The sequence below is a fragment of the Acinetobacter sp. ANC 3832 genome (genome assembly GCF_002135415.1).
In the GTDB taxonomy this organism is placed as follows: Bacteria; Pseudomonadota; Gammaproteobacteria; order Pseudomonadales; family Moraxellaceae; genus Acinetobacter.
Genome location: NZ_NEGJ01000015.1, coordinates 1 through 57,671 on the forward strand (window position 1 = coordinate 1; position 57,671 = coordinate 57,671).

56 protein-coding genes and 4 tRNA genes (1 of these 60 running past the window's edge) are annotated in these 57,671 nt (G+C 38.0%); 29 read left to right on the top strand and 31 right to left on the bottom strand.

The features are described from left to right. The first annotated feature begins 339 nt into the window (after positions 1-339). Genes B9T35_RS15685 through B9T35_RS15695 form a run of 3 tightly spaced genes read left to right on the top strand, consistent with a single transcriptional unit; the run spans position 340 to position 2,566 of the window. Positions 340-843 (top strand): YfiR family protein, encoded by a 504-nt coding sequence (locus B9T35_RS15685; protein ID WP_086192039.1) that lies wholly within the window; start codon positions 340-342, stop codon positions 841-843. 5 nt (positions 844-848) lie between these two features. Beyond that, positions 849-2,066: a sensor domain-containing diguanylate cyclase gene (locus tag B9T35_RS15690; RefSeq protein WP_086192103.1), complete on the top strand. Its 1,218-nt coding sequence runs from the start codon at positions 849-851 to the stop codon at positions 2,064-2,066. Positions 2,067-2,086: 20 nt separating this feature from the next. Then, positions 2,087-2,566, top strand: a complete 480-nt coding sequence (locus B9T35_RS15695) for an OmpA family protein (RefSeq protein ID WP_086192104.1) — start codon at positions 2,087-2,089, stop codon at positions 2,564-2,566. Between the two features lie 168 nt (positions 2,567-2,734). On the opposite strand, the gene B9T35_RS15700 is transcribed toward B9T35_RS15695, so the two are convergent. The 8 genes from B9T35_RS15700 to secA all read right to left on the bottom strand — a co-directional run bounded on the left by B9T35_RS15700 (position 2,735) and on the right by secA (position 9,108). Next, positions 2,735-2,811 (bottom strand) — tRNA-Pro (locus B9T35_RS15700). A 3-nt stretch (positions 2,812-2,814) separates the two neighbouring features. Beyond that, positions 2,815-2,890: transfer RNA gene (locus B9T35_RS15705), tRNA-His, on the bottom strand. 40 nt (positions 2,891-2,930) lie between these two features. After that, a tRNA-Arg gene (locus B9T35_RS15710) sits at positions 2,931-3,007 on the bottom strand. Between the two features lie 48 nt (positions 3,008-3,055). After that, a tRNA-Pro gene (locus B9T35_RS15715) sits at positions 3,056-3,132 on the bottom strand. Between the two features lie 152 nt (positions 3,133-3,284). Continuing rightward, positions 3,285-4,352, bottom strand: coding sequence for a quinolinate synthase NadA (nadA, locus tag B9T35_RS15720; RefSeq protein ID WP_086192040.1), 1,068 nt, complete (start codon positions 4,350-4,352; stop codon positions 3,285-3,287). Between the two features lie 127 nt (positions 4,353-4,479). Beyond that, on the bottom strand, positions 4,480-5,700 hold the full coding sequence (gene argJ, locus B9T35_RS15725; protein ID WP_086192041.1) for a bifunctional glutamate N-acetyltransferase/amino-acid acetyltransferase ArgJ: 1,221 nt from the start codon (positions 5,698-5,700) through the stop codon (positions 4,480-4,482). A gap of 166 nt (positions 5,701-5,866) precedes the next feature. Next, on the bottom strand, positions 5,867-6,226 hold the full coding sequence (locus B9T35_RS15730; RefSeq protein ID WP_086192042.1) for a hypothetical protein: 360 nt from the start codon (positions 6,224-6,226) through the stop codon (positions 5,867-5,869). A gap of 161 nt (positions 6,227-6,387) precedes the next feature. Further along, positions 6,388-9,108 carry a preprotein translocase subunit SecA gene (gene secA / locus B9T35_RS15735; protein ID WP_086192043.1) on the bottom strand — a complete coding sequence of 907 codons (2,721 nt, stop codon included), beginning with the start codon at positions 9,106-9,108 and terminating at the stop codon, positions 6,388-6,390. A gap of 337 nt (positions 9,109-9,445) precedes the next feature. Between secA and B9T35_RS15740 the strand changes: the two genes are divergently transcribed. The 3 genes from B9T35_RS15740 (at position 9,446) to B9T35_RS15750 (ending at position 11,724) form a co-directional block, all read left to right on the top strand. Beyond that, on the top strand, positions 9,446-10,087 hold the full coding sequence (locus B9T35_RS15740) for a peroxiredoxin (protein WP_086192044.1): 642 nt from the start codon (positions 9,446-9,448) through the stop codon (positions 10,085-10,087). A 193-nt stretch (positions 10,088-10,280) separates the two neighbouring features. Further along, positions 10,281-11,090: an MBL fold metallo-hydrolase gene (locus B9T35_RS15745; RefSeq protein WP_086192045.1), complete on the top strand. Its 810-nt coding sequence runs from the start codon at positions 10,281-10,283 to the stop codon at positions 11,088-11,090. 1 nt (position 11,091) lies between these two features. After that, positions 11,092-11,724, top strand: a complete 633-nt coding sequence (locus tag B9T35_RS15750; protein WP_086192046.1) for a dual specificity protein phosphatase family protein — start codon at positions 11,092-11,094, stop codon at positions 11,722-11,724. A 25-nt stretch (positions 11,725-11,749) separates the two neighbouring features. Here the strand turns inward: B9T35_RS15750 and B9T35_RS15755 are convergent, their stop codons facing one another. From B9T35_RS15755 to trpA, 4 genes are read right to left on the bottom strand one after another with little or no spacing between them, the layout of a single operon-like run. Next, a complete protein-coding gene (locus tag B9T35_RS15755; protein WP_086192047.1) occupies positions 11,750-12,784 on the bottom strand; it encodes an SPOR domain-containing protein in 1,035 nt (344 codons plus the stop codon). After that, positions 12,775-14,061, bottom strand: coding sequence for a bifunctional tetrahydrofolate synthase/dihydrofolate synthase (gene folC / locus B9T35_RS15760; protein ID WP_086192048.1), 1,287 nt, complete (start codon positions 14,059-14,061; stop codon positions 12,775-12,777). The genes B9T35_RS15755 and folC overlap by 10 nt, the downstream gene beginning before the upstream one ends. Continuing rightward, positions 14,058-14,954, bottom strand: coding sequence for an acetyl-CoA carboxylase, carboxyltransferase subunit beta (gene accD, locus B9T35_RS15765; RefSeq protein WP_086192049.1), 897 nt, complete (start codon positions 14,952-14,954; stop codon positions 14,058-14,060). Before accD ends, folC begins: the two co-directional genes overlap by 4 nt. Next, positions 14,951-15,754 (bottom strand): tryptophan synthase subunit alpha, encoded by an 804-nt coding sequence (gene trpA, locus B9T35_RS15770; protein ID WP_086192050.1) that lies wholly within the window; start codon positions 15,752-15,754, stop codon positions 14,951-14,953. Before trpA ends, accD begins: the two co-directional genes overlap by 4 nt. Before the next feature lie 432 nt (positions 15,755-16,186). On the opposite strand from trpA, the gene B9T35_RS15775 reads away from it, so the two are divergent. Beyond that, positions 16,187-17,521 carry a Na+/H+ antiporter NhaC family protein gene (locus B9T35_RS15775; RefSeq protein WP_086192051.1) on the top strand — a complete coding sequence of 445 codons (1,335 nt, stop codon included), beginning with the start codon at positions 16,187-16,189 and terminating at the stop codon, positions 17,519-17,521. A 156-nt stretch (positions 17,522-17,677) separates the two neighbouring features. Here the strand turns inward: B9T35_RS15775 and B9T35_RS15780 are convergent, their stop codons facing one another. Next, positions 17,678-18,706 carry an AraC family transcriptional regulator gene (locus B9T35_RS15780; protein WP_086192052.1) on the bottom strand — a complete coding sequence of 343 codons (1,029 nt, stop codon included), beginning with the start codon at positions 18,704-18,706 and terminating at the stop codon, positions 17,678-17,680. A gap of 146 nt (positions 18,707-18,852) precedes the next feature. On the opposite strand from B9T35_RS15780, the gene B9T35_RS15785 reads away from it, so the two are divergent. After that, on the top strand, positions 18,853-19,728 hold the full coding sequence (locus B9T35_RS15785) for a metal-dependent hydrolase (protein ID WP_086192053.1): 876 nt from the start codon (positions 18,853-18,855) through the stop codon (positions 19,726-19,728). 50 nt (positions 19,729-19,778) lie between these two features. Continuing rightward, positions 19,779-20,654, top strand: coding sequence for a metal-dependent hydrolase (locus B9T35_RS15790; RefSeq protein WP_213033373.1), 876 nt, complete (start codon positions 19,779-19,781; stop codon positions 20,652-20,654). Between the two features lie 137 nt (positions 20,655-20,791). Here the strand turns inward: B9T35_RS15790 and B9T35_RS15795 are convergent, their stop codons facing one another. The 4 genes from B9T35_RS15795 to B9T35_RS15810 all read right to left on the bottom strand — a co-directional run bounded on the left by B9T35_RS15795 (position 20,792) and on the right by B9T35_RS15810 (position 27,163). Continuing rightward, complete coding sequence (locus B9T35_RS15795) at positions 20,792-21,787, bottom strand: DUF2804 domain-containing protein (protein WP_086192055.1); 996 nt, start codon at positions 21,785-21,787, stop codon at positions 20,792-20,794. A gap of 218 nt (positions 21,788-22,005) precedes the next feature. After that, positions 22,006-24,402 carry a glucose/quinate/shikimate family membrane-bound PQQ-dependent dehydrogenase gene (locus B9T35_RS15800; protein ID WP_086192056.1) on the bottom strand — a complete coding sequence of 799 codons (2,397 nt, stop codon included), beginning with the start codon at positions 24,400-24,402 and terminating at the stop codon, positions 22,006-22,008. Positions 24,403-24,660: 258 nt separating this feature from the next. Further along, positions 24,661-25,857: a carbohydrate porin gene (locus B9T35_RS15805; RefSeq protein ID WP_228147168.1), complete on the bottom strand. Its 1,197-nt coding sequence runs from the start codon at positions 25,855-25,857 to the stop codon at positions 24,661-24,663. 187 nt (positions 25,858-26,044) lie between these two features. Beyond that, entirely contained in the window at positions 26,045-27,163 is a 1,119-nt protein-coding gene (locus B9T35_RS15810; protein WP_086192058.1) for a CaiB/BaiF CoA transferase family protein, read from the bottom strand. A gap of 211 nt (positions 27,164-27,374) precedes the next feature. Here B9T35_RS15810 and B9T35_RS15815 point away from each other — a divergent pair, with 211 nt between their 5' ends. The 5 genes from B9T35_RS15815 to B9T35_RS15835 all read left to right on the top strand — a co-directional run bounded on the left by B9T35_RS15815 (position 27,375) and on the right by B9T35_RS15835 (position 33,459). After that, positions 27,375-28,385, top strand: coding sequence for an AraC family transcriptional regulator (locus B9T35_RS15815; RefSeq protein ID WP_086192059.1), 1,011 nt, complete (start codon positions 27,375-27,377; stop codon positions 28,383-28,385). A 206-nt stretch (positions 28,386-28,591) separates the two neighbouring features. Next, positions 28,592-29,797 carry an acetyl-CoA C-acetyltransferase gene (locus B9T35_RS15820; RefSeq protein WP_086192060.1) on the top strand — a complete coding sequence of 402 codons (1,206 nt, stop codon included), beginning with the start codon at positions 28,592-28,594 and terminating at the stop codon, positions 29,795-29,797. 11 nt (positions 29,798-29,808) lie between these two features. Beyond that, positions 29,809-31,941, top strand: coding sequence for a 3-hydroxyacyl-CoA dehydrogenase NAD-binding domain-containing protein (locus tag B9T35_RS15825; protein ID WP_086192061.1), 2,133 nt, complete (start codon positions 29,809-29,811; stop codon positions 31,939-31,941). 352 nt (positions 31,942-32,293) lie between these two features. Continuing rightward, complete coding sequence (locus B9T35_RS15830) at positions 32,294-32,572, top strand: hypothetical protein (RefSeq protein WP_086192062.1); 279 nt, start codon at positions 32,294-32,296, stop codon at positions 32,570-32,572. Positions 32,573-32,589: 17 nt separating this feature from the next. Continuing rightward, a complete protein-coding gene (locus tag B9T35_RS15835) occupies positions 32,590-33,459 on the top strand; it encodes a patatin-like phospholipase family protein (RefSeq protein WP_086192063.1) in 870 nt (289 codons plus the stop codon). Positions 33,460-33,492: 33 nt separating this feature from the next. Here B9T35_RS15835 and B9T35_RS15840 read toward each other — a convergent pair whose 3' ends face one another. The 5 genes from B9T35_RS15840 to B9T35_RS15860 all read right to left on the bottom strand — a co-directional run bounded on the left by B9T35_RS15840 (position 33,493) and on the right by B9T35_RS15860 (position 36,942). Continuing rightward, entirely contained in the window at positions 33,493-34,167 is a 675-nt protein-coding gene (locus tag B9T35_RS15840) for an HAD family hydrolase (protein WP_086192064.1), read from the bottom strand. Positions 34,168-34,249: 82 nt separating this feature from the next. Further along, a complete protein-coding gene (locus B9T35_RS15845) occupies positions 34,250-34,621 on the bottom strand; it encodes a hypothetical protein (protein WP_086192065.1) in 372 nt (123 codons plus the stop codon). Continuing rightward, positions 34,621-35,271 carry a hypothetical protein gene (locus B9T35_RS15850; RefSeq protein ID WP_228147169.1) on the bottom strand — a complete coding sequence of 217 codons (651 nt, stop codon included), beginning with the start codon at positions 35,269-35,271 and terminating at the stop codon, positions 34,621-34,623. The genes B9T35_RS15845 and B9T35_RS15850 overlap by 1 nt, the downstream gene beginning before the upstream one ends. A 186-nt stretch (positions 35,272-35,457) precedes the next feature. Continuing rightward, entirely contained in the window at positions 35,458-36,372 is a 915-nt protein-coding gene (locus B9T35_RS15855; RefSeq protein WP_086192066.1) for a pyridoxal-phosphate dependent enzyme, read from the bottom strand. 147 nt (positions 36,373-36,519) lie between these two features. Continuing rightward, positions 36,520-36,942 carry a GNAT family N-acetyltransferase gene (locus B9T35_RS15860; protein ID WP_086192067.1) on the bottom strand — a complete coding sequence of 141 codons (423 nt, stop codon included), beginning with the start codon at positions 36,940-36,942 and terminating at the stop codon, positions 36,520-36,522. 298 nt (positions 36,943-37,240) lie between these two features. On the opposite strand from B9T35_RS15860, the gene B9T35_RS15865 reads away from it, so the two are divergent. After that, positions 37,241-37,918, top strand: a complete 678-nt coding sequence (locus B9T35_RS15865) for a hypothetical protein (protein ID WP_086192068.1) — start codon at positions 37,241-37,243, stop codon at positions 37,916-37,918. An 85-nt stretch (positions 37,919-38,003) separates the two neighbouring features. On the opposite strand, the gene B9T35_RS15870 is transcribed toward B9T35_RS15865, so the two are convergent. Then, complete coding sequence (locus B9T35_RS15870; RefSeq protein ID WP_086192069.1) at positions 38,004-39,224, bottom strand: class I SAM-dependent methyltransferase; 1,221 nt, start codon at positions 39,222-39,224, stop codon at positions 38,004-38,006. A gap of 102 nt (positions 39,225-39,326) precedes the next feature. On the opposite strand from B9T35_RS15870, the gene trhA reads away from it, so the two are divergent. Together trhA and B9T35_RS15880 are read left to right on the top strand one after the other, a co-directional pair. Then, complete coding sequence (trhA, locus tag B9T35_RS15875; protein WP_139842047.1) at positions 39,327-39,968, top strand: PAQR family membrane homeostasis protein TrhA; 642 nt, start codon at positions 39,327-39,329, stop codon at positions 39,966-39,968. 138 nt (positions 39,969-40,106) lie between these two features. Next, positions 40,107-41,417, top strand: a complete 1,311-nt coding sequence (locus B9T35_RS15880; RefSeq protein ID WP_086192071.1) for an MFS transporter — start codon at positions 40,107-40,109, stop codon at positions 41,415-41,417. A 177-nt stretch (positions 41,418-41,594) separates the two neighbouring features. Here the strand turns inward: B9T35_RS15880 and B9T35_RS15885 are convergent, their stop codons facing one another. Beyond that, complete coding sequence (locus B9T35_RS15885) at positions 41,595-42,608, bottom strand: metallophosphoesterase (RefSeq protein ID WP_086192072.1); 1,014 nt, start codon at positions 42,606-42,608, stop codon at positions 41,595-41,597. 153 nt (positions 42,609-42,761) lie between these two features. On the opposite strand from B9T35_RS15885, the gene B9T35_RS15890 reads away from it, so the two are divergent. Continuing rightward, entirely contained in the window at positions 42,762-44,333 is a 1,572-nt protein-coding gene (locus tag B9T35_RS15890; RefSeq protein ID WP_416202456.1) for a phospholipase D family protein, read from the top strand. A 107-nt stretch (positions 44,334-44,440) separates the two neighbouring features. On the opposite strand, the gene B9T35_RS15895 is transcribed toward B9T35_RS15890, so the two are convergent. Further along, a complete protein-coding gene (locus B9T35_RS15895) occupies positions 44,441-45,262 on the bottom strand; it encodes a lysophospholipid acyltransferase family protein (RefSeq protein WP_086192074.1) in 822 nt (273 codons plus the stop codon). 471 nt (positions 45,263-45,733) lie between these two features. Here B9T35_RS15895 and hflX point away from each other — a divergent pair, with 471 nt between their 5' ends. The 6 genes from hflX to B9T35_RS15925 all read left to right on the top strand — a co-directional run bounded on the left by hflX (position 45,734) and on the right by B9T35_RS15925 (position 49,989). Next, positions 45,734-47,074: a ribosome rescue GTPase HflX gene (gene hflX, locus B9T35_RS15900; RefSeq protein ID WP_086192075.1), complete on the top strand. Its 1,341-nt coding sequence runs from the start codon at positions 45,734-45,736 to the stop codon at positions 47,072-47,074. A 41-nt stretch (positions 47,075-47,115) separates the two neighbouring features. Further along, complete coding sequence (locus B9T35_RS15905; protein WP_086192076.1) at positions 47,116-47,487, top strand: hypothetical protein; 372 nt, start codon at positions 47,116-47,118, stop codon at positions 47,485-47,487. Between the two features lie 9 nt (positions 47,488-47,496). Beyond that, positions 47,497-48,165, top strand: a complete 669-nt coding sequence (locus B9T35_RS15910; protein ID WP_086192077.1) for an LrgB family protein — start codon at positions 47,497-47,499, stop codon at positions 48,163-48,165. 93 nt (positions 48,166-48,258) lie between these two features. Then, the gene (locus B9T35_RS15915; protein WP_086192078.1) at positions 48,259-48,702 is read left to right on the top strand and encodes a DUF2147 domain-containing protein; all 444 of its coding nucleotides are present in this window, start codon (positions 48,259-48,261) and stop codon (positions 48,700-48,702) included. A gap of 223 nt (positions 48,703-48,925) precedes the next feature. Continuing rightward, positions 48,926-49,375 carry a DUF2147 domain-containing protein gene (locus tag B9T35_RS15920; RefSeq protein ID WP_086192079.1) on the top strand — a complete coding sequence of 150 codons (450 nt, stop codon included), beginning with the start codon at positions 48,926-48,928 and terminating at the stop codon, positions 49,373-49,375. 164 nt (positions 49,376-49,539) lie between these two features. Next, on the top strand, positions 49,540-49,989 hold the full coding sequence (locus tag B9T35_RS15925; RefSeq protein WP_086192080.1) for a DUF2147 domain-containing protein: 450 nt from the start codon (positions 49,540-49,542) through the stop codon (positions 49,987-49,989). A gap of 99 nt (positions 49,990-50,088) precedes the next feature. Here B9T35_RS15925 and B9T35_RS15930 read toward each other — a convergent pair whose 3' ends face one another. The 5 genes from B9T35_RS15930 to B9T35_RS15950 form a co-directional block, all read right to left on the bottom strand. Continuing rightward, positions 50,089-50,940, bottom strand: coding sequence for a hypothetical protein (locus B9T35_RS15930; protein WP_086192081.1), 852 nt, complete (start codon positions 50,938-50,940; stop codon positions 50,089-50,091). Positions 50,941-51,199: 259 nt separating this feature from the next. Next, on the bottom strand, positions 51,200-52,060 hold the full coding sequence (locus B9T35_RS15935) for a symmetrical bis(5'-nucleosyl)-tetraphosphatase (protein WP_086192082.1): 861 nt from the start codon (positions 52,058-52,060) through the stop codon (positions 51,200-51,202). Further along, entirely contained in the window at positions 52,061-52,873 is an 813-nt protein-coding gene (gene rsmA, locus B9T35_RS15940) for a 16S rRNA (adenine(1518)-N(6)/adenine(1519)-N(6))-dimethyltransferase RsmA (RefSeq protein WP_086192083.1), read from the bottom strand. It abuts the gene before it with no gap. Between the two features lie 48 nt (positions 52,874-52,921). After that, positions 52,922-53,890: a 4-hydroxythreonine-4-phosphate dehydrogenase PdxA gene (gene pdxA / locus B9T35_RS15945; protein WP_086192084.1), complete on the bottom strand. Its 969-nt coding sequence runs from the start codon at positions 53,888-53,890 to the stop codon at positions 52,922-52,924. A 54-nt stretch (positions 53,891-53,944) separates the two neighbouring features. Next, positions 53,945-54,388 carry a hypothetical protein gene (locus tag B9T35_RS15950; protein ID WP_086192085.1) on the bottom strand — a complete coding sequence of 148 codons (444 nt, stop codon included), beginning with the start codon at positions 54,386-54,388 and terminating at the stop codon, positions 53,945-53,947. A 157-nt stretch (positions 54,389-54,545) separates the two neighbouring features. Between B9T35_RS15950 and rplM the strand changes: the two genes are divergently transcribed. Further along, positions 54,546-54,974 carry a 50S ribosomal protein L13 gene (rplM, locus tag B9T35_RS15955; RefSeq protein WP_086192086.1) on the top strand — a complete coding sequence of 143 codons (429 nt, stop codon included), beginning with the start codon at positions 54,546-54,548 and terminating at the stop codon, positions 54,972-54,974. Positions 54,975-54,986: 12 nt separating this feature from the next. Next, positions 54,987-55,373, top strand: a complete 387-nt coding sequence (rpsI, locus tag B9T35_RS15960) for a 30S ribosomal protein S9 (protein ID WP_086192087.1) — start codon at positions 54,987-54,989, stop codon at positions 55,371-55,373. 116 nt (positions 55,374-55,489) lie between these two features. On the opposite strand, the gene B9T35_RS15965 is transcribed toward rpsI, so the two are convergent. Then, positions 55,490-55,936: a hypothetical protein gene (locus tag B9T35_RS15965; RefSeq protein WP_416202455.1), complete on the bottom strand. Its 447-nt coding sequence runs from the start codon at positions 55,934-55,936 to the stop codon at positions 55,490-55,492. 148 nt (positions 55,937-56,084) lie between these two features. On the opposite strand from B9T35_RS15965, the gene B9T35_RS15970 reads away from it, so the two are divergent. The 3 genes in view from B9T35_RS15970 to B9T35_RS15980 are tightly spaced (at most 28 nt apart) and all read left to right on the top strand, a layout consistent with a single transcriptional unit that may run on beyond the window. Continuing rightward, on the top strand, positions 56,085-56,735 hold the full coding sequence (locus B9T35_RS15970) for a glutathione S-transferase N-terminal domain-containing protein (RefSeq protein WP_086192088.1): 651 nt from the start codon (positions 56,085-56,087) through the stop codon (positions 56,733-56,735). Positions 56,736-56,763: 28 nt separating this feature from the next. Continuing rightward, entirely contained in the window at positions 56,764-57,198 is a 435-nt protein-coding gene (locus B9T35_RS15975; protein ID WP_086192089.1) for a ClpXP protease specificity-enhancing factor, read from the top strand. Positions 57,199-57,213: 15 nt separating this feature from the next. Then, positions 57,214-57,671, top strand: the 5' portion of a protein-coding gene (locus B9T35_RS15980) for a hypothetical protein (protein ID WP_086192090.1). 202 nt of this gene lie beyond the right edge of the window; 458 of the gene's 660 nt are visible here — the first part of the coding sequence; it begins with the start codon at positions 57,214-57,216; the stop codon falls past the right edge of the window.

Sequence of the window (57,671 nt, forward strand, 5' to 3'; positions counted from 1 at the left end):
CGATGAATAGTCAACAGGTTTTGTTATTTAATTCTCTCAACAAATCATTCCTTAACCAATCTTTAAAATTCCAATTCGAAATCTTAACATCTCAATCAAGCTACTGATTTATCAGAAGTTTTATTTAACATCACCGCCGATGGATGTGCATTCTACAGCATTCCTAATCCTACACAACCCCTTTTCTTAATTAATTTTAATTATTTGAATCGAGTGTGTGTTTTTTGTGCTTTTTATGTGAAAAATATTCAAATTAATTCATTTTTTGAGCTATTTATATTGTTTCTTTTTAATTAGAATGGTTTTTCAAATAATCTTTTATAAATCATTATTATTGAAATGGCATATTTAATTAAAAAAAGGCTTTTTTGTCTAGGGATCTTACTTTGTATAAGTAACTTCTCTTTAGCCACGTCATCTCATAATATTTATGCCACCACACTTTCTATTTTAAGTTATGCAAAATGGAATACCGCAACACCCTCTTTATGTGTTGTAGATAGCAGTAATTCGAGTGTTCAATTTGCTTCTCTGATTAAACAGAGCAATTATTCTTTTCAAGTCGACTCTATCAGCCAAGATGATTTAAAACGTAAACGTTGTGATGCCGTTTTCTTTTCAACAACTACACCTTCTATTGAACAGCAACTATTGAATTCATCTTTAAATAAAACCATCTTGTCATTTAGCACCAATAATCCTGAGTGTGAAATTGGCAGTACTTTTTGCTTACACTCATCAAAAAGTGGAAATACCCTATTTAAAGTGAATTTAGATAGTCTTGCGCGCAGTAAAGTTCATGTCGACCCTCGCGTCTTACTTTTAGCAAGAAATTCGGAGTAATGACAATGATCAATAAATTATATAAATCAGCGTCTCTCCAATCCCTTTTCCGTAAATCACAGTTTACGATTTTCGCAATTACGTTCTTAATCTGTACTTTTACATTTGCATCTATTTCAGTTTTTACAATTGAATCGTATGCAAAGCAAAACCTATTACTCATAAGCCGAACCGTTGCTGAGCGAATTCAACCCGCACTGGTCTTTAATGATCAAACTTCACTTTCACAAATTGTGAATGAATATACTCATCAGCACTCTATACGCTTAATTGAAGTTTATGACACCCAGGGAAACAAACTCACGCAAAGCACCAAAAGTATTGAACAATATTCTTTACTTCAAAATTTGTTCGATCATATCTTTCTAAAAGATGCAATTAAGCTCTCTGTACAACATCACGGTAAGGCCGTTGGTACAGTCGTTTTATATGGTAGCTCCAATGAGATTTTAATTTTTATTATTAAAATTTTTGTCGGATTAGCATTTGGTATGTTGTTCATGATCTTTGCACTGTGGTGGTCGGTTAATTCAACCTATCGACATATCATGCAATCCATTTCACCGATTGTACAAATTGCCCAACTAGTCAGTAACCAAAAAGCATATAACTTACGCTTCCCTCAAAATGATATTAAAGAATTTCATCATTTAAACTCTGTTTTTAATCAATTATTAGAAGAAATTCAATCATGGCACACAGATTTACAAAATGAGAACCATCAACTTTCTTATCAAGTACAACATGACCACTTAACCCAACTACCTAATCGCAGTTATTTTTACCAAGTCTTATGCCACTTATTTGAGGATTCTAAACAACGCCATCAGTCTGCTTTATTATTTATTGATAATAATAATTTTAAAGCCATCAATGATCAATATGGGCATTTAGTTGGAGATGAGGTTTTAAAGGAGATGGCACTGCGCTTACAAAACAATATTCGTCAAGGTGATTTTGTTGCACGTTTAGGTGGTGATGAATTTGCGATTATTTTACGCAATGTGCAAAAAGTAGAACATTTAATTTCGATTGCCGAAAATTTAATTAAATGTTGCGAACAACCACTCATTTATAAAGATCAATCAATTCAATTTAGCTTCAGCCTAGGAATTGCTTTATCGAAACAAGCAACCGACCCTGAAGATTTTATTTCGCAAGCAGATCAAGCGATGTATAAAGCAAAATCATTACAACATCACTGGTTTATCTATCACTCTTAATTACATAAGGTCTAAATATGCTGTTCCGTCAATCAATAAGACTCTCTCTTCTTGCCATCCTCAGCATCGCATTGTCAGGTTGTTTAAGTTTTGGTTCTTTAAGCCATAAACAAGTACGAGTACTGAAAAAAGAAGGTTTCGTACTTACAGATGAAGGCTGGAGTTTAGGTTTGCCAGAAAGATTATTATTTGATTCGAATGAAGCCAATATTAAACCTGCTCACATAACAGAGCTGACGCGCCTTGCAAATCAACTGAATAAATACAATTTAAATAAAGTGAAAATTGTTGGGCATACAGACAATACAGGGAGTCCTGAATATAATTTAAAACTCTCTGAACAGCGTGCTCAAAGTGTTGCCTATATTTTTCTAAGCAATGGGTTTACCACGAAGAATGTATTAACTCTGGGTAAAGGTTCAACTCAACCCATTGAAGCGAATGATACAGAAGAACATCGTGCTGCAAACAGACGAGTAGCCGTTATTATTAATCCTTAATTTTAGATTTTTAGTAGATAAAACTTAAAGCCTCTCCATGGGGCTTTTTTATTATGATGATAATCCTAAAACATAATTCGATCAGGGATTTTATTTTAAATAAGGCAATCTCAAATTTCAGGCATAAAAAAACCGCTCATAAGCGGATTATTTACTTCAAACTTTAAATGGTCGGAGCAGTAGGATTCGAACCTACGACCCCCTGGTCCCAAACCAGGTGCGCTACCAAGCTGCGCCATGCTCCGAATTGGGGTGAATGAAGGGGCTCGAACCCTCGACAACCGGAATCACAATCCGGGGCTCTACCAACTGAGCTACATCCACCGTCATAAAGTTTAGTTCTTAAATATCAAGCGATCATAAATGGTGCGCCTGACAGGATTCGAACCTGTGACCATCCGCTTAGAAGGCGGATGCTCTATCCTACTGAGCTACAGGCGCATAACTAATGATAACTAAATATCATAAGATACTTCTGCCTTGAAGAATTGGTCGGAGCAGTAGGATTCGAACCTACGACCCCCTGGTCCCAAACCAGGTGCGCTACCAAGCTGCGCCATGCTCCGATTCATCTTAGCTTTCGTATCACACATGTCGTGCGGTACGGTGTGCATTCTAGGCGTGACGCCCGAAGACGTCAACACCTATCTTGAAAAAAAATTAAAAAAATACGCCAAATGTATATTTATCAATCATTTCAGACATTTTTTATACAATTTTAACGTTTTAAACTCGCACTGAAGTTTAACATTCGACCTAAAGGTAGTTTTGCACGTTCTGCAAGCGCAGGATCAACGAATATTTCTTGATCACCTTTTTGCAAAACCTCTAAAATCCCGTCTAATTCATTCATTGCCATCCAAGGACAGTGCGCACATGAGCGACATGTCGCCCCTTCTCCTGCCGTTGGTGCTTCAATTAATTTCTTATGAGGTACAGCTTGTTGCATTTTATAGAAAATGCCGCGGTCTGTTGCCACAATCAATGTATCTTGAGGCAATGTCTGTGCAGCTTTAATTAGTTGCGAGGTACTTCCAACTGCATCAGCAACATCTATCACGGCTTCAGGTGACTCAGGATGGACCAATACCGCTGCATTTGGATACAGAGCTTTCATATTGGTAATACCACGGGCACGGAATTCTTCATGCACGATGCACGCACCATCCCATAACAACATATCAGCACCAGTTTTCTTTTGAATATAGCGACCTAAATGCTGATCAGGTGCCCAAATAATTTTTTCACCCAAACTATCTAAATGCTCAACAATTTCAACTGCACAGCTTGAAGTTACCACCCAATCTGCACGCGCTTTCACTGCTGCTGAGGTATTTGCATAAACCACAACGGTATGATCAGGATGTGCATCACAGAATGCTGTAAACTCATCTACTGGACATCCTAAATCAAGTGAGCAAGTCGCCTCTAAAGTCGGCATGAGCACCTTTTTTTCAGGTGATAAAATTTTGGAGGTTTCACCCATAAACTTCACGCCTGCAACCACCAAAGTCGTTGCAGCATGATCTCGCCCAAAACGTGCCATTTCTAAAGAGTCAGAAACACAACCACCCGTTGCTTCTGCAAGCTCTTGTACATCAGGATCACAATAATAATGTGCAACCAGCACAGCATTACGTTTTTCTAGTTCAGCTTTAATTTGAGCAAATTTCTGTTTTTTGGCTTCAGGACTTAAGCTTTTGTCCTTTGGCTCTCCTAAACGATCTAAATGTGCTGTGACAATCGATTTTGCTTCATTCGCAATTAAATTGGTCGCATCATTCATAAAAGTCTTCTCTATCCTTATCGCTAGCTATTGAGCTGGCTTTTGTACTTTGCAAATGCAATGCGCATTCACCTCTAAAGTTTCTATGATAAAAAAGCCTCTCAACGGAGGCTTTTTAGAAACTCAATTAAGATCGGTAATCTGCATTAATCTTGACATAGTCATATGACAGATCACAGGTATACACGGTATCTTTCGCTTGTCCGCGCCCTAAATCAACACGAATGGTTATTTCAGATTGTGACATGACACGAGCGCCTGCTTCTTCAGTATAGTCCGCAGCAGCGCCACCATCTTTACAGATTTGTACATCATCTAACCAAACCTGAATTTTTTCAACGTCTAAATTTTTTACACCTGCATAACCAATCGCTGCAAGAATACGTCCCCAGTTTGGATCAGAGGCAAAAAATGCCGTTTTTACCAAAGGTGAATGTGCAATGCTATACGCAATATCACAACATTCCTGAGTGTCATTCCCTCCTTCAACAGCCACTGTCATAAATTTGGTTGCACCCTCACCATCACGCACGATCAATTGAGCCAAACGCTTCATAATACGTGTCAGTGCTTCAAGTACCACTGGATATCGTGCATCGCTCATATCTGTAATTTCTTGACCACCCGCTAAACCCGTCGCTGCGAAGATACATGAATCATTGGTAGATGTATCACCATCGATGGTTATACGGTTAAAAGATTGCTCTACTGTTGTTTTTAATAATTGTTGCACCAACGCTCGGCTAATCGGCACATCTGTAGCAACAAAGCTCAACATGGTCGCCATATTGGGACGAATCATGCCTGCACCTTTAGAAATACCTGTAATGCTATAAGTCTGACCTTCTAGCTCAAACTGCTCAGATGCGCCTTTTGGTGTGGTATCCGTAGTCATAATACCTGTTGCAGCATCAACCCAAGCACTGTCTTGTAAAGTATCTAAAGCAGGTTGTAAACCTGTTAACAAGCGATCCATTGGTAATTGTTCACCAATGACACCTGTTGAAAAGGGTAAAATTTCAAATGCTTCAACTTGTGCAAGTTCAGCCAATTGAGCACAGGTTTGCTGAGCATTTTGCATCCCCAACTGACCTGTACCCGCATTTGCATTCCCTGTATTAATCACTAAATAACGTGGATTGCCTTGTGCAAGATGTGCTTTAGAAATATGTACAGGCGCAGCACAAAATGCATTTTGCGTAAATACACCTGCAACATTCGCACCTTCTGAAAATTCAAAAACAACCACATCACGTCGATTTGGATAACGTACATACGCCTCTGCCGAGCCAATTTTTACGCCTTGCACCACATGCATATGCGGCATTGCTACGTCACCAACAGCCATTTTCAAATATCCAGAGTTGAATTAAAAAAGACAGCTTATTAGAAATATTCAGAAAAATCGAGAGGATTAAAGGACTAATCAATTTTTACAATTATTTTTCTGTTTTAGATATAAAAAAGCCAGTGATTTGAAATCACTGGCTTGATAAAACAGTATTTAAATAAAATTATTGTGCTTGAGCAATCGTATTGCCATCGAGCAATGCTTGTTTTACTTTTTCTTGGCTAGATGCTGATAATGCAGGGTTTGAAGCAACAACACGGTTTACAGTTGCGGGTGTTACTGCTGCAATGGCCGCTGTTTTTAAAATAATAATACGCCCCCCTGTATTACCTAAAGTATAACGAATACCTGTGCGTGGGCTAATCACTGTTGTTGATTCATTTTTCACTTCAGTTTGTGCAGTCATAGTACCTGTTGCTGCTTGTACCTTAGCCACTGTTGTAGTTTGTGGTGCTGTATCTGCAAATGCGAATACAGGTAAAGCTAAACTAACGACACATAACGATTTTAATAATTTTTTCATTGTCTTTCCCAAAGAACGTTCCTATTGAGCAAGTAAATAGCATTTACTGGCATTTTCTGCAATGACTATTCACAAGTTGTAATAACTCATTATCAATGTCTATAAAATTGATGTCCACAAAAAAGCAGAACCCTGTTCTGCTTTTTTGCTACAACATGTATTTAGATTTTACCGTGACATTGCTTGTATTTTAGACCTGAACCACATGGACATGGTGCATTACGGCTTTCAGGCGGTGTAAATACGGCATTCGATAAATCATTTTCAGATTCAATTTGATGAGAAGTCACTTCACCTGTTAGACCATCAACATCATCATGAGCAAAAGACAAATGCATGGCATCAGCTTGAGCCTGTTGTTGCGCTTCCATTTCAGCCAATTCTTCAGCTGTTGGTACATGAACACGAGAAAGATCAGTCACAACATCAGACTTGATCACACCCAACATATTTACAAATAGGTTAAATGCTTCTTTCTTATATTCTTGCTCAGGATTCTTTTGTGCATAACCACGTAAATGAATCCCTTGACGTAAATAATCCATTGCCGCCAAATGATCTTTCCAATGACGATCTAAAGAACCCAACATGAAGTGACGTTCTAGGGTTGCCGCAGATTCAGCACCCATTTGTTCACGACGGTTACGATAACGCACCACAATGTCATCTGTAATACGTTGAACCAGCGCTTCTTCATCTAGACGACGATCTTGTTCAAGCCACTGAGATATTGGTAGCTCTACATTTAAATCTTCACGTAAAGCATTTTCTAGACCTTCAATATCCCACTGATCATGAATTGACTCAGGTGGAACAAAATCAGCAATCAAACCTTTAATCACTTCACGATGCATCTCTTCAATATAATCTTGAAGTGAACTTTCTTCTAAAACTTCATCACGCTGAGAGTAAATAATCTTACGTTGTTCATTATTGACATCATCGTATTTCAATAGATTCTTACGAATATCGAAGTTACGTGCTTCAACTTTACGTTGTGCATTTTCAATCGAACGAGATACCATTTTATGTTCAATGGCTTCATTTTCTTGTAAACCCATTGCACGCATCATAGCAATAACACGATCACCTGCGAAAATACGCATCAAATCATCTTCAAGTGATAAGAAGAAGCGTGAAACACCTGGATCACCTTGACGACCTGAACGACCACGTAACTGGTTATCAATACGACGTGATTCATGACGCTCAGAACCGATGATATGTAAACCACCTGAACTTAACACCATTGCATTGTGTTGTTCCCACTCTGCTCTTAGACGTGCTTCGTCTTCGGCAGTATGGTTTTCAATTTTTGCAAGTTTCGCTTTCCAGTTACCACCGAGCAAGATATCTGTACCACGACCCGCCATATTGGTTGCAATGGTCACTGCTTTTGGCGAACCTGCTTGCGCAATAATATCGGCTTCACGTTCATGCTGCTTCGCATTCAGAACTTCATGCGTAATACCTGCATCACGCAATTTATCCGATAAAATTTCAGAAGCTTCAATCGTTGCTGTACCAATCAAAATCGGTGCAACACCTTCTTCATGGATTTTTTGAATTTCTTGAATAATTGCATTGTATTTACCATCACGATTTAAATAAATTAAATCATTTTGGTCATTACGAATCATTGGACGATGGGTTGGAATTAAAACCACATCTAAGCCATAAATTTCTTTCATTTCCGCAGCTTCAGTATCAGCAGTACCTGTCATACCTGAAAGCTTTTTATAAAGACGGAAATAATTTTGGAACGTTGTTGTCGCTAAAGTTTGGTTTTCAGGTTGAATTTCTAAACCTTCTTTGGCTTCAACAGCTTGATGCAGACCTTCAGACCAACGACGACCAGGCATTGTACGACCTGTGTTCTCATCGACAATAATCACTTCACCTTCATGGATGATGTAATGCACATTGCGTTGATAGAGATAGTGCGCACGAATTGCAGCAGTCACATGGTGTACAAGGTTTAAGTTACCTGAAGAATATAAACTCTCACCTTCAGCAAGTAAGCCCATTTGAATCAGTTCATCTTCGACTGTTTCAAAACCGACTTCAGTCATTTCAACTGAACGTTGCTTTTCATCAATCCAAAAATGTCCGCCATCTGCGACTTTTTCTTCTTTCTGTGCATGCAATTTCGGTGGAATGCTATTAATCGCAGCATACAGTTGAGATGAATCTTCGCTTTGACCAGAGATAATCAATGGTGTACGTGCTTCATCAATTAAGATCGAATCGACCTCATCGATAATCGCATAATTCAGACCACGTTGCTTTTTCTCCGCCATGGAGAAAACCATGTTGTCACGAAGATAGTCAAAGCCGAATTCGTTATTCGTACCATAGGTAATATCTGAACGATACGCATCCGCTTTTTCCATAGGTGATTGCATGGAGTAAATTACCCCAACGCTTAAACCTAAGAATTCGTACAAAGGACGGTTTAATTCAGCATCACGTTGCGCCAAATAGTCATTTACGGTAATGACGTGTACACCTAAATCACTAATAGCATTCAGGTAAACAGCCAAAGTTCCCATTAAGGTTTTACCTTCACCTGTACGCATTTCAGCAACTTTACCTTCATGTAAGGTAATACCACCAATAAGCTGTACGTCGTAATGGCGCATCCCCATAATACGCTTACCCGCTTCACGGCAGACCGCAAAAGCTTCGGGTAACAACTGATCTAGGCTTTCGCCTTTGTTATATCGTTGTTTGAATTCTTCGGTTTTTGCAGATAAGTCTGCATCACTTAAGGCTGATATCGTCGGCTCGAGCGCATTGATCTTATCGACCATTTTACGCATTCGCTTAAGTTCGCGCTCGTTTTTAGTACCGAAGATCCCTCCGATCAGACTTGCCAACATATAAACTCTCTAAAACTTGCTTATCAAAATAAATTTTTCTCAGACGTTATTATGGTGCTAGAAATTTGAAGTACAAGGCTTTTGCACAAAACCAATAAAAAAATTCTGATCGTCGGTTCTAACACATAGGATCTAAGGCGCATTAATGTAGCAAATTTGACCTATTCATAGATATAAATATTATCGATTCAATGAAAATATTTTCAGTCACTTAGCTGTCATATATCTATATTTATCATAAAGAAATAAAAAAATACTCTTTTTAATTATAAAAAAATGAGCAATAGTCATTAGGACGAGCCAAACATCAGCCATTTTAATTTTGAGGGAAAAGCACATGACTTTACGTTTAGGTGATATCGCACCAGATTTTGAACAAGAATCCAGTGAAGGGAAAATACATTTTTATGATTTTCTGGGAGATAGTTGGGGTGTTCTATTTTCGCATCCAGCCGATTACACGCCTGTATGCACCACTGAACTTGGATTTACAGCAAAACTAAAAGATGAATTTTCAAAACGTCATGTAAAAGCGATTGCACTTTCTGTGGATGATGTTGAATCGCATCAGGGCTGGATTAAAGACATTAATGAAACTCAAAACACAACCGTAAATTTCCCAATCCTTGCGGACAAAGACCGTAAAGTATCGACTCTGTATGATTTTATTCATCCCAATGCCAGTGAAACAACCACAGTTCGTTCTTTGGTGATTATCGACCCAAATAAAAAAATCCGCTTAATTATTACTTATCCAGCATCTACAGGTCGTAATTTTCATGAAATTTTACGTGTGATTGACTCTTTACAACTCACTGACAACTATAAAGTCGCAACCCCTGCCAATTGGGAACAAGGACAAGATGTGGTGATTGTTCCATCCATTAAAGATGAAGCCGAGCTAAAACAGAGCTTTCCCAAAGGATATACAGCTGTCACACCTTATTTGCGCCTAACGCCTCAACCTGATAAAAATTAAAAAATATTCGAAATAGAATTCCAAATAACAATAAAAAGAGAAGTAAAACATTCTCCATCGCCTATCTGTTGATAGGCTTTTTTTATGATGGGCTTTTTCATCGTGGACATTTACATAATGCTATAAAAAGTGAGTTGGTGTTTTTTACTTTCTAGGTTATAAATCAATCAATTGCCTTTCAGACCAGTACAACATGATCTACAAAGTTCATCATTTACACTGTGGGACAATGTGCCCTGTTTGTGCACCTCTCTTTGGTCAAAAAGGTTTTAAAGCAGATCTTATCTGTCATTGCCTACTCATTGAAACAGATAAAGGCTTAGTTTTAGTGGATACAGGCTTGGGTATACAAGACTATCTGCATACAAAAAAACGGCTCGGTATGGCACTGGCACGCTTTGGTGCAATTGTTTCTGATATGAGTTTATCGGCAATTTCACAAATTCAACAACTAGGTTTTAAACCATCCGATGTTAAACATATTTTAGTGAGTCATTTAGACTTTGATCATGCAGGTGGTATTTCAGACTTCCCCAATGCCACAATTCATATTTTGTCGAGCGAGTTCAATGCAACTCAATCACTCTCTTTAAAAAACAAATTACGCTATCGTAAACAACAGTTTAAAGATCATCGTTATTGGAATTTTATTGAACCGATTCAAGGTGAGGCTTGGTTTAATTTTTCAAAAGTACAAGGCTTTAAACTTTTTGAAGATGAAATTTTAATGATTCCACTACTTGGGCATACAGCAGGTCATTGTGGTATAGCTATTAAGCAACAGGATCAGTGGTTATTATTCTGTGGCGATGCTTACTACTCACATTTAGAGTTGGATTCAAAGATTAAACTGACAGGTCTTGAAATAACTGAGCGTTTATTTGCTTATGATAATCTACAGCGGATTCAAACATTGAAATCCATCCAAACATTGGCACAGACTGAAACTCAAATTGAGATCATCTGCGCACATGATCCTATTGAGCTTCAACGATATCAATAATATGAAAACAACGCTTATTTACTCGTTTCTTTTAAGTTCTATCCTAATGACAGGATGTATGAAAACATCGACCTTGCCACCTGAACAACGTCCAGTAAATTGGGGGCAGAGCATTGAGCAGCAATACAACTTCTATAAAATTAGTGAAACGGTCTATCGTAGCGAACAACCAGATGCTGAACTAATTCCAGAGTTAAAAAAGAATAAAATTAATATTGTGGTCAATTTACGCAGTCGAAATTTAGATAAAACTGTTTTACAAAATCAATCTCTGCAATTGGTGCATATCCCGATCAACACTTGGGCAATTAATCGCAATGATTTACTTCAAGTCATGCAAACCATCCAAATGGCAAAACAGAACAATCAGCGTGTTTTAATTCATTGCTATCATGGTTCAGATCGAACGGGAGCGAGTATTGCGATGTATCGCATTATCTTTGAACACTGGAAGGTTGAAGATGCCTTAAATGAAATGAAACATGGTGGATATGGTTTTCATCCGATTTGGATCAATATTGAAAAATTATTTACGCCTGAAAATATAAAATGGATTCGAGAGCAACTCTCGAATCCATCCCAAAATCATCAAGCTTTAAGCAAGCAGGCTATTTCTAACTTAAATCATTTCTAACGTTAATCATATACGACTTAACTGATTAACGTTGATCAAGTGGAACCCACTCAATAACCCAAGCCGACTTCATTCCTAAGCTTGAATCAGCATTGATCTTTTTACGTGTTGAATCTGCTGTATCACGGTCTTTCGATGGTCCAACCATAATCCGCACACCTTTAGAAGTTGGGCTTTTAGTGACTTTGTAGCCTTTTGCTCGAAGTTTCGCAGCAACAGCATCTGCATTGGCTTCATTCGCAGCCAGTGCAACCTGAACCATCCATTGCTTACTGTCATCACCCTCTTCAAGTAATGCTCGTGCTTTTTCAGTTTCAGCCTTTTTCTTTGCCTCTTCTTTGGCTTTAAGCTTTTTCTCTTCAGCTGCTTTTTTCTCAGCTTCAGCTTTTTTCTTCTCTGCCTTTTCTGCTTTATCCGCTTCTTCAGCTTCCACTTTTTTCTTCGCATCTTCTTGAGCTTTACGTTTCTTTTCTTCTGCAGCTTGTTTATCCGCTTCAGCCGATTGACGTTTTTGCTCCGCTAACTTCTTTTCAGCCTCTGCTTTCTGTACTTGCTTTTGTTGCTCTAATTTCTGTTGCTGTGCTTGCTTTTGTTGATCTAATTTCTTCTGATCTGCAGCTTTGTCTTGCGCCTTAGTTTTGTCATCTTGTACTAATTCAGGTGGAATATTATCTGAACTTTCTTGAGCTGCATTACGGCGTGCGTTCTGAGCCGCATATTCTTCTGCTGCTTTACGGGCAGCATCGGCTTCTGCCTGTTGTTGCATACGTAAAAAATCTGCCGCCTTGGCTTCTTGCTCAGCCACTGCTTTTTCACGTGAACGTTTTTGTTCTTCAAGCAAACGTTTTTCAGTTGCAACATCCACCGTTAAAGGCTGTAATTGAACAGCTTCGCCTGTTGATGGCATTTTACCTTTTTGCTGTACTTGCTCTGTAGGGGCTGTTTCAACTTGGTTTTGATGTATTTCTTCTTTGCCTTTTAGAAGCAATGCAGCCAATAAAACACCACCACTTAAGAGAACAACACCACCCATCCAACGTTGCTTGTTATTCATCGACATTCTTCTAAGTACTCCCAGACCGCTTCTAAGGTATGAAACGAACCACACACCAAAATCAGCTGATTATTATTTGTTTCTTCAAGCGCTGATTGAAATGCTGCTTGTACACTTTCAAACTGTTGCACTGTTTCACCTTGTAAGGCAGATTGTAGCTGTTGTATCTCTGCTGCACGGGGTACAGTAAGTGGTGCTATTTTCCACGTTAACACTGTGTTTTTCAATAAATTGACCACTGAATTGATGTCTTTATCTGCCAACATTGAGAATATAGCAACTATTTCTGTGTACTGTGTATTGTATTCTAAAAATTTTCGCAATTGATTTAACAAAAATTCTACACCGTGCGGATTATGCCCCGCATCGAAAATTACGGTTTTATCTGTGATTTTTCGGACTTCAAAGCGACCTTGTAGTTTTGCAGACTGAATTCCTTGTACAATTGCTTGTTGCGATACCTTTAAACCACTGATCAAAATGGCAGCAACAGCAGTCGAAATATTTTCTAAGGCTAATGTCCCCAAAGGCAATTTTAACGTGGTGCCTGAACTGGCAAAATTCCAACTTTCGCCATCACCTGCATCTGTATAAAAATAATCATGATTTACAGCATAAAGAGAAGCTTGGCATTCTGTTGCTTTATCTTGGATCGCTTGTGGTAAATCTTGCAGGCCACCAAAAACTACTGGAATATTCGGACGAATAATCCCTGCTTTTTCAAATGCAATTTTTTCAATGGTATCGCCGAGCCAATCAGTATGATCTAAACCAATATTGGTAATTACGGCGACATCGGGAGCAATCACATTCACAACATCTAAACGACCGCCTAAACCAACCTCTAAAACCCAAACTTCACATGCTGATTGTTTAAAAATTACAAAAGCAGCCAGTGTCGTTGCCTCAAAAAAAGACAAAGATAAATCACATGCACGGCGTGCCTGATCAACTTGCACAAAAGCATCAACCAAACATTGGTCATCAACTTCAATACCTGCAAGTTTGACCCGCTCATTAAATTTATAAATATGTGGTGATTGATACAGTCCAACTGTATACCCTTGTGCATTTAAAATGGCAGCAAGTGTGGTCGTGGTTGAGCCTTTACCATTAGTTCCTGCAACCGTAAACACTTTGGCATTAAGTTGAGTAACACCTAACTTTTCAGCCACAGGAATGACTCGTTCTAAGCCAAGATCAATCCCTGTAACGTGAACATGGCTCCAATAATCGAGCCATGTTTGTAAATCATCAGTGTCTAGTGGTGCAGTGTGGTTCAAGGCAAATTCATCAACTTAGCTACAATGCGATATACAGTATCACGTAATGCATGACGATGAACAATTTGGTCGATTACACCATGATCAAGCAAGTATTCTGCACGTTGGAATGGTTCTTCCAATTTTTCACGTACTGTTTGCTCAATGACACGTTTACCAGCAAAACCAATCATCGCTTTAGGCTCTGCAATATGCACATCACCTAACATCGCTAAAGATGCTGTTACACCGCCATAGACTGGATGCGTTAATACCACGATATATGGCAGATGGGCATCTTTCACTTTTTGAATAGCCGCTGCAGTACGTGCCATTTGCATCAAAGACAACATGCCTTCTTGCATACGCGCGCCACCTGAAGCCGCAAAACAAACCAAAGGTTGCTTTAACGCAATCGCTTTTTCAGCAGCTTGCACAAATCGATCACCCACCACTGTACCCATCGATCCAGCCATGAAATCAAATTCAAAGGCACAAGCAACTAAAGGAATTCCTTTCAGTGCACCTTGCATCACTACGAGTGCTTCAGTCTCACCCGTTTTTTCCTGTGCTTCTTTGATACGCTCAGGATAAGGACGACTGTCGACAAAATGTAGTGGATCTTTAGCAACAAATTCTTGACCGAGTTCATGTTGTACCTGATCGAAAAACCAATTTAAACGATCACGCGCTTTCATTTTCAAATGTTCATCGCATTGCGGACAAACATAAGCATTGAAAGACATTGCAGTACGAGTCACTAAAGCATGACATTCAGGGCACTCAATCGTTGGCTCTGTAAATGTTGCCTTGAGTGTCTGTTGTTGATCTGGCATATGAATGCCAGGTACAGAACGATCTGTCCACGGCGTCGTTGCACTTAGGATTTTCCCTGATTTTACTTCTTGATTCATACTAACTCATCGAGCGCTGCTCGAAGCTCCTTGACTTTATTCACTGCCTGCTCGACAGCTTGTTCTGGCGCTAAGTTTGCAAAAGGTTTTACAAACGCACTTCCGACAATTACAGCATCTGCAACACTACCGACTGCTTTTGCTGAAGCCGCGTCACTAATCCCGAAACCAACGCCCACAGGAATATCTGTGTATTGTTTGATTTTCTGAATGCGTTGCGCAACTTCTGTGGTATCCAATGTCGCAGCACCGGTTACGCCTTTCAGTGAAACATAGTAAATAAAGCCACTGGCTTGTTTCACAACATGTTGAATACGGTCATCTGTAGAGGTTGGTGCAAGCAAAAAGATCTGATCCATTCCATATTTCTGGAGAACCACATCTAAATCTTTTGCTTCTTCGGGTGGTAAATCCACCAAAAGAATGCCGTCTACACCTGATTCATTCGCAATAGATACAAAACGCTCATAACCAATCACTTCAACAGGATTGAGATATCCCATCAATACGACTGGGGTTTCTGTATCTTTTTGGCGGAACTCTTTCACCATATTCAACGCATCAAGCGTATTGGTACCCGCAGCCAAAGCACGTTCTGCAGCAAGTGCAATCACAGGGCCATCAGCCATTGGGTCAGAAAAAGGCAATCCAAGTTCAATGACATCTACACCCGCCTCAACCATTTGATGTAACAATGGTACCGTTACTTGCGGTTGAGGATCACCTGCCATGACATAAGAAACCAATGCCTTACGCTGTTGGGATTTAAGCTGTGCAAAACGAGTGGCTAAACGTGACATAGGGATGTACTTTCCTTGGATTGTTTAAACTTGAGGAGTTGGTAAGGTGCTGTTGAAATCTAATTGGATTGCGATCACATCACAATCGATTAAAATAAACATCAACAGACCCAATGTATAAATACAAGACATTGCATTGTAACGCTATTTTTTACTCATTGAATAGAGCTTCGCGTAGCACAATGGTATCTCATAATGACACATATTTTATAGAACAACCCAAGTACACCATTTATCTATATTTTGTTTTTTTGCACAATGATCAAAGCTTCCTAATTTTGGCTTTTTTGAAAATCATAAGCATTTAGAAAAACTTAAATTAAATAACAAAAATCTTTTAAAAAAAGCCAATTTAGACATTACATTTAAACTTTTCTGTAATTGCAAAACCTGCTTTATACTATGTAGGCTTACTTATTAATTTCTTTTGTTATGACCACACAGACTTCGGACAAAGTGCAAGCCCGAGCGCTTGCACTATTGCCGCTTATTGTATTTTTAGCCATTTTTTTAGGCAGTGGTATTTACCACTCTCTTCTGGGCACTGAATTTGCGTTTTATCAGATCAAGGCTCCCGTTGCAGCAATTCCAGCCATTATTCTGGCTGTTCTCCTCTATCGTGGTCAGTTAAACACCGCGATTGATGAGTTTTTAAAAGGCGCCAGTCATCCCAATTTAATTCTTATGTTTATGGTCTTTATGCTTGCAGGGGCTTTTGCAAGTGTATCCAGTGCCATTGGTAGTGTAGATGCGACCGTCCAATTTGGATTATCCATTATTCCGCCTACATTTGTGTTACCAATGTTGTTTATCATTGCTGCTTTTATTGCAACAGCAATGGGCACATCGATGGGCACCATTGCTGCCTGTGCACCTATCGCCTTCGGCTTTGCCCAAGCGACTGACATAGAAACAGTTTATGCGATTGGTGCAGTGGTCGGCGGTGCAATGTTTGGTGACAATTTATCGATGATTTCGGACACCACCATTGCAGCAACACGTAGCTTAAATGTTGAACTTCGAGATAAATTTAGAGTCAATGTATGGGTCGCAGTGCCCGCAGCAGTTGTCACGATCATGATGTATATGTCGATGAATCATAATGCTCAAGCCATTGAATACAAAACATATGACTTATGGTTAATTCTGCCTTATCTTGCTGTGTTCTTTCTGGCATTTACCCGTTTACATGTCTTAGCGGTACTCACACTCGGTATTGTTTTATCAGGTCTAATGGGACTCCTTGAACATGCTGATTTTGGCTTATTAAAACTGAACAATGCAATCTATGATGGTTTTGTTGGAATGTTTGAAGTGGCTTTACTGTCTATGTTTTTAGGCGGTTTATCTGCCTTGATGCAAAAAGAAGGCGGTTTAGAGTGGCTCATTCAACGTATTTATAGTGTGACACGCTTATTCAAAGTTGGTACGCAGCGTGCAGGTGAAATTGGCATTAGCTTCTTAGTGGTTTTTTCGAATATCTTTGTGGCAAATAATACCGTTGCGATTATTTTATCGGGTGATATGGCACGTGAAGTTGCCAAAGAATATGGTGTTGAACCTAAACGTGCAGCCGCATTGATGGATATCTTTTCATGTGTGGTACAAGGCTTAATTCCTTACGGTGCACAATTACTTTTAGCCTGTTCCATTGCAAAAATGTCACCTGTCGAGCTAATTGGCAATGTCTATTATTGTTGGGTTTTGGCAATTTTTGCAGTGTTATCAATTATTTTTCGTTATCCGAGATTAAGAGCGACTGCTTAAAGTTATAGAAATTTTTATTCAAAAATAAAAAAGGCGAGTGCATCACTCGCCTTTTTTATGGCTTTTAACCTTATATTTTTCACACTATAAAAATTAAATAAATATTTTATCTACAAGATTGTTCGCTCTTATATCAGATATTAAAAGTACTCTCATTCATTTCAATTGCTGTTTTTTTTGCAATAAAGTTTGACCACTATATGCTTTATATGCACGTGCTAAAGCAGATTGATCTGAATATCCTAAATCTAACGCAATATCGGTGAGTCCTAAACTTTGTGTGAGTAAATATTCACAGCGCTTCATTCGTTCATCTTCCAAAATCACTTTAAAAGACGTGTTCAACTGACTGAGTTGCCGTTGTAATGTGCGTACTGAAACATGCAACTCTTGGGCAATATCTTCAATTTTGGGTGCTTGTTGTTCTAACTTTAAATATTCGGCCACAATAAACTGAAGTTGTTGTGCAATATTGGTTAAATGGCTTCTTTGTAATAATGCATCTTCTGCTTGCTTCACTAATATTTGAATTAAATTAGGATCTGCTTGCTCAGGTTTGAGTAAAAGTACATCAGTAGAAAAAATAATTTCATACACAGGTTGTTCAAATTTCAACTGGCATTGATAAAAATCTTGATAATATTTCAAAGCCATTTGCGGTGCATTCACAAAACTCATCCGTAGCAATGGGAATTGGTCTTGAGGGATAAATTGTTTTCCCAGATGTAGCATGGAAGCTAAGGTAATTTCATGTAGAAAAATAAATTTATCATCACTTAAAGGGCAAAACATACGAACCGTTTCACCATCATGCTGATATTGCATTTGAGTAATATAAGCACCATCAATCACCAAACGGCTAAATCGAATCACATATTCTAAAGCCTGTGCCATATTTTCACTTCGAGATGCCATATATCCCAATAAACCAAAATGAGCAGGATGAATACATTTCGCCATCGAAAAAATAAGATCTGGACAATCTAAATGCTGGCGTGTGGCGTCAATCATCTCCATAAAAAAATCATAGGATGATTGTTGGTCAATGGGTTGTACAAGAATACTCTCTAATAGCTCACGCTTTTCAGCAACAAGATTAAAGTTATTCCAGTCACTATTATTTTGTTTTAAAAAGGCTTTCCATAATTGGAAGTAGCCATTTGATATTTTTATTTCCTGAGACATGGCAATGAACTCTTATACATAAGGCAACTTTGAAATAAAGCATTGTCATTTGTCGTAAAATGTATAAAAAATGGCAACAACTGTCAAAACAAAGTTGAAAAATACCGACATACTGTAGTTATTAAAGGCTATACAAGTAAAATAAAATGAATGCATTAGTCAAATATCAAGTTGATCCAGTTGTAAGAACCAAACTGGATTTTAAATTAGATGAAGTGCCTCGCTTTTGGTTTGGTGGTGATGCTTTCCGCACGCGTATGTTCGATGCATTAAGCTTGACCTTTCCTGATGGTGAACGTTATTTCATAGAAAGTGTACGTTTATTTCGTGACAAAATTACTGATCCAGATTTAAAACAACGTGTTGCAGATTTTATTCGACAAGAAGCGCAACATGGTCTTGCACATGACAAAATGAATCAAGTCATGAAAGATCAAGGGATGCCTGTTGATCAATTTATTCATTTCCTCACTCGATTATTTAAATCAGAACTTAAAAATCGCTCACCACAATATAATATTGCGATGACAGCGGCAGCTGAACATTTAACGGCGCTCATGGCTGAAACTTTTTACAGTAAAAAAGAAACGCTAAAAGAGGCGCATCCTTATGTCCGTGCATTATTGGCATGGCATTCGATTGAGGAAATGGAACATCGTGATGTCGCTTTTGACGTGATGAAGCAAGTGGGTGAAGTACCTGAGTCTACACGTAAGTTTGCTTTGGCTTTTACTACATTTATGATGTTTAATTTCACCTTGTACCGTGCCAATGTCATGTTAGAACATGATGGTTTCACGCGTTTAGAACGTCTTAAGATGGCGGCAAAAGGTTTACCTTGGTTTGTGGGTAAAAAAGGCATCTTCTCTGCCATGCGTTCGCAATATCTAGATTGGTTTAAAAAGGATTTCCATCCAAGTCAGCATCCTGTGATTCACCAATATCAAACTTGGATTGATACGATGGCTGAAACCAACGATCCAATTGTTGCAGGTGAAGCTTTTTGGAAAGCAGGCTATTAGATATATTTTCCAATCTTAAAGATTGAATCATCATTGCGAGAAATAAAATAATGAATGCATATGTAAAACATCAAGTTGAGCCAATTGTCCGTTCTAATCTTGATTTTAAATTAAATGAAGTGCCACGCTTCTGGTTCGATGGTGATCCATTTAAAACCAGAATGTTTGATGCGCTCAGCCTGACCTTTCCTGTTGGAGAGCGTTACTTTATTCAAAGTGTCCGTGCGCTAAGAGATAAAATCGTCGATGCTGATTTACAGCAACGAGTGACTGACTTTATTAAACAAGAAGCTCAACACGGACTTGCTCACGATAAAATGAATGATGAAATGAAACGTCAGGGAATGCCTGTCGATCAATTCATTGAATATTTAGGTGGGCATTTTGAATACGTGCTCAAGAAAAGATCAAAGCAATACAACATTGCCATGACTGCAGCCGCAGAACATCTCACTGCGCTGATGGCTGAAACATTTTATAGTCAAAAAAGTACATTGAGTGGTGTACATCCCTTCGTTCGTGCTTTATTTGCATGGCATTCTATCGAAGAAATGGAACATCGTGATGTTGCTTTCGATGTGATGAAAAATGTGGGAGAAGTTCCTGAAAATTTACGTAAATTTGCTTTAGCTTATACAACATTATTAATGTTTGGTTTTACCTTTTACCGAACCAATGTCATGTTAAAACATGATGGTTTTTCTATTACACAGCGCTTAAAAATGTCCGTGACAGGTCTACCTTGGTTTATCGGTAAAAACGGAACTTTAACAGCAATGAGAGGTCAATATTTAGATTGGTTTAAAGCTGACTTCCATCCAAGCCAACATCCAGTCATTCGTCAATATGAAACATGGGTAGATACTTTAGCAGAAACAAATGATCCAATTGCCGCAGGCGAAGCCTTTTGGCAAGCTGCGCAATAAACCATTCTTCAATTGATTCAAGCAAATACTTCAACTTTTTTATATGTTGATGGTTTATCTATTCAATTATGAACCTATTGAACGTCCAGCCACATGAATTCCCGAAGAGAATTTATGTGGCTTTTTTATGTGAATCATCACCACTTTGCATAGTGCTGTTCGAGTAAACCATATTCTTGGCTAAGCTGAATAATTTCACCTTGCTCAGTTTCTATTGTTCCGCTAATTCGAGATTGCCACTGACTAAACTGGCTTCCAACCATTCTTAGATTGAGATTTTCATATCTACGCCAGCCTGTTTGTATTGATAAATTCATTTTTTTATCTAAAGAACGAATCGTCCAATATTTATCATCTTGCTTTTCAAATAATACATCTGCAACAGGATAAAGCTTTCCATTCACCCATAAACAGTTTTCATTGCCAAAACTTTCATTCACACCCGAAGCTAAATTTAAACCTATACGCTGACCCTGCTGATCCCAAAAATTACAGGATAGCCAAAACCATGCCGTTTCAGGTCGTAAGAAACCGCATGTATCATCTAAAGATGCAAAGCTTAACTCATTAAACTCAATCATTTGATTTTGTTTATTTCGGAAAAAACCTTCGACTGCTAATGTGGTTTTCTTCTGCGTATACGTCCAACCATTAATACCATTCGGACTGCACAAACTTAAAGGCTCTGTTGCTGCACAAAAAATTCGTGCTTTGATTTGCTCTTCACCATGTTTCTTTACACTGATATAGCGCACACCGTTGGCATGTTGCATTTCGATATCAAAAGGTGATTTTAAAAAGTGACTTTGGCTATATTGAGGTTGCTCATCTACAAGTGTGCCACGACCTAAAATGGTATTGGCATTCCATTCAAAAACCTCATGATTTACATGATTATAAATATAGATAAAACTATGCCCTGCCCATGCAATATCTGCAATTGCGAGACCAATCGTATAATCCGCATGTTGAATACAACAAAATTTAAATTTTTTATATTTAAGTTGTTTACGCCACCCTTTTAATGTTTTTCCATATGGGGTTTTATACTCATACTGATCTATATTGATCGAAGAAGGCAATTCATCAAAACGCCCATAACGGGGTTGTCCATTTGCTTGTATTAAATCCATTATTTAAATTTCCAACCCTATTTTATTTTTGGGAAGATTAAACTTTAGTCGATAGCCCGATTATTGCTGATTTTTTGAATTAAGCAAATAATTTCATCAATAAAGATTCATGATCCCATTTTATAAAATTTGCTTTGTATTAGGTGGAACTCCTTACACGACAAAAAAAAACCAGTGATATTTATCACTGGTTTTTTACATCTTAAAAGCTTAAGTCATTATTTATCAGGTAATGTATAAGCAACGAGAGAATCACCCATTTTTGTACCAAATGAACCATGACCACCTGCCATGATGACAACATATTGCTTGCCATTCATTTCATAAGTCATTGGTGTTGCTTGACCACCTGCAGGTAGACGACCTTTCCATAATTCATCACCATTGGTCACATTAATAGCACGAATATAATCATCCTGAGTTGCCCCAAGAAACATCACATTACCGGCTGTAGAGATTGAACCACCCAGCATTGGAACACCCATTTTAAATGGTGGTAATGGAATACCCGGTAAACTGTCACGAATCGTACCGATACGGCGTTTCCATGCAATATCATGTGTTTTTAAATCTACACCAGCCACATAACCCCATGCAGGTTGTTTACATGGTAAGCCGAATGCTGAAAGGAATGGACTAATTTCCACACCATAAGGTACGCCATACATTGGCTGTACACCTTGTTCAGTACCTGCACCTTTTGCTGTTTGCTGACGGTTTGGATCTTCTGGAATCAGTTTGGAAATAAAAGGTAAGCCAATCGGATTCATTACCGCAATTTGACGGTCTGGATTGACAGACATCCCACCCCATTCAAATACACCTAAATTACCAGGGAAAACCAAAGTTCCATTTTCAGAAGGTGGTGTATAAATACCGTCATAATTCAACTGATGGAATTTCACACGACACATCATCTGATCAAACATTGTGGCACCCCACATATCTTTGTCTGTTAACTTGTCTTGTGGTGCTAAATTTAAGTCTGAAAAGGGTTGCGTAGGTGAATAACGCTCACCTTTGGTTTGTGGACCCCGTTTTACAGTTTGTGGCACAGGTTTCTCTGTAACAGGAACAATTGGATTACCATTACGACGATCCAGTACAAAAGCATTTCCTGTTTTGGTTAATACATAAATTGCAGGAACTTTAACACCTTTAACATCAATATCTGCTAAAGAAGGTTGTGCAGGTACATCCATATCCCATAAATCGTGATGCGTGGTTTGGAAGTGCCACACTAATTTACCTGTGGATGCATTCAACGCTAACATTGAGTTAGCATAACGTTCATGTAATTCAGTACGGTTTCCACCCCAAATATCAGGGGTACCGACACCCGTTGGTACATAAACGATATCAAGTTTTGCATCATAAGCTAACGGCGCCCATGCATTTGGAGAGTTCTGTACATATTTTTGACCTGGTGCAGGAATTTTATTCGGATCTTCAGCACCTGTATCAAACACCCAAAGCAATGCACCTGTATTTACGTCATAACCCCGAATTACACCAGAAGGTTCTTCTGTTGAATAATTATCTGTGGTTGAACCCGCAATAATAATGGTGGTTCCTGTCACAATCGGCGGAGAAGTTGGAATGTAACCACCCGGATATGGGAATGGCATATCTTTCTGTAAATCGACTTCTCCATTTTTACCAAAGTCAGTACAAGGCTGACCATTATCGGCATTAATGGCCACTAAACGACCATCATTCACAGGTAAAATGACTTTACGAGGACATTGGGTAGAGCTTGATTTTTTTGCCTGTAAGCTTGCATCAAAACCTACTATATTACTTGCATCGTAATAAGATACGCCACGACATGTTAGATGTTGGAAGGTTTTATCTGATTTGATATGGGGATCAAACTTCCATTTTTCCTGTCCTGTTGCTGGATCAAGCGCAACCAATTTTTGGTGCGTTGTGCAAATATACATATTATTGCCAATTTTAATTGGCGTGACTTGATTAGTAGTTTCACCTGAATCATTTTCAGTTTTAAAATCCTGAGTATGATAAGTCCATGCCACTTTTAAATCTTTAACATTGCTTTCATTAATCTGTTTTAACGGTGAATAACGAACACCCGCTTGAGTACGACCATAAGCAGGCCAGTCTGCATCTGCAACACCCGGAACGGCTTCAGCCGTTGCAGGTTGCTGTGCACTTAATGTTCCTCTTATTTCTTGAGGATCATTAAAAATTGAATAAACCATCACAGCAATGGTGATTGCTAACGTTCCTGAAAGGATAACTTTTGCACCTTTGGCATTGATAAAACCTCGGGTTACTGCAGGAATCAGTAACCATAAGCCAAACACACCTAGAATATCTAAGCGAGGTGCCAGTGCAAAGAAGTCAGAACCGACTTCCCATAGCCCCCAAATTACGGTTGCTAAGACCAATATTGAATACACAATCAGTGCATTACTTTTTAATTGTCGTAAGAAAACTGCTGTTACTAAGAAGAATAGACCTGCAATAATGTAGTACCAAGAGCCTCCCAGTACAGCAAGCCAGATTCCTCCAATCAGTAGGAATAAACCTAATACCACAGCAATGACTATGGTAAAAGTTCTAAATCCTGAAGCTGATGATGGATTATTCATAAAGACCACCTATTTTTTGATTCTTTATTCAATATTCACTTTGTCCTGATCAACAAAGAGAATGCCTTTTATTGTTTTTAGATTAATTTTTTGATTAGGATCATCAATTATTCAAACTCAATCATAAATCTATTGCTTCAAGCCTTTTCATTTTCTCTTAGAACAGAGAAATAAAAAGCTGGTTAACACTGATGCAAAAGGTCTAATACCTGATTGAGGCTGTCTCCAGATTGATGACCGATCAAATCAATCTGAAAACTAAAATGCGGTGACGAGTTTTAACCCACCCACCAACGCATTTTCACCATCTTTATATGCACCCACATGACGTACATATTGAATATTCGGTCGGATCGTTAACCAATTCGTTGCATGTACACCATAATAAACTTCTGCATCATATTCTTCATTTTGCTGAACAATTTGATGTGCATTTACATCATCATTAATACTGATTCTAGCAAAGCCAACCCCAATATCATCTTGTGGTCGAGCATCAAGTAAACCTTTATAGACCAAGCCAATATTTTGCATATTGCCCACAGTATTTGTACCAGAATCATGTACGGTTAAATTGATGAAGCCTGATAAACCACGTTTTGCATCACCTTGATGACTGGTCAGTTGCTGTTTTGCGACAACCCATACTCCTTGCTTATGCCCTGTATTACTTGGATTGTTTATTTCAGTCGCATCAGCAGTACTGTAGTAATACCCTAAACGATATTCACCCGATAATTTTTCTGTACCGACTTTTGGTTGCCAAACCACTTCAACAGGAATAATGGAACCTTGCGAACCGTCTGTACTTAAATTCCAGCCTTTACTTCGTTTCAGATTTTCAGGATTATATTCATAGACACCAACCTGAGCATATAAATCAGGTTGCAGATTATATTTCACACGTGCAGCCCATTGACTTACGGGCCAGTTATACCATTGGTCGCCAACCCAGTTACCTACTTGCGAACCACACAATGCTAAATTTTGAAAATCACAATCAAAAGTATTGAAGTCTTCACCTTCACCAAAGCGCCCGACTTTCACATCTAGGCGCTGATCTAAAAATTTCTTCTTGATCCATAAATCTGTTAAACGCCAAGTTTGCCCACGCCCCCATACTTCTTGGGTTGAGCTTAAATGACCATTTAATGCATCAGACGTTTGAGAAAGTGAGCGTCCATTCCGTTCTGTGATGGTGACTTGAGCTTCTGTATCTTGCCAACCTAAAATTTTATTCAGATCGAAATGAGTGCCTAAGGCAAATTGATCGGCATATTCTGTGCCATGGCTAGAGTGGTATTTTGAATCCCAAAGATTCGCCAGTTCACCTGTATATCCAAAACTGAAATCATAACCTTGTTTTTGTAACGCTGTACGCTGACCATTCCAATCACCCAGCATCCATGAACTTTGAGGGTCAAATGCCCCTGCCGCAAAAATCATTTGGCTCATGCAACTTAAGGAAATAAGGCCAATAGCGTAATTGAAGTTTCTTCTTAATCTCTTCATTATTGGTAACCTTTATGTATTCTTGTTAGTACATAAAGGTTACGCTGATTATTTGTGTAACAATTTATACGAACTGTTACTTTATGGTTTGTTTTGTAACCTAAAAATAAAGTGTGATCACGCCCTTAAGCTACCATTTCCCATCACCTAAGCCCTGGCCAATATACTGATATTCAGCCACTGAACGAGAGAATTTAATTGGGCAAGCCAACTGCGGTTCAGTTTGATCTGAGTTTACATTTAATGGCACTTCAACCACCCACTGTCTTTGTTTTGCCAAAGACGAATCGAGTGCTTCATCTAATTTAAGCACAGGTTCAACACAAACATCCAAAGTAGAGAATACTTTTTGCCACTCCGCTAAGCTCTGGGTCTTAATTTTCTCACGCAAAGCTTGTTTCACATTTTTACGATCATCAAGATCAAAAGAAGCCCCTTTTTCTAATAAAATTGGAAGTTCTAAAACAGTGGCTAATCCCGTCATAAATTGTGGTTCTAAGCTACCAATCGATAAATAACGACCATCCTGCGTTTCATAGTAGTCATAGAATGTTCCGCCATTTAAATGCTCGCTTTCTACATGCTGTTTTTGCCCACCTGCCAAACTTGCAGATGCCGCCATGTTATTTAAAGCGACCGCACAATCGGTCATTGAAATATCAATGTATTGTCCTAAACCACTGCGTTGACGCTCAACAACAGCTGTTAAAATACCGATCACTGCATGTAATGAACCACCTGCCACATCCGCAATTTGAATACCCATTGGTGGTGGACCACTGTCTTGACGACCGCTATGCCCTGCAATACCTGACAAGGCGATATAGTTAATATCATGCCCTGCCTTATCTTTATAACTTCCTGTCTGCCCATAACCAGTAATTGAGCAATAAATTAACTTTGGATTAATTTCTGCCAAAGTTTGATAATCCAAACCTAAACGGCGCATCACATCTGGACGGAATTGTTCAACTACAATATCAAATTCAGAAATTTTCTGTTTGATCAATTCAATGCTTTGCGGATCTTTCAAATCCAAAGCAATTGACTGCTTATTACGATTTAAATAACTATGCGATGTTGCTTGCCCATTGGCATAAGGAGGCAGTAAACGCACGAGGTCTGGACGGGTTGGTGATTCGATATGGATCACTTCTGCACCTAGATCTGCAAGGTATAAAGTAGCAAATGGACCCGGTAATAATGTTGAAAAGTCGAGTACTTTCAATCCCTTCAAAGCTGCTGTCATAATTGTTTTTACCAATATTATGTTGATTTTTGACCCATATTAGAAATATAAAATGAACAAAACAATGTCATGTTCAGCCATTTACCTTGATCATTTCGGCAATTTAACATGTAAAAAGGTAATTTACTCTGTTGTAAATCGCCAATTAAACATTTTATAGCGTCATTTAGGTCAAGTATTAGTGAACATCAAAGAGACTGAAGGATTTAACATGAGTCGCGATACGATTAGTATCCATTTTGTCAATGCGGCACTGACTGGGGTTAAACGCCTTGGTATGGATGTCGAAACTTTGCTTTCGCACGTCGGCATTGAAGCTGAGCTACTGCGCCAGCCCAAAGCCCGTATTTCACCTGAACAGTACACTCGTTTTATTAGAATGCTATGGATGGTGACTCAAGACGAACATGTTGGATTTGATATTCAACCTCGGCGTTTAGGCTCTTTTGCCATCATGTGTCAATTGATCATTCATGCAAAAACACTGGGTGAAGCACTCGAATTATCCTCTCAGTTTTATAAACTGTTTGGTGATGAATGGGCGGTAGCAGTTGAGCGTGATAAACACGAAGCTCGCCTTGTCCCGCTCATTCCGAAAACACTCGATCCCGATCACTTCATTACTGAAAGTATGCTGATGATTTGGCATGGTCTTGCATCGTGGTTAATTGAGCGTCGTATTCCACTTGAACGCGTTCATTTTGGTTATCCACGCCCGAACCATGCAGATGAATATGATGCATTGTTCTTTGCACCTGTCATGCAGTTTGATACGCAACGCACTGAAATTACGTTTGCAGCAGATTATTTAGACTTACCGATTCGCCAAGATGCTGCATCTTTAGAGGAATTTCTAAAAGCAGCACCTGCTCAGCTTTTGGTTAAATTTAAAAACACCAATTCTCTTACCTCACGTATTCGTGAAGTACTCAAGAGTCAAATTGGTGAAGAAATGCCAACACTAAATGATGTTGCATCTATGCTGTATTTATCTCCACAAACCTTACGTCGTCGTTTGGCAGCGGAAGGTAAAAGCTATCAAGGCGTAAAAGATGCTTTACGTCGTGATGCAGCGATTCATTTACTGTTAAATCCTGGTTTAACATTAGAGGATGTTGCACAGCAAGTGGGCTTTAGTGAAACCAGTACGTTCCATCGTGCATTTAAAAAATGGACAGGCGTAACACCCGGTTTATATCGTCAACTGCATGGTTATCATTAATTTTTAATTCTGTTCTGGTACTAAATTTACAGTTCTTCCCAGCCCAAGTAGACCTTGGGCTTTTTTTTGATCGGTGATTTAAGTGCTTGAATTTTTAATTGACCAAAAACATCAATGACCTGATTCGTTCTCGTCATTGCACTCTTATATTTATTGATTACACTCAAAACACCATAAAAAATTAACGTGATAAAAAAGGAACAACTATGAGCGAGGCATACATCATTGACGCCATTCGCACACCACGCGGAAAAGGAAAAAAAGATGGTTCACTCTATGAAGTGAAACCTATTACTCTACTCACAACCTTATTAAATGAATTACAACAACGCCATCATTTAGACACATCTAAAGTGGATGATATTGTATTAGGTTGCGTAACTCCAATTGCTGACCAAGGTGGTGATATAGCGAAAACAGCTGCGATTGCAGCGGGTTGGAATGATGATGTTGCAGGTGTGCAAATTAACCGTTTCTGTGCCTCTGGTTTAGAAGCCGTGAATATGGCAGCACAAAAAGTTCGTTCAGGTTGGGAAGATGTTGTGGTTGCAGGTGGCGTAGAGTCTATGTCACGTATTGCAATGGGTTCAGATGGTGGTCCTTGGGCACTTGACCCTGAAACCAATTTAAAATCAAATTTTGTGCCACAAGGTATTGGGGCAGATTTAATTGCAACTTTAGATGGTTATAGCCGTGCTGATGTTGATGCTTTTGCTGCGAACTCACAGAAGAAAGCAGCAGCAGCTCAAGCCAATGGTTATTTTGATAAGTCTGTTGTGACCATTAAAGATGGCGCAGGCGTTACCATTTTAGACAAAGATGAATTCATTAAGCCTACAACTACAGCAGAAGGCTTAGCCAAACTAAATGCAAGTTTTGAAATGATGGGTGCGATGGGCTTTGATGCGATCGCATTACAGAAATATCCAGAAGCTCAAAAAATTAATCACGTTCACCATGCAGGAAACTCATCAGGTATTGTTGATGGTGCTGCTGTGGTTCTCATTGCATCTGAAAAAGCAGTGAAAGAACAAGGTTTAAAACCGCGCGCTAAAATTTTAGCAACAGCATTGGTGGGTACAGATCCAACGATTATGTTAACGGGTCCTGCACCTGCTGCACGTAAAGCATTGGCTAAAGCGGGCTTAACCATTGATGATATTGATTTGTTCGAAGTGAATGAAGCATTTGCTTCTGTGGTGATGCGCTTCATGAAAGAACTTAATGTTCCTGCTGAAAAAGTCAATGTGAACGGTGGTGCAATTGCAATGGGTCATCCATTGGGTGCGACTGGTGCCATGATTTTAGGCACACTCCTTGATGAATTAGAACGTCAAGGTAAAAAACGTGGTTTAGCAACATTGTGTGTTGGTGGTGGCATGGGTATTGCCACCATTATTGAGCTGGTATAAGGAGAATAATAATGAGCGCAATTCAATATGAAAAAAATGCTGATGGTATTGTTATTCTGACTTTAGATTCACCAAATCAATCTGCAAACACCATGAATGCAGACTTTCAGGTTGCTTTGGAAAATATTGTTTCCAAATTAAAATCTGAAACGTCTATTGCGGGTATTATTTTCCGTTCTGCGAAGAAAACTTTTTTTGCTGGCGGTGATTTAGACGAGTTAATTAAAGCGCGTCCCGAAGATGCAACTGAGTTTTTCAACGTCGTTGAAAAAATGAAGCACGAGTTACGTTATATCGAAACTTTAGGTGTTCCAGTTATTGCTGCATTAAATGGTACAGCGCTAGGTGGTGGTTGGGAAATCGCACTCGGTTGTCATTACCGTATTGCTTTGAATGATCCTAAAACCAAATTTGGTTTACCTGAAGTAACTTTAGGTCTGCTTCCTGGTGGCGGTGGTATCGTTCGCATGGTGCGCCTGCTTGGTTTACAAAATGCATTCCCGTTCCTTATGGAAGGTAAGCAGTTTGGTGTAGATAAAGCAAAATCTTTAGGTTTGGTTCAAGATACTGCCGATTCTGAACAAGAACTGATGGACAAAGCCATTGCTTGGGTAAAAGCAAATCCTAAATCACAGCAACCCTTTGATGTGAAAGGTTACAAAATTCCAGGTGGGGATCCAAGAACACCGGCTGTTGCTCAAGTCCTTGCGATTGCTCCTGCAATGCTTCGTGATAAGACCAAAGGTTGCTACCCTGCGCCTGAAGCGATTATGGCTGCGGCGGCTGAAGGTGCGCAAGTTGATGTCGATACCGCACTTCGTATTGAATCACGCTACTTTACTAAAATAGCGACAGGTCAAGTTGCGAAGAACATGATCGGAACATTCTGGCATGGTCTGAATGCAATTAAAGCAGGTGCAAGTCGTCCTAATGGTATTGCAAAATGGCAAGCAACCAAAGTGGGTATTTTAGGTGCTGGTATGATGGGTGCTGGTATTGCCTACTCGAGTGCTGCTAAAGGTATTGCGGTTGTACTAAAAGATGTATCTGCTGAAAATGCAGAAAAAGGCAAAACATATAGCCAAAAAATACTGGATAAAAAAGTATCTCAAGGCCGTATGACTGCTGAAAAGCGCAATCAAATTTTAAGTCTGATTACAGCAACAGCAAACCCTGAAGATTTAAAAGGTTGCGACCTGATTATTGAAGCTGTATTTGAGAACCAAGAACTCAAAGCAAAAGTCACTCAAGAAGCTGAAGCATTCTTAGTAGAGAGTGGAATTTTTGCGTCAAACACTTCGACTTTACCCATTACAGGTTTAGCAAAAGCAAGTCGTGATGATCAAAAATTCATTGGTCTGCATTTCTTTAGCCCAGTCGATAAAATGCCTTTAGTTGAAATTATTAAAGGTGAAAATACATCTGCTGAAACTTTAGCAAAAGCCTATGACTATGTTCAGCAAATTGGTAAAACGCCAATTGTTGTGAATGATAGCCGTGGTTTCTTTACCAGCCGTGTCTTTGGTACATTTATCCAAGAAGGTTTACGTTTACTTTCTGAAGGTGTTCATCCTGCTAAGATTGAAATGGCAGCACTTAAAGCTGGTATGCCTGTCGGTCCTTTAGCGATTCAAGATGAAGTTTCTTTAACCTTAACTGAACACGTCGCAAGTGAAACACGTAAAGCATTAAAAGCTGAAGGTAAAGACTTAGCGCATTCAGGTGCAGATGAAGTGATTGAAACCATGATCCATAAGTTTGACCGTAAAGGTAAAGCTGCGGGTGCAGGTTTCTATGATTATCCTGAAGGTGGCAAAAAGCACTTGTGGGATGGCTTAAGCCATTGGAAAAAAGATGTTGATATTTCAGAACAAGAAATGATTGACCGCTTCTTGTTTGTTCAAGCTCTAGATACTTTACGTTGCTACGAAGAAAATGTTTTGGAATCTGTGATTGATGCCAATATTGGTTCAATTTTCGGTATTGGTTTTGCACCTTGGACAGGTGGCGCAATTCAGTTCTTAAACCAATATGGTTTAAGCAAAGCACTGACTCGTGCCAATGCACTTGAAGCAAAATATGGTGAGCGCTTTAAAGCACCACAAATGCTAAAAGATAAAGCAGCTAGCGGAAAAATTGATTAATTTTTCTCTATAAAAAAGAGGTCTTATGACCTCTTTTTTATTTCTTGAATTTTCGTAGAATACTCAATAAAGCCGATCCTACCTACACAGTCTAAAACGACGTAGAAAATAAGCCTGTTGAAAAACATGATTCATCACCTTTGCTTTTGAACACGATACAAATCAAACCATTGAAGTAAAAATATGCCACTAATTCCGTTATTTTTGATGATTTGAATACGCTTAATCTACTTTTAGTGTGCGTAAAAAGCTTTCATAAAAGTAAGCCATTTACATCATTTCGGAGTATTTCCATCGCCAATTATGCTATAACAGAATTTGATTTTTGATTCTCACACTTTGGAATCCGCTCATGAACGATATGTCTTCTCCTGAAAAATCTCCTTGGGGTTGGAAAGCCCTCATCATTGCCGTTATTCTTAGTTGTTTCTTTCTTGGTTTTTTCTATTTAGCGGTATCAAATGAACCTGATTACATGCCAAGCCAAAAACGCCAAGCAGGCGCTATGCAGCATGATATGAAATCAGATGCCACAACTGCACCAATGCCGGCAGATGAACACATGCAAATGTCTGATGAAGAAATGAAACATATGCAAAATCACGCTTCAAATACTGAACACTCACATTAAAAAATCAGTTTTAAATCATGACAACATCACTTAGTGCACTTGTTGTGGAAGGTGGTGGTATGCGTGGGGCTTTTACCTGCGGCGTACTTGATGCTTTCTTACAACAAAACTTTAATCCTTTTGACCTTTATGTTGGCGTTTCATCGGGTTCAACCAATGTCGCGAATTATTTAGCAGGTCAAATGGGTCGAAATATCGAGCTCTATTTAGATCACTCTCTTCGTCCTGAATTCATTCGCTATGGTCGCTTTTTAAAAGGCGGTGACTTATTGGATATGAAATGGATGTGGGACATTGTTGAACAAGAAAACCCACTCAATCAACAGGCTTTATTTGCACGAAACCCTGATTTCTACATGGTCTTGACGCATGCCCGTACAGGTTATGCTGAGTATTTACGCGCAGGTAAAGACACGATTATTGAAGGATTACGTGCTTCAAGTTCTATTCCTGTTTTAACCCGTAAAGCTGTCGAAATTATGGGTGAACCTTATTTTGATGGCGGCGTTGCTGATGCTTTGCCTGTGAAGTGGGCAGCACAACAATATGATGTTAAAAACTTATTGGTGATTCGTACACGTCATCATAACTACTTTAAAGCCAGCTCCAAAGTAGATGAGTTTTTAGCAAAACACGTTGTTCACCACAATTCAGGTTTTGCATCGAGTCTCAAAAATCGTTGTTCTCGTTATAATGATGCTGTGGATTTTGTTCGTCAAAATACCAATTTTGAATCACAGCAACGAATTCTAGAAGTTTGTCCACCTGATGATAAAAAACTGGCAGGTCGTTTATGTAAAGATAAGCGTAAATTGCAGTACACCTATCAAGTTGGTTTAGAAACAGGTGCTAAAGCAATCCAAGATTGGAAAAGAGAAATCGCCTAAGGCTGTTTCTCTTTCAACCTCATTTGGAACACCCTACAACTTTGAAATTATAGTTGTTAAATCACAAAAATGATGCAAATTAGCATCGGCTAGATTTGATTCAATATTTAAATCTGGATTGAAAAAAATAGTTTTCATTTCTACATTTTTAGCCCCTTGTATATCCGCAATTTCATTATCCCCAATAAATATACAATGCTCAGGCTTTGAATTCAGTTGCTGACAAGCAAGTTTAAAAATTTCAGGATCAGGCTTTCTAATATTCACGGCATCAGAAACCCAAATACATTTAAAAAATTTAGTCAACCCCAATGCATTAAAATTATTTTCTTGAAATGGTGTCTTACCATTTGAAATTAACCCTAATGTATAACCGCTTGTGTATAAATCTTTAATCGCTAATTCAACACCATCAAATGCAGTCGAAAATTTATTAAAATCTGTGATATAGCTATCTAGCAAAACATCAACCGATTGATTTAACTTAAACTCATTAATCAATTGTTGATAGACAATATCTTTCCAAACCGTACCATTACGATCTAACTCGATAAATCTTTGTTTAAAAATATCTTTGTTGTTCGATGAGACGAGATTAAAAAAATTAATCTGCCAATCTAAAAATTTAGCCAGCGATGTTGTGCGATCTAAAAGAGTTTGGTCTAAATCAAAAAGCACAGTCTTAATCAATGTTCTATTTTTTATCATCTTTATTCTCTAAATAAGCTTTCTTAATGACTTAGATATACATAAACTGATTAACTTTAAACTCTCAATATGATCTGTAATATTACTTAGGCAAGATCAAGGTATAACTTTGGCGATAACCTTGTTGAGGAAAAGCATCTTTCAGCATACTTTGAATTTTAATCATTTGCCCTTTTTTCAAACTTATCAATGGTGGCTGATCAATCTGAATATCAAGTGTTTTTCCTTTAAAACCATCACAGCCACTGTCTGCTCGACCATGTTTTTCTGCTTTTTGAATTTGTAATTTGACGCTTAACTTACTGGCCTCCCTTTCCCCTTCTGGTGAAGTGAACGACATCATCATGGTCGAGGTTGGTTTAAGTACGACTCCTGTTAATAAGCAACTATTTACATAAGATGCAAAAGTGAATGATGGGCAACAGAGTAATATTAAAGCCAATTGTCTTTTCATTATTCACCATCCTTTCCAAATAATGTCCATGATTTTTTAGGACAGATATAGGCTTGATCTGAATGTGTTACCAATTCATTCGATGCGAGATCATATATTTTAAAATGACATTGATTATTATCATAACTGCCTAAAACTTCATAAGCATGCCCAACTTTGGGGCTAAATGAAGCGACGATATTTTCACATTCCTGAATCACATCTGCCTGAGTTCGGGCTGAGTCTTTCGCACTCAAAACAACACCATGTAAGTTCACAGGTTGATTCGCAGCTACAGCAAGCTCTTTAAATGACACCAATAAATAGGTTTGAAATGTATTGGTTAAAACCTGCTTTTGAATAGCAGTTTTAGGCATTCCTAATGAATGATTAAAGCTCCATCGTGCATAGCTTTTAAAAGCATTCCAACCACCAATGCTGCTTGCATATGTTCGAATCCCCTTTTTCTTACCTGCGCAATCAAATGAATCTTGAATATAGATTTTCTTTCCATTTTGACCATAAATGCGTATTCGAGCTTGTGTCAAAGGATCATAAGCCGGCTGATCTTCAGCTTTAAGGCTCGCATCTTGGATTGAATCTGAAGCATTCACGATGAGAGGAGAAAATCCTAAAAATAAGATAAATCCTAAGCCTATTATTTTTTTCATTGCTTTAGGTCATTATAAAAGATGTCATGTTTAATTTAGCATGTGTCCTGAGCAGTGCAATTGACGAATGATCACAAAATGTAAATCTTGTGATCATCCTTAAAGATATTCAATAGCTGACTAAGGTTATATCAATCCGATTAAACTATTTTAGTATTCTTATATTTGAGTGCTTTTATAAAAGCATCAATCGAAGGTATAACCTTGTAATACATCTAAAGTCGTTCCTGAACCACCACATACAATCACAAGAACTTTATCTGTTGGCTTAAAGTGAACTTTTTGATCATAAGCAATAGAAAGTGATGCACCACAAGCAGGTTCAACTAAAATACGATGATCATCTAAAAAGTTTAAACACGCATTTACTGTATCTTGATCTGATACGACAACACTTTTCACATTCGCATGTTGAGAAACTTGAAATGCATTACTACACACTTTATTGGCTGCCAATGTAGTGGCAATACCTGTAGTTTTGTCCAAAGCAACATGTGCTTTTGCAAGCATAGATGCATGTAAAGAAGCTGTTCCATCGGTTTCAACGGCGTAAATTGGAACATCTTTTAATTGATGGCGTGCCAAACCTAAAGCAACACCTGAAAGTAAACTCCCACCACCGACAGATAAAACAACTGCATCAGGTTTTATACCCTTTTCAATCACTTCATCAATCATGATCGAAATGCCTTCCCATAACAGTGCATCATCAAAAGGATGAATAAACTGATCATGTTCTTGTAACATAGATAGCGCTAAATCATTGGCTTCAAACCACGAATCGCCATGCACAATAACGTCTGCACCTTGCTGAGCAATGAGTAGTTTCGCTCGTTCAGAAGTTGTTTTCGGCACCACAACAATGACAGGAACTTGTAGTTTTCGTCCTGTATAAGCAACAGCTAATCCTGCATTACCACCCGATGAACAAATAAAACGTTGAGCACCTTGCGCAATATGCTTTTGACATGCATGTGCAATCCCACGAAGTTTAAATGAGCCTGATGGTTGTAAAGCTTCCATTTTCAGCCAAACTTCAGAGCCTGTGATTTGACTCAACACTACAGATTCAATAAGTGGTGTTTTTATACTGATTTGCATATCTTAACTCTTTCTCTTATACAAAATTTTGATGATTATTCATCTAAATCATACATCATTTGATTCAATCGACTTCTTTGTCTAAAGCCTTTTATTTCTTTTTAGCGAAGAAAAATAAAGAAGTTCTTTATCTCTCTAAGATGCTTATTAAAGAGGCATTCGCATATCAATATGTGGAATACCACAATCTAAGTATTCATCCCCTTCAACATTAAAACCTAAACCTGCATAAAACGGAATTGCATGTACTTGAGAGGACAGCTTTAAAAATTCTCGATGCTCATTTTTAGCGAATTGAATGATTTCAAGCATCAGTAATCGCCCAATGCCTTGACCACGATATCCTTTTAAAACAGCAACGCGGCCAATACTATTATTTTGTAAAAGTCTAGCTGTTGCGATTGCGTGTCCTTGATCATCAACAACGAAATGCACTGCAATTGGATCTTGATCATCCCATTCATCTTTAGAAGAAATTTGTTGTTCTTGGATAAAAACAGACTCTCGAATTTTTCTTGCATCATGTTCGAGCACATCCCAAGAACCTGAACGAATTATAAATTGCGACATATTTCAAAATCCTTCCTAAAATGCATTTTAAGCTCTTCATCATAAATGATTTGAGTATTATTCAAATGATTGATGTTGCATTTTTACATGCAATAACAGTCAAAGGTCACATCATTCATATCAAAAAAACTGCTATCTAAATTCAATAAATATTCTTTCTCAGCCTCTCAATCCATCCTATTCAGCGAATAAATTTTTAAGTATTCCAAGATATGATCAAAGCATATCGTTAAAATTTAAAAAATATGTTAGCGTTATTTTAGAACAATATTCATCATTAATAAGACGTAGCACACCTATGAAATTAAAAACACTTTCACTCACCCTGCTCAGCACAGCATGTTTAGTGTCTTCAAATTTTGCTCATGCAGATCAAGTTGAAAAAAGTAGAGCTCAAAAAGTAGCTGAACTGACCATCCAATTGTTCTCTCAGCCTTCCAATGATTCAGGCATTAAATTTGCTGCAGCGATATCGGGAACGTCCGAAGCACAAATTAAAAAGAATGCTGAACAAAGTGGTCAACCCATCATGTCAGCCCCTGAAAGAATAAAGCAATTGATGGAGGAGCAATTTGGTGCTGAAGACATGAAAATTATCGGCCCTGTATTTGAACAACAACAGCAAGTACAAAATAAAATCATGTCAACCTGCAAACTAACAGACAAAGTCATTCAAGCCAATGAAGCCAGTTATGAATTTCCAATGGTGTGCCAAGTGCCAAAAATTGATTGGGATACAATTCAAAAGCCTGAAAATTTAAATGAAACTGAAAAAGCAAAAAGTCTTGCAACAGTCATTGCTTGGGGAACAAAAACAATTAAGGCAGCGCCAAGACAAAAATTTAACAGCAGTATTTTAATTCATAAACAAGGGCAGAATTTAGTACCTGAGTTGGATGATGAAAATTACTTTCCATCAAGTGTTGCCAAACAATTGTCAGACTCATCTGACTCTGAAGTGGATGCAGCTGAATAATAAAATAAGATGATCTATATTTTTATGCTTAGGCGAATAAAGCGGTTAAAAACCACTTTGTTCGCTGAAAGTTAGCATATTTAAACTAACACTTAGAACCAATTCCTTGTTGATCCCACTGATCATTCAAAAGTAACTCTAAAGAATGTTTTTGAATGGCATACATCTCTTTTAAAGCTTTGATCTGTTCTAGAACGGCTTGATCTGGCTGATCATAATCTTTACGCTTGGTTGCCAAAATCATTTTATTTTTACTGGTATGTTCGAGTGCGACAAATTCAAAAACTTTGGTTTCGTAACCATAGGCTTTTAATAATAAAGCACGAATCGTATCTGTCAGCATTTCAGCTTGTTGCCCTGCATGAATACCAAATTGCAACATCGGCTGTAAAACCGATGGGCTTTTCATTTGTGGACGCAACTCTTTATGGCAGCACGGCGCACACATAATCATGGATGCATTTAAACGAATACCCGTATGAATCGCAAAATCAGTTGCAACATCACACGCATGTAATGCAATCATCACATCTAAATGCTCAGGTTGGTACGTGCGAACATCGCCTTGAAAGAAATCCAACTGAGTGAATTCTGACTGTTGTGCAACATCCTGACAGAATTCTACCATTTTAGGATTTAACTCGACACCTGTGACAAATGGAGTCTGCTGTTGCTTCGCCAAATAATCATATAAAGCAAAAGTGAGATAGCCTTTGCCTGAACCAAAATCGACTACGCGCACAGTCTGATCTTTGATTTTAATTTGCTCTAGAGCACCTGCAAAAATTTCTACAAATTTATTAATTTGTTTCCACTTACGTGCCATGCTTGGAATAATCTGTGCTTTTGTATCCGTAATTCCGAGGGGCTGTAAAAAATAACTGTTTTGATCAACATAACGGTGCTTTTCCCGATCATGTGCTTGAGTAGGACGATCGCCTTGATGCTCTGATTTCACTTTACTATGTGTCAACATGGCTTTCTTTTTATTTTTTTTCAGCTGTATTTCTTCTGTGGTTGTGAATAAGTTTGCCTGTTTACAATCTTCAAGTAGCGTTTCAATCTGCGTCATGGCTTCCGCTAATGGATAGTTTTTTGTGACATCTTGTGTTTTATATTTATAGATGCAACTTAAAACTGTTTGCTCTTGTAATAAAACAATTTTAAAAATCATTTTTTCTAAATAAGTTAGTTCACCCTTATATTGACTGAGTATCAGACGGTCAAAGTTTTTTGTTTCAATCGCTTGCTGAACTGCTTGCAAAAATTGTTGTTCCTGAACTGAGGGAGAAACAGATTGAGACATAAACTAAAACTCGAATAAATAAACAATAGATTTTAAAACGTCTTACTTTAAAGGTAAAATTTCATTACTATACAAGTGTATTTTTAAGAAAATAAAATTCTGATGACTTCAAAGCTGATCCACACCTACGCGGCACAAGAAGAACGAATTAATGCACTGAGTCATGCATTTGGCGCTGTTTTGGCGTTGATTGCAACCATTTTAATGCTGATTAAAGGAAGTTACTTACCTTTCTGGCAATTCTTTGGGCTGTGTGTTTATGGATTGAGTATGATTCTGCTCTTTTCAAGCTCAGCAATTTATCACTTTGCTGTTGATGAAGAGAAGCGTCATTGGTATAAAAAACTCGATCATACGGCCATCTATTATTTAATTGCAGGCACTTACACCCCTTTTCTCGCCATTGCAATTCCAACACCAAAAGCACATTACCTGTTAATTGCACTCTGGGTCATCGCGCTAATTGGTACACTATTCAAGTTAGTATTCATTCATCGCTTTCAGAAAATTTCTCTTATTGCATATCTCACGATGGGATGGCTTGCTGTGCTTGTAATTGATGATATGCAACGTTTTCTAAAACCTGAATGTTTAAAACTTTTAGTTATTGGTGGCTTGGCCTACACCGTTGGGGCATTGTTTTATGCCTTAAAAAGAGTAAGATATACGCATGCCATTTGGCATTTTTTTGTATTGATAGGCGCTGGATTACAATTCTTAGCCATCTATCTTTACGTCATTTAATCCTAAAGATCTCAAATTTCAGTGACCCTGATCGAGTACATTTGGGTTAATCCCGTTGTTTTTTTAAAAAATTACGCCTTTTTTAAAAAAATTACGCTTTAAAAACTATTTTTATTTTTACAAAGTGTAAGGTCCTCCATGGCGTCATCATCTACTGCTCCAACTGAAGTTCAGACAAACTCAAAAGCACGCGTTCTTTTCGCAAGTCTTGTCGGAACAACAATCGAATTCTTTGATTTTTATATTTATGCAACTGCGGCGGTTCTCATTTTCCCGCATTTGTTTTTCCCTGCAAGTACAGATCCAACTACTGCTGTCATTCAATCTTTAGCGACTTTTGCAATTGCCTTTATTGCGCGTCCGATTGGTGCAGCATTATTCGGACATTTGGGCGATCGTATTGGTCGTAAAGCGACCCTTGTCGCAGCCTTACTGACGATGGGTATTTCAACTGTTTGTATCGGTCTACTTCCAACGTATCATCAAATTGGTTTAGCTGCTCCGCTCTTGCTTGCACTCTGCCGTTTGGGTCAAGGTTTAGGTCTTGGTGGCGAATGGAGTGGTGCTGTTCTTTTGGCAACTGAAAATGCGCCAGAAGGTAAACGTGCTTGGTATGGTATGTTCCCGCAATTGGGTGCGCCAATCGGCTTCATCCTTGCAACAGGTTCATTTCTAACCCTTGGTGCATTTATGTCTGAAGCAGACTTTATGCAATGGGGCTGGCGCATTCCATTTATTGCAAGTGCAATATTGGTGATTGTCGGTTTATGGATTCGTCTGCAATTGCATGAAACGCCTGCATTCCAAAAAGTTCTGAATAAGCAAAAAGAAGTGAACATTCCGTTTACAGAGGTTTTGACTAAACATACAGGTATGTTAGTTCTAGGTACAATTGCTGCTATCTGCACATTTGTTGTGTTCTACCTAACCACTGTTTTCGCTCTCAATTGGGGTACAACAAAACTCGGTTATTCACGTACTGAATTCTTAGAAATGCAATTGGTTGCAACATTATGCTTTGCTGCTTTCATTCCGCTTTCTGCCGTTTTTGCTGAGAAATTTGGTCGCAGAGCAACATCTATTGGTGTCTGCATAGGCTGTGCATTGTTCGGTTTAGTCTTCGCGAATATGCTGGAGTCTGGCAGTACAGTGATGGTTTTCCTTTTTCTTTGCACAGGTTTGGCATTGATGGGAATGACCTATGGTCCAATTGGTACTGTATTGTCTGAAATTTTCCCAACTTCAGTACGCTATACAGGTTCAGCTTTAACTTTTAACCTTGCAGGTATTTTTGGTGCTTCATTTGCGCCATTGATTGCAACGAAACTTGCAACAACCTATGGTTTATATGCAGTCGGTTATTACCTGACAGCAGCATCAATTTTATCACTTTTGGCATTCTTAGCTATTCGTGAAACGAAGAATGATGATGTAAACAATCAAATTTAATGAAGTATTCTTCATAAATTATGTATAAAAAAACCAGCATGCCCTTTGCTGGTTTTTTTATGCCCAAGAATAATCTTGTTGTATGAGGCTTCTAAAATTCGTAGTGATGAAAAGAACAATCAAAATTATTTAAACGCATATGGAACATCTAATCTTCTATTTTAAGATGATTTAATTTTAAGACAACTCAATCATATCAATGGTCGGTGGCACTCTAAAACGAAATGGTACGCCAACCATTCCCGTCCCAACACTCACAAAAACATCAGCATTTTCATGGTGATATAAACCCTTTTTATGCCCTAAAATTGAAACTTTCTTCATGACATAACTGGTCAACCAAGGCAATTCAACTTGCCCACCATGCGTATGTCCTGAGAGCATTAAAGGATGAGTCGGTAAATTGGGGACCATATCCACAGTATCAGGATTGTGAGACAGTATCAGCCACGGTTTATCTTGCGGTAAATCAGGCATATAACGCATATCTGTTTTACCTGCCCATAAATCCCCCACGCCTAACAAACGAAACTCATCAAATTCAACAATCTTGCCTTCAATATCCATCACATTGTTGGTTTCGAGTGCTTCAGCTAATAATGCTTGAATAGGCGGTCCAGGATATTGCTCATCATGGTTACCATTCACAGAATATACAGGTGCTTTAATTTCTTTGAGTATTGCTAACTCTTGTACCAACTTATTTTCAGGTTCATAGGTCCAATCTCCTGCAACAACTACACAATCTGGATTTTGTTGATTAATCTTTTTTACGATAGTTTTGAGTTGACGCTCATGCCCTGAAAATAAGCCGATGTGTAAATCTGCAATCAATGCGATACGAACAGGCGTTTTAAACGTTTGCTCATCTGGGCTTAATTTGTAATTTAATGTACGAACATGTACCGTATGTGGCTCTATAAACCGAGCATAAATCAGCAAGCTACTGAGCAAGAATAAGAACACACTTTGTTGTGTTGAGTAAGCCCCAACCCAGCCTGCATACGCACTAAAAAAGAATAATGGAAACAATAGATAAGAAAGATAAAATGCCAATAAATGAACAAAAGATTTGAATGGATGAATCGTTTCAGTTCTGGCTTGACTCATCCATGCTTGTGCAATTCCCCATATCGCCAGTACGATAAAGCTAATATAAAAGTACAAAATAATTGAATCAGTTGTCCACATATGAAATCTCAAGAGTGCATTGCACCCATCGCGTCTTTATTTATCTTTTCAGTAATGGCAATTATACTCTAGTACTGTAAATTCTTTGAAAGCATTATGGCACAAACAATCAATACACCTATTCAATTACAGCAATTGGATAACAAACGGAACTTGTCGGCTAAACACATATTCTTATTAAGTTCATGTTTGGTATTGGGTTTGCCTGCGTGTAGCACGTTGCCTAAACAAGGTATTATTACGCCCGAATATGCATATGATATTGATACGTCTGAAACAGATTTAGCCAAAATTATTACGCCTCTCAAAGCCCAAAATCCAGAGCTAACGGGTTATCACGTTCTTTATGATCCATTAGAAGCTATTGCCGCAAGAATACATCTAATTGATAAAGCAGAAAAAACCTTAGATTTACAATATTATATTTGGGATAATGACAAGATTGGATCTATTGCCCTGTATAAAATTATTCAAGCCGCAGATCGTGGCGTAAAAGTTCGCTTACTGATTGATGATAATAATGCGAAATCTATGGAAGCTGTTTATTTGGCTCTAGATCAACATGCTAATATTGAAGTTAAATTATTCAATCCATATCGCTTTAGACGAATCCGTCCAGTCGATATGGTCTTAGATTTAAAACGCATCAATCGTCGAATGCATAATAAAACTTTTACAGCAGACAACCAAATCGCATTGATTGGTGGTCGAAATATGAGTAACCAATATTATAATATTAGTGATAATTATCAATTTTCAGATGTTGATGTGATGTTGGTTGGACAAGCTGTTGATGATATTACTCACTCATTCGATGAATACTGGAACAATAACTACGCCTATCCAGTTGGTCGAATTGTTAATCCGCAACAATATACCTTACGTTATGAAAGTCTAAAAGAACAACTGACTCAACATTATGAAGAAGCCACAGTACAAAATTATTTAGACCTCACCAATCGATCGAACGATTTTGATAATTGGTTAAGTCATCATATTCAATTGGATTGGGTAAAAGCTGAAGTTGTAAAAGATTCACCAGATAAAATTAAAGACAAAGCTAAAAAAGAACAGCATCTCAACTTCCAGATGGTAAGACATTTAGAGAAACCACAGCACAATGTTGATTTGATTTCAGCTTATTTCGTTCCACAGAAAAAAGGTGAAATCAAACTGAGTGAATTGGCCAAAGAAGGTGTTGAAGTTCGTGTACTCACCAACTCATTCAAAGCCAATGATGTTGCACTTGTACATGCTTTTTATGCGAAATATCGTAAAGACTTACTTAAAGATGGCGTTCAACTGTATGAGTTCTTACCTGCCCTCCCTGATATAGATAATCCGACCAATAAGGAATTGGCGAAAAAGGCAAAAGTCAGCTTGAAAGGTCTGAGTCGTTCGAGCTTGCATGCCAAACTGATGGCTTTGGATGATAAACAAGTCTTTATTGGTTCGTTTAATTTTGACCCAAGGTCTGCAAATTTAAATACCGAAATTGGAGTGATTATTAATAGCCCACCCCTTGCCACAGCTGTTCATAAAACTATGGATGCCAATTTAAAAAATTATGCTTATAAATTGGTACTAACATCAGAACAGAAAATTAATTGGCAACGTGAAACACCAAAAGGTACTGTGACCTTGACCAAAGAACCTAAAATGAAATGGTGGCAAAAAGCAGGTGTGAAATTTATTTCATGGTTGCCGATTGAAGGCTTTATGTAATTTTGAATAGGCTTTATACAAGATACCTAATATTTAAAATTAGATCATAAAAAAGACCCAATCGGCTTTCACCTATAGGGTCTTTTCTATGATTTATCGATTAACGTTCAGCCTGTATTTTTTAATACTTCGTGTTGTAAATCTTCCAAACCTTTCTGCATTTCGAGTTGCACTTGTTTGGTCAATGTTTCAATGGTATGCCCTTCCACAGAAATTGCAGGAAGTGTTTTTAAATGTGCGGTCACTTTTGGCATTTCTAAAACAGCTTGTACATGCTCAGCAAAAGTCGTTTCACCAATAAAGGGAGCAACGGTATCTAAAAGTCCTTGTTTATTGACATAACAAATCAAGCAAATTTGTACGGGTTTTTGCGCTTCAATTGCCGCACCTAAAATACGCCCATGTACTTTCTTAACCTTGGTACCATCCGTTGTGGTTGCTTCAGGAAAAAATAATACAGGTACATCTTTTTTTAAGAATTCTGTGATTTGTTCACGGATTCGAACTGAATCACCTGAACCACGCTTAATAAATAAAGTTCCACCACCTTTGGCTAATTTACCAAAAATGGGCCAATTCTCTATTTCAGCTTTTCCAAGGAAAAATACTCGTGCACCAGAACCTAAAACTGCAATATCCAACCATGAAATATGGTTACTGACCCAAAGTGCAGGTTGTCTTGGCATATCACCATGCAAAGTTACATCTACGTTAAATACATCACATAAACGGCGACAGAAATACTGTACATAACGTGTATTTTTCGGATTATTAGGATCTTTATACAATTGGTAGCGATAAACCAAATAAAAACCTTCTGAAACAACAGTGATTCCTGTTGCTAATTTTTTACTATATAAAAAAAACTTAGCTAAACCACTGAGTTTAGATTTTGATTTAGACTTTGCTGTAGATTGTTTTTGAGTCATAGAAATTCACTAAAACAGAGACTTTTCATAAATTATATTTAAATGATATTCGGATTCTGGCATAAAGACTTGTCATTTCTTCTATTAGGAAAAAATAAAAAGAAGATGATGAATACCGATACAAGATGTCTATTGTATACAGATATACAAGAAGTTGCATTGATCATAAAAACCGAACAATAAGATAACTAAATCCTATTTTTCATCTTCATCACTTTTACATACTATGTGAATCTAAGTTCAAAATAAACCTGAGGCTTTCATATGCAGATGGCTAAATCGTTTAAACTTTTCAATCAATTTCAAAGTAAAGTTCGTATAAACAAGATTTTAGGTTATATCATTTTATATTGTGGTAGCTTAATTTTATTGTCTAAATTTTTTATTGCAATTCTTTAACCTGCATTTCTCACTCCAAGACAGATTTACATTAGAATGATGCTTAGAATAAATGAAAGAGTCTAAGTATCTGTGGAAGATTTTGAGCAACGCCAAGGTGGTGAACGCGCTGTTTTAGTCAGTGTATCTGTCAACATATTGGAAAATCTTGATGAAGAGGAGTTTCGCCTACTAGCAAAATCGGCAGGTGCTGAAATTCTTGAACATATTCATGCTCAACGCGTCAAACCTGATGCTAAATATTTTGTCGGCTCTGGTAAAGCAGAAGAAATTGCCGAACTCGTGCAAGCCTTAGAAGCAGATTTAGTAATCTTTGATCACGCACTCAGCCCTTCTCAAGAGCGAAATTTAGAAAGAGTTATTCAATGTCGAGTGATTGATCGTACACGCCTTATTTTGGATATTTTTGCCCAACGCGCACGTACCCATGAAGGTAAACTACAAGTTGAACTGGCGCAATTAGATCACTTATCCTCGCGCTTAGTGGGTAGTGGTATCAGTTTAGACAGCCAAAAAGGCGGGATTGGTTTACGTGGCCCTGGTGAAACACAACTCGAAACAGATCGTCGCTTACTTCGTATTCGTATTGGACAATTAAAAGATAAACTTGAAAAAGTTCGCCAAACTCGTATTCAAGGTCGTGCTGCTCGACAAAAAGCGGCTATTCCAACGGTATCCCTTGTAGGTTATACCAATGCTGGAAAATCCACGTTATTTAATATTTTAGCCAATTCTGATGTCTATGCGGCTGACCAACTGTTTGCAACCTTAGATCCAACTCTACGTCGCTTAAATTGGGATGGGATTGGTGCATTAGTCCTTGCGGATACTGTCGGATTTGTGCGTAATCTTGCACATGCTTTAGTGGAATCGTTTAAAGCAACCCTTGAGGAAACACTGGAAGCGACCTTACTCCTTCATGTAATCGACTCAAGCAGTCCTGATATGTTGGAACAAATAGAAGCAGTAGAAAAAGTATTGAAAGAAATTGGTGTCGATGTACCAATCTTGCGGGTATATAACAAGATTGACCAATCGGGTGAAGATGCCAAAATTATTTATGCCAAACCACATCTTCCTGATCGTGTCTATGTCTCTGCCCATTCAAAACAAGGCTTAGGACTCTTACGTCAGGCAGTTCAAGAATGTTTGATGGGACACATTCAAAGCTTTGATGTCGTGCTTAAACCTGAATATGGAAAATTACGCACACAGCTTTACGCTTTAAATGTGATTCAATCTGAAAGTTATGATGATGAAGGCAATTTGAATTTACGTGTCAATATTGCGCCTCATAAACTTGAACAGTTGATTAAACAAGCACATTTACCTATAGATGAAATCTTAGGGAAAAAAGCAAAAATATTTGAACGTAAACTCGAAGAGTTTGAAATTAAACCTGAGATCGGTTAAAACGTGATTATTAACGTTAAAAAAACCTAGATAGAATAGAAATGGATTATTTAAAGCAAATAGATTGGCAGGCATGGTTTTTCACACTGGCCCTGATTATTTTTTTCAGAGAAGGTTCCGTATGGCTGATGGCGCAATTCAATCATCCTGAATTGGGTAACCTCACTGGGCTACTCAGCTTATTGTTCATTCTTATTCTATGGCGGAAAATTCATAAAATTCCATCTCGTCTTGTGGATACCAATAATAAACTCATGAAAGAAAGCGGTTTTGCTTTTCTTCCAGTCTGTGCAGGCTCTTTAATCATGCTGGTCAGTATGGGCAAAGAAATTCCACTCTTTTTAATGGTGATGTTTGCGAGCACACTGATTCCACTTTGGATTTACGCCAAAATGGCAAAGAAATGGTTATAGGAGATTATCATGTTTAGTATTCTTATTGGTTTCCTACTGACCTTAATTGCATATCTCGCAGCAAAACCTGTCAATAAAAAATTCCCACAAGTCCCACTACTTGTGATTGCGATGTTTTTTGTGATTGGTTTATTGTTTCTATTCAAAATTCCTTATGAACAATACAATTCACAAATGAGTAGTATTTTCAGTCATCTATTGGGTTATGCCACAGTTGCTTTGGCGATTCCCTTAGCATCAATGCGTTATGATGATTTACCGCTTAAATCTATTGTTGGCATCTTGGTCTTTGCCAGTATTAGCGCAGTTGCATTACCCATGAGTCTTGCTTATTTACTACATATGTCTGAGCCAACCATTATGGCTTTTGCAACACGTGCGGTAACAACGCCGATTGCCATTAACATTGCGACCTTATTGCACTCACCAGTCACGCTTGTCATTCTGATCGTGATTTTATCTGGTGTGATTGGGGCAGCATTTTCATCGATTATTTTACGTAATATTAACGATGAACGTGCATCTGGGCTTGCTTTGGGCTTAGCTGCTCATGCGATTGGTACTGCTCAAGCATGGCAACGTGGAGCTGTTGCTGGACGTTATGCTGCCTTTGGCATGGCAGTGAATGCAGTCTTTACTGCAATATGGTTGCCAACTTTTATACTATTCATTAAGTAAATGTGATTTATTTCACTTTTCACATGATTGCATTGAGTAATTATTCATCTTAATATAAATCTTACTTCAGGCACTCGAGCTAGGGACGAAAGCATGGGACGAAATAAGTTTATATTTGCAGCATTATTTTCTACTTTTTGCACAGGAGCTTTCGCTCAAGATATTTCTGGAACGTGGAAAAATATTGATGATAAAACAGGTGCTTCTAAAGCTTTGATTGAAATTCGTAAAGAAGCGAATGGCACCTATACTGGAAAAATCATTAAAGTGACACCACGCCCAGGATATACACCGAAAGAAGTCTGTATAGATTGTCCTGCACCTTATACCAATAAGCCTATTTTAGGGATGGATGTGCTTAAGGGTTTAACCTTCGTGCAAAATGATGAATATACGGGTGGCAAAATTATCGATCCTCTAACGGGTAAAATTTACTCTATGAAAGCCAAGCTCAGTGCAAGTGGTAAACGACTCACCATGCGCGGTTATGTCGGTATTTCTGCTTTAGGTCGTAGCCAAACGTGGATTCGTGACTAAATAAGAATTCATGGATGAATTCTTAAACAAGGCAATCCAATCAGTAAAAATCTAAAATGGTGCTTACTCAACTGTGTAAGCTCATTTTCATCATTAAATAAACAATTTACGATAAAGCTTCAAATAATTAAAACATCCAATCATACCCATGACTAAAAATATTCAGCTCATCAATAAGCAGTCAGGATGAGTGATTCATTAAGAAAATGAAAAAGGTAGCAATATGAAAAATAAAATCAAACTCATTTATACCTGTTTACTATTCAGTTTAGGCACTGCAATACATGCGCAAGATATTTCGGGCTTATGGCAAAGTGTCGATGACAAAACAGGTGCACCCAAAGGTCAAGTCGAATTAAAAAGAGATAAAAATGGAGTCTATACGGGCACCATTGTTAAAGTGACACCGCGTATGGGCTACCACCCTAAAGAAATTTGCTCTGACTGCCCTGCTCCATATACCAACAAACCGATTATTGGGATACAAGCCATTACAGGGCTTAAACATGTGGAAGGAAATGACTATGCCGATGGGAAAATCCTAGATCCCAATAGCGGTAAAATTTATAGCTTAAAGGCAAAATTAAGCACAAATGGTAAACGTCTACAGCTTCGTGGTTATATCGGAATTGCGATGCTGGGGCGTAGCCAAACTTGGATTCGCATTGAATAATTTTATGATATAAATAATCAACTTAACGCTAAAAAAATGATTATTTTATACCTTTAATCTGGTATAAAATGAGAAAAGGAATGTGAATTATATCGCTATAATTATCCGTGTATGAATATAAATGGATTTTCATACAGCACATTGAATACACGATTAGGACTATTATGAAACGTTTTAGAATTTTTATTGGGGCAATGGCTTTATCCGTCGTAAGTAGTATGCTTTATGCGCAAGACATTACAGGAACATGGCGTTATATTGATGATAAAACAGGCGAACCCAAAGGACTGGTTAAAATTGAACAACAGCCTGATGGTAGCTTCGCAGGGAAAGTTTTAAGAATCACACCTCGCCCAGGTTATACACCAAAAGAGATTTGTACAGGATGCCCTGCTCCATATACCAATAAACAAATTCTAGGTATGCAGGTTATTACTGGACTAAAAACTGAAGATCAAACGAGTTATACTGATGGCAGAATTTTAGATCCTGTGGCTGGAAAAATTTATCGTCTAAAAGGTAAACTTAGTCCAAATGGTAAAAAGTTATATTTCCGTGGTTATGTTGGTGTATCGGCAATGGGTCGCAGCCAAACATGGTTACGCGTGGAATAAAGATTTGTCTTTGGGTATATTCTAATTAAAACAATGCGTGAATACTAACAGCACGAATACATAAAGATTCGGTCAGTATTCATCGCATTTAAAATGATTTTATTCAGACTGAATCAAATGGTTTAACCCTGCTATAGTCATTTTCATTCCCTTTTCCGCAGGAATAGCTTGGGCAAAATTCGTCTGTAAAGAGCTTGCAAAATTACCCGAATACATCTTCATACCTTGATGGGTTAGGTTCGATAAAGCATCAATATAAATTTTCTCCCCCATGCCTTCCCATAAACGACAAAAACCATAATCCTCGGATAAATAGCGCTTGGTTTTAGGATCAACCATCACATCAAAAAAGCGATAATGTAAGCCTTTATCTTCAATACCTACGGAATCAGGAACATATTGTAGTTCAGGATAATGTTGCATAATACGTTCAAAAACATTGCGCTTAATCACCATAAAGCCCGTGGGTGCTTCACTCATTTCAATAAAGCCATCTTCTTGAATCACAATATCCAGAGATTCTTGCCCTTCACTTTTCCGAGCATTCACCGTATATCTTTGAAAATTTGCTAAAAATTGCTCATAAGTCATCTCTTGTGGTAAGCCCTGAGTCGGCCAATCTTCCCGTTTCAAAGGATAGACACCTGCTGCAATATCATAATCTGACTGCAATAAACGCAAAGCTGCCTCAGGCGTAAAACCTATATCAGAATCTACCCAAAATAAGTGTGTCCAATCTTTATTTTCAAGAAAATTTGCAACACAATTATTTCGTGCACGTGTAATTAAACTTTCGCCTTGCATCAATAAATACTGAACAGGCATACCCAATTGCATTGCCGTATTTTGAAAATTTAATAATGAATTAACATAATTAAAAAAGAACTTGCCATCGTGGCTAGGGGTTACGATCAGTGGGTAAATCGTTTTTAATTGTTCTAGTGTTAGCATGCTTATTTTGTCCAATGCTGTATAACGTGATGATCATCGTTCTAATGATTTTATACTTGATAAAATATCAACTTTAATGCTCTTTCGCCTCCTTTTTTATTTATATTTACATGAAATTAATCACAAAAAAGCCATCTTTTAGATGGCTTTTTTAAAGGTCAGACTTTATAAGTATCTTGCATAAAGATGAATATCCTCTTTATTTTTCCAACTCAGGATAAGAAACACTGTTTCACAAGAGGAGGCTTTATCCAAAATTTTAATAAACAGGATTATCAACTTTGAAAGAAACTTGATCTTCCAAACGATAAGCAATCAATTGATGTCCCCAAACACAGCCACCATCAACATTTTGAATACGCGGTGTAATGGTTTTCCCCTGCAATGCTGCCCAATGTCCAAAAATGATTTGATGCGTTTCTGCCGTCTTAGATGGATATTCAAACCAAGGTTGAAAACCTACTGGCATTGGCTCGTCTAAAGCATCTTTGAAGCTAAACTCAAGACGACCTTTAGCATCTGTTAAGCGCATACGGGTTAAATAGTTGGTAATCACGCGTAAACGAATATTTCCTTCTAAATCATCTGCCCACACATCAGGTTCAGCACCATACATCTCTTTTAGAAAAGCATCTACTACTTCAAAATCATCTTTCGCTAAAACTGCTTCGACTTCTTGGGCAAAAGATGCAACTTGCTCAGCAGTCCAAATAGATGGAATACCTGCATGTGTCAAAATCGTGTGTTCATTTGGAAAAAGGCATAATGGTTGCTTACGTAACCAGTCAATCAGCTCATCACTATCAATCGCATCAATCACATCTTGCGTATTGTCTTTCTCTTTGGTCTTTTTAATGCCACGTGCGCATGCAAGCAAATTAAGGTCATGATTTCCCAAAATGGTTGCAGCAACATCACGATCTACAAGTTTCTTAATGAAACGTAATGCACCAATTGAATTTTCACCACGTGCAACCAAATCACCAGCAAACCAAATAAAATCTTGATCAGGATCAAATTTAATTTCTTTCAATAATGCTTTCAGTGCTTCAAAACAACCTTGTACATCACCAATCACATAGTTATAACGAATATTCGTGCGAATGTTTTCACGTGCCATTTAAGCCACCATTTGATCCGACAAAGCAACAAACTGAGCAAGCGTTAAAGTTTCAGGACGAGCCATTGGATCGATACCTGTATTCTCAAAACCATCTTCAGCCAACATACCTTTTAAGCTGTTTCGTAAAGTCTTACGGCGTTGTGTAAATACATGTGAAACCAAACGCGCCAAGGCTTTTTCATTTTTAGCAACAATTGGCTTATCTGCATAAGGTTCTAAACGAAACACAGCTGAAGTCACTTTTGGGGGTGGATTAAATGATCCTGGTGGAACTTCAAATAGATAAGTTGGCTTACAAAAGTATTGAATCATCACAGACAAACGGCCATATTCTTTGGTATTTGGTGATGCTGTAATACGATCAACCACTTCTTTTTGTAGCATAAAATGCATATCTTTTACTTTTCCACCGAACTGTAAAAGATGAAAAAGCAAAGGTGTAGAAATATTATAAGGCAAGTTACCCACAACACGTAAAGGGCGACCTTCTTCAAACAATGTGGTGTAATCAAACTTTAAAGCATCGGCTTCAATAATCGTTAAGCGTTCAGGGTGCGGAACTCGACCCGGTAAACCTGCCGCCAAATCACGGTCAAGTTCAATCACAGTTAATGCATCACACTCACCAATTAAAGGCGATGTTAATGCGGCTAAACCGGGACCAATTTCTACAATATTTTCGCCTGTACGTGGACTTACTGATCGCACAATTTTTGCAATCACACGTTGGTCATGTAAAAAGTTTTGACCAAATCGTTTCCGAGCCTGATGCCCTTCTTGTTTCGGGTTAAGGGCATTAATCTGATACATAAAACATTTCCAACGTGACGTAATAATTAAGACGATTCACTAATAAAATCAGTGATGTGCTAAATCCAGTGCTAAATCTACAGCAACATGCAAACTTGAACTTTTAGCAAGTCCAGTACCTGCAAGGGAGAGTGCTGTGCCATGATCGACGGATGTGCGAATAAAGGGTAAACCCAAAGTAATATTAATGGCTTCACCGAATCCCTGAGATTTTAACACAGGTAAGCCTTGATCGTGATACATCGCCAAAACAGCATCTGCATCTTTTAAATGATCTGGGGTAAATAAAGTATCAGCAGGCATGCTCAGACTTATGTGAACATCTTGTGTACGATAAGTTTCAAGTACAGGATTAATCACATCAATTTCTTCTCGCCCTAAATAACCATCTTCACCAGCATGCGGATTTAATCCACAAACCAAAATATTAGGCTGTTCAATTTTAAATTTTGTTTTTAAATCATGAAGCAGAATATCAATGACTTGATATAAGCGTTCTTTGGTAATTGCATCTGGGACATCTCTTAACGCTAAGTGAGTCGTTACCAATGCAACTCTTAAAGTTTTGGTTGCAAGCATCATCACCACACGGTCTACACCTGCAAACTCTTGGTAATATTCGGTATGCCCACTGAAATGAATCCCTGCATCATTAATAATCGATTTTTGCACAGGCGCTGTTGCAACCCCCACACTTTTGCCCTGCATGGCATATTCTGCTGAACGGCGTAATTGCTCTAAAACATAAGCTGAGTTGGCTTTATTAAGGCAACCATCTTCCACTTTTTCAGATACTGCAATATGTTCGAAGTATAGTGAACCGTGTGGAGCTGACTGTTCTTGTCCATTAAATTCAATAAATTTGATACATTTATTTAAAAGATTTGCTCGCTGTTTCAGTACCTCAATATCAGCCAAAACGACGACTGGTCGCTCATCTACACGTTCCGCCAGACTTAAACAAATATCAGGTCCAATACCTGCAGGTTCGCCACTCGTGACATATAGAGGGAGCATATCCACCCCTTTAACGTAATTATTAAATTATATTATATACTTTAATCCGCAACTTCATTTCCAATTCAATTTAAATTTAGTTGTGAGAAATCCTAAATGATGACCTAATTCTGATAAACAAATGATTAGAAGGCTGATCACACATGCAATGACAAGCCCTTTCCAAATTTTTTTATTGGCTATTTTATAGTTTTCATCGTTCATAACCATGAAAATGATCCCACCTATACTGTATATAGCAAAAGGGAATAAAGCGACGTGGGCATAAATAGAGAACAATAGAATGATGCCTAGACCTGAGAACCCATAATAGCCACAACTGAGTGCGAAAATCACAATATAAGCGGTAATAAATGTAATCAAAAATCCTGAAAAAAACTTACTCACTTTTGATATTTTTCCAGAATCATTTTTATTATTATTTTGAGTTTCTCGATTGGGTATCTCATTCATATTTTTAGCGATTCGTATTTTTGAATATTTTATAGTAACTTTCATTGATTTAAAACTTTTAAATACTCACGAATTCATCTAGAATACAGCGCTTGAAATTCTATATTTTCATTGTGATTCTGCTGTTTTTCAGGTAGAATTCGGTCTCCTTTTGTTTGGACAGATTTCACCGTCCAAACCAACTATAATAGGTAGTGGTTTAATGAAAACTCTCAGCGCTAAGCCTGCTGAAGTTCAACATGACTGGTATGTTGTTGATGCTTCTGGCAAAACTTTAGGTCGCCTTGCGACTGAAATCGCTCGTCGTTTACGCGGTAAGCACAAAACTTCTTACACTCCTCACGTTGACACTGGCGATTATATCGTTGTTATTAACGCTGAAGAAATTACTGTAACTGGTAAGAAAGCTCAAGACAAAAAGTATTATCGCCATACTGGTTTCCCTGGTGGTATCCGTGAGACTAACTTCGAGAAGTTAATTGCTCACAAACCTGAATCAGTTTTAGAAAAAGCTGTGAAAGGTATGTTACCAAAAGGTCCTCTTGGTTATGCAATGATCAAAAAAATGAAAGTGTACGCTGGTACTGAGCATCCACACGCAGCTCAACAGCCACAAGTTTTGGACATCTAAGGGATACAGCACATGGCTACTAATTATGGTACAGGTCGCCGTAAGACCGCAACTGCACGTGTTTTCTTATCAGCTGGTACAGGTAAACTCGTAATTAACAACCGTTCTATTGAACAATATTTCGGTCGTGAAACTGCTCGTATGGTTGTTCGTCAACCGCTTGAGCTTTTAGACGTTACTGAAAAGTTTGACCTTTACATCACTGTTTCTGGTGGTGGTATTGGTGGTCAAGCGGGCGCAATTCGTCACGGTATTACTCGTGCATTGATCGCTTCTGACGAAACTTTAAAACCTGCTCTTCGTCAAGCTGGTTTCGTTACTCGTGATGCTCGTGAAGTTGAACGTAAGAAACTTGGTTTACGTAAAGCTCGTAAACGTCCTCAGTTCTCTAAACGTTAATTCGTTTACCGAATCGGACAAAAAACCTCGGCATTTGCCGAGGTTTTTTTATAGGTTAATATTTTGCTTTAAAAAACAGAAAATAATATAAATCATATAATCATTCATATTTAAGATTATTTTTTCTTTGAACAATCCATCGTTGCTTCTCCTACTCCATCAGCACTTTCATACTCTGTAATGGTACAACCATTTTCTTGGTAGCTTCTCGATTTTTTTGAAAATACATGATCTTTGGGAATAGGTGCATCACACGGCTGATCTGTTTTTTCATCGACCATTTTTACAGGACCATTATTGTAAATAGTGACCTTGCAGCCCTTTACAGTATATTCTTTCTGTATGCCACCATAAAGCTGTTCATCAGAAAAATCTGAAGCAACATCGCAAGTTTTATCTGCTCGACAAGCCTCAATGGCTGCCACCTGTGCTTCTACAGTATTCGCAGCCTCATCAAGACTGATACTTGCCACATCAACACTTGAATTGACTTGTGTTTTAGATGAACATGCCACACAAAATATAGAGCATATTGATATCATTAATATTTTATTTTTATACATCTATTGATTCCTTCTATCTGCTTTCACATCCAAAATTTTTAAATTTTTTCGACCTACATATACTTATCATAATCGAACCAAAAGTATCCGTGATTTTAATGTCTAATTTTAGTATCCTATCCTATTCACTCTGCTTAGTTTTTGGGTTATGACAGTCGAAAATGCTCCGCTTCAAGGAATTACGCTTTATAGCCATGCAGATGACTTCCGATCCCACTGGATTCGATTATTGCTTGCCGAAAAGCAAATTAAACATCATCTCATTATTGTAGAAGATGGGGATGAAGATTTAGCCAGTTTAAATCCTTACAACCAATTGCCCATGCTGATTGAAAATGAACTGAAACTTTTTCATACTGCTATTATTTCTGAATATATTGATGATCGATATCGTCAGAATAAACTCTATGCAGATGCGCCTGCACCACGTGCTGAACAACGTCAATATATTTGGCGCTTAGAGCAAGATTGGCTTAAGTTGGCAGATGTGATGTTATGCCATCCTGATACCTTAAATCCGCAAGAAAAGAAAAAAGCACAAAAACAATTGAAGGATACGCTGATTTCACTCACACCACTCTTTCAACATTACCCATACTTTATGTCTGAAAGTTTTACAATTTTAGATTGCATGTTAGCGCCCATTTTTATACGGTTAAATGCGATGGGAATTGATCTCCCTGCAAAACAATGCCGTCCACTTTTGCTATATTGCCAACGTGTTTTTAATCGACCCGCTTTCTTGAAGTCCATGACTGTTCAAGAAAAAAGTCGATATAGTGCCTTTTTAATGAATTAATGTTAGCAAATCAATAGAGTAATTTCTGATGTCTGAACAAGAATTGAATTTAACCCCTACTCGTCCATATCTTGCACGTGGAATTTATGAATGGATTTGCGACAACAATCTAACGCCTTATTTATTGGTCGATGCAACGCAACCTTATACAGATGTGCCGACACAATTTATTCAAGATGGTCAAATCGTTTTAAATATTGTGCCACATGCCGTACACCGACTAAATATTGGCAATGAAGCAATTACATTCTCTGCACGTTTTGGTGGTGTATCTAAAGATATCTATGTGCCTATTAATGCCGTACTGGGTTTATATGCACGCGAAAATGGGCAAGGAATGTTTTTTGATCCTGACGAATATGCCAATGTTAAAGTTGAAGAAAATACTTTAAAATCAAATATTACAGAAACACAAGAATCTGAAACACCGAAGAAAAAACCGAGTTTAAGAATTTTAGATTAAAAGAGGAAAATAAGCATGGCTTTTGATTTAGTACAATATTTTGCTGAGCAGATAAAGAGTCAAAAGCCTCAGCTTCTCAACCAATATAACCCCGAACAACGTAAAGCATATTTACTTGAAATCAATGCATTAACGCTAGGTAAACTCGTTAGCTTATGGCGAACAGATGTCACACTTTATCAAGAAATTCATACTCAAGATCCTTTATATATTCAAGAAATTGCACGACATTTAACGACTTCGCCACATAATCAGTCAACATTGCCTAAATCTGAATATGAGCAAGCTTGTGTTGCTATTCTCTCATTACAGCTTGCTGAATTGAAACAATTGGATGAGACTGGGCATTTTGGTCAAAATGGCATGAAAGAACTTCTACTTGGTCAGCTTGAACATTTATCAGGCCAAGCTAAAGATTGGGTTTGGTCAACCAATGAGCTTAAAGAACTCAACGGCACGCAACCCAATAAAGA

Bases quoted from the DNA above. Each gene is read 5' to 3' on its own strand.
- B9T35_RS15685 (WP_086192039.1), top strand. From the start codon at position 340: ATGGCATATTTAATTAAAAAAAGGCTTTTTTGTCTAGGGATCTTACTT.
- B9T35_RS15690 (WP_086192103.1), top strand. From the start codon at position 849: ATGATCAATAAATTATATAAATCAGCGTCTCTCCAATCCCTTTTCCGT.
- nadA (WP_086192040.1), bottom strand. From the start codon at position 4,352: ATGAATGATGCGACCAATTTAATTGCGAATGAAGCAAAATCGATTGTC.
- argJ (WP_086192041.1), bottom strand. From the start codon at position 5,700: ATGGCTGTTGGTGACGTAGCAATGCCGCATATGCATGTGGTGCAAGGC.
- B9T35_RS15730 (WP_086192042.1), bottom strand. From the start codon at position 6,226: ATGAAAAAATTATTAAAATCGTTATGTGTCGTTAGTTTAGCTTTACCT.
- secA (WP_086192043.1), bottom strand. From the start codon at position 9,108: ATGTTGGCAAGTCTGATCGGAGGGATCTTCGGTACTAAAAACGAGCGC.
- B9T35_RS15740 (WP_086192044.1), top strand. From the start codon at position 9,446: ATGACTTTACGTTTAGGTGATATCGCACCAGATTTTGAACAAGAATCC.
- B9T35_RS15745 (WP_086192045.1), top strand. From the start codon at position 10,281: ATGATCTACAAAGTTCATCATTTACACTGTGGGACAATGTGCCCTGTT.
- B9T35_RS15750 (WP_086192046.1), top strand. From the start codon at position 11,092: ATGAAAACAACGCTTATTTACTCGTTTCTTTTAAGTTCTATCCTAATG.
- B9T35_RS15755 (WP_086192047.1), bottom strand. From the start codon at position 12,784: ATGTCGATGAATAACAAGCAACGTTGGATGGGTGGTGTTGTTCTCTTA.
- accD (WP_086192049.1), bottom strand. From the start codon at position 14,954: ATGAATCAAGAAGTAAAATCAGGGAAAATCCTAAGTGCAACGACGCCG.
- trpA (WP_086192050.1), bottom strand. From the start codon at position 15,754: ATGTCACGTTTAGCCACTCGTTTTGCACAGCTTAAATCCCAACAGCGT.
- B9T35_RS15775 (WP_086192051.1), top strand. From the start codon at position 16,187: ATGACCACACAGACTTCGGACAAAGTGCAAGCCCGAGCGCTTGCACTA.
- B9T35_RS15780 (WP_086192052.1), bottom strand. From the start codon at position 18,706: ATGTCTCAGGAAATAAAAATATCAAATGGCTACTTCCAATTATGGAAA.
- B9T35_RS15785 (WP_086192053.1), top strand. From the start codon at position 18,853: ATGAATGCATTAGTCAAATATCAAGTTGATCCAGTTGTAAGAACCAAA.
- B9T35_RS15790 (WP_213033373.1), top strand. From the start codon at position 19,779: ATGAATGCATATGTAAAACATCAAGTTGAGCCAATTGTCCGTTCTAAT.
- B9T35_RS15795 (WP_086192055.1), bottom strand. From the start codon at position 21,787: ATGGATTTAATACAAGCAAATGGACAACCCCGTTATGGGCGTTTTGAT.
- B9T35_RS15800 (WP_086192056.1), bottom strand. From the start codon at position 24,402: ATGAATAATCCATCATCAGCTTCAGGATTTAGAACTTTTACCATAGTC.
- B9T35_RS15805 (WP_228147168.1), bottom strand. From the start codon at position 25,857: ATGAGCCAAATGATTTTTGCGGCAGGGGCATTTGACCCTCAAAGTTCA.
- B9T35_RS15810 (WP_086192058.1), bottom strand. From the start codon at position 27,163: ATGACAGCAGCTTTGAAGGGATTGAAAGTACTCGACTTTTCAACATTA.
- B9T35_RS15815 (WP_086192059.1), top strand. From the start codon at position 27,375: ATGAGTCGCGATACGATTAGTATCCATTTTGTCAATGCGGCACTGACT.
- B9T35_RS15820 (WP_086192060.1), top strand. From the start codon at position 28,592: ATGAGCGAGGCATACATCATTGACGCCATTCGCACACCACGCGGAAAA.
- B9T35_RS15825 (WP_086192061.1), top strand. From the start codon at position 29,809: ATGAGCGCAATTCAATATGAAAAAAATGCTGATGGTATTGTTATTCTG.
- B9T35_RS15830 (WP_086192062.1), top strand. From the start codon at position 32,294: ATGAACGATATGTCTTCTCCTGAAAAATCTCCTTGGGGTTGGAAAGCC.
- B9T35_RS15835 (WP_086192063.1), top strand. From the start codon at position 32,590: ATGACAACATCACTTAGTGCACTTGTTGTGGAAGGTGGTGGTATGCGT.
- B9T35_RS15840 (WP_086192064.1), bottom strand. From the start codon at position 34,167: ATGATAAAAAATAGAACATTGATTAAGACTGTGCTTTTTGATTTAGAC.
- B9T35_RS15845 (WP_086192065.1), bottom strand. From the start codon at position 34,621: ATGAAAAGACAATTGGCTTTAATATTACTCTGTTGCCCATCATTCACT.
- B9T35_RS15850 (WP_228147169.1), bottom strand. From the start codon at position 35,271: ATGAAAAAAATAATAGGCTTAGGATTTATCTTATTTTTAGGATTTTCT.
- B9T35_RS15855 (WP_086192066.1), bottom strand. From the start codon at position 36,372: ATGCAAATCAGTATAAAAACACCACTTATTGAATCTGTAGTGTTGAGT.
- B9T35_RS15860 (WP_086192067.1), bottom strand. From the start codon at position 36,942: ATGTCGCAATTTATAATTCGTTCAGGTTCTTGGGATGTGCTCGAACAT.
- B9T35_RS15865 (WP_086192068.1), top strand. From the start codon at position 37,241: ATGAAATTAAAAACACTTTCACTCACCCTGCTCAGCACAGCATGTTTA.
- B9T35_RS15870 (WP_086192069.1), bottom strand. From the start codon at position 39,224: ATGTCTCAATCTGTTTCTCCCTCAGTTCAGGAACAACAATTTTTGCAA.
- trhA (WP_139842047.1), top strand. From the start codon at position 39,327: ATGACTTCAAAGCTGATCCACACCTACGCGGCACAAGAAGAACGAATT.
- B9T35_RS15880 (WP_086192071.1), top strand. From the start codon at position 40,107: ATGGCGTCATCATCTACTGCTCCAACTGAAGTTCAGACAAACTCAAAA.
- B9T35_RS15885 (WP_086192072.1), bottom strand. From the start codon at position 42,608: ATGTGGACAACTGATTCAATTATTTTGTACTTTTATATTAGCTTTATC.
- B9T35_RS15895 (WP_086192074.1), bottom strand. From the start codon at position 45,262: ATGACTCAAAAACAATCTACAGCAAAGTCTAAATCAAAATCTAAACTC.
- B9T35_RS15905 (WP_086192076.1), top strand. From the start codon at position 47,116: ATGGATTATTTAAAGCAAATAGATTGGCAGGCATGGTTTTTCACACTG.
- B9T35_RS15910 (WP_086192077.1), top strand. From the start codon at position 47,497: ATGTTTAGTATTCTTATTGGTTTCCTACTGACCTTAATTGCATATCTC.
- B9T35_RS15915 (WP_086192078.1), top strand. From the start codon at position 48,259: ATGGGACGAAATAAGTTTATATTTGCAGCATTATTTTCTACTTTTTGC.
- B9T35_RS15920 (WP_086192079.1), top strand. From the start codon at position 48,926: ATGAAAAATAAAATCAAACTCATTTATACCTGTTTACTATTCAGTTTA.
- B9T35_RS15925 (WP_086192080.1), top strand. From the start codon at position 49,540: ATGAAACGTTTTAGAATTTTTATTGGGGCAATGGCTTTATCCGTCGTA.
- B9T35_RS15930 (WP_086192081.1), bottom strand. From the start codon at position 50,940: ATGCTAACACTAGAACAATTAAAAACGATTTACCCACTGATCGTAACC.
- B9T35_RS15935 (WP_086192082.1), bottom strand. From the start codon at position 52,060: ATGGCACGTGAAAACATTCGCACGAATATTCGTTATAACTATGTGATT.
- rsmA (WP_086192083.1), bottom strand. From the start codon at position 52,873: ATGTATCAGATTAATGCCCTTAACCCGAAACAAGAAGGGCATCAGGCT.
- pdxA (WP_086192084.1), bottom strand. From the start codon at position 53,890: ATGCTCCCTCTATATGTCACGAGTGGCGAACCTGCAGGTATTGGACCT.
- B9T35_RS15950 (WP_086192085.1), bottom strand. From the start codon at position 54,388: ATGAAAGTTACTATAAAATATTCAAAAATACGAATCGCTAAAAATATG.
- rplM (WP_086192086.1), top strand. From the start codon at position 54,546: ATGAAAACTCTCAGCGCTAAGCCTGCTGAAGTTCAACATGACTGGTAT.
- rpsI (WP_086192087.1), top strand. From the start codon at position 54,987: ATGGCTACTAATTATGGTACAGGTCGCCGTAAGACCGCAACTGCACGT.
- B9T35_RS15965 (WP_416202455.1), bottom strand. From the start codon at position 55,936: ATGTATAAAAATAAAATATTAATGATATCAATATGCTCTATATTTTGT.
- B9T35_RS15970 (WP_086192088.1), top strand. From the start codon at position 56,085: ATGACAGTCGAAAATGCTCCGCTTCAAGGAATTACGCTTTATAGCCAT.
- B9T35_RS15975 (WP_086192089.1), top strand. From the start codon at position 56,764: ATGTCTGAACAAGAATTGAATTTAACCCCTACTCGTCCATATCTTGCA.